36 protein-coding genes and 1 rRNA gene (1 of these 37 only partly in view) are annotated in these 47,816 nt (G+C 59.6%); 29 read left to right on the top strand and 8 right to left on the bottom strand.

The window, feature by feature from the left end:
- From rrf to KVT38_RS15985, 7 genes are all read left to right on the top strand, one after another.
- Positions 1-80, top strand: a 5S ribosomal RNA gene (gene rrf / locus KVT38_RS35885); the annotation flags it as partial.
- A gap of 376 nt (positions 81-456) precedes the next feature.
- Positions 457-1,275, top strand: coding sequence for a helix-turn-helix domain-containing protein (locus KVT38_RS16010; protein ID WP_306795320.1), 819 nt, complete (start codon positions 457-459; stop codon positions 1,273-1,275).
- 86 nt (positions 1,276-1,361) lie between these two features.
- The gene (locus KVT38_RS16005; RefSeq protein WP_217594731.1) at positions 1,362-1,745 is read left to right on the top strand and encodes a VOC family protein; all 384 of its coding nucleotides are present in this window, start codon (positions 1,362-1,364) and stop codon (positions 1,743-1,745) included.
- Positions 1,746-1,995: 250 nt separating this feature from the next.
- The gene (locus KVT38_RS16000) at positions 1,996-3,495 is read left to right on the top strand and encodes an alpha/beta hydrolase family protein (protein ID WP_217594730.1); all 1,500 of its coding nucleotides are present in this window, start codon (positions 1,996-1,998) and stop codon (positions 3,493-3,495) included.
- 29 nt (positions 3,496-3,524) lie between these two features.
- Entirely contained in the window at positions 3,525-3,665 is a 141-nt protein-coding gene (locus KVT38_RS15995; protein WP_217594729.1) for a hypothetical protein, read from the top strand.
- Between the two features lie 33 nt (positions 3,666-3,698).
- On the top strand, positions 3,699-4,013 hold the full coding sequence (locus KVT38_RS15990; RefSeq protein ID WP_217594728.1) for a hypothetical protein: 315 nt from the start codon (positions 3,699-3,701) through the stop codon (positions 4,011-4,013).
- Positions 3,991-4,593, top strand: coding sequence for a dihydrofolate reductase family protein (locus KVT38_RS15985; protein ID WP_217594727.1), 603 nt, complete (start codon positions 3,991-3,993; stop codon positions 4,591-4,593). Before KVT38_RS15990 ends, KVT38_RS15985 begins: the two co-directional genes overlap by 23 nt.
- 86 nt (positions 4,594-4,679) lie before the next feature.
- Here the strand turns inward: KVT38_RS15985 and KVT38_RS15980 are convergent, their stop codons facing one another.
- Complete coding sequence (locus KVT38_RS15980) at positions 4,680-5,513, bottom strand: phytanoyl-CoA dioxygenase family protein (RefSeq protein WP_217594726.1); 834 nt, start codon at positions 5,511-5,513, stop codon at positions 4,680-4,682.
- Positions 5,514-5,695: 182 nt separating this feature from the next.
- Here KVT38_RS15980 and KVT38_RS15975 point away from each other — a divergent pair, with 182 nt between their 5' ends.
- Positions 5,696-6,607 carry an AraC family transcriptional regulator gene (locus KVT38_RS15975; RefSeq protein WP_217594725.1) on the top strand — a complete coding sequence of 304 codons (912 nt, stop codon included), beginning with the start codon at positions 5,696-5,698 and terminating at the stop codon, positions 6,605-6,607.
- Here KVT38_RS15975 and KVT38_RS15970 read toward each other — a convergent pair.
- Complete coding sequence (locus tag KVT38_RS15970; RefSeq protein ID WP_217594724.1) at positions 6,576-7,469, bottom strand: helix-turn-helix transcriptional regulator; 894 nt, start codon at positions 7,467-7,469, stop codon at positions 6,576-6,578. The two genes, KVT38_RS15975 and KVT38_RS15970, sit on opposite strands and share 32 nt — an antisense overlap.
- Positions 7,470-7,646: 177 nt before the next feature.
- Between KVT38_RS15970 and KVT38_RS15965 the strand changes: the two genes are divergently transcribed.
- Positions 7,647-9,257, top strand: a complete 1,611-nt coding sequence (locus KVT38_RS15965) for an alpha-amylase family protein (protein ID WP_217594723.1) — start codon at positions 7,647-7,649, stop codon at positions 9,255-9,257.
- A 16-nt stretch (positions 9,258-9,273) separates the two neighbouring features.
- Here the strand turns inward: KVT38_RS15965 and KVT38_RS15960 are convergent, their stop codons facing one another.
- Together KVT38_RS15960 and KVT38_RS15955 are read right to left on the bottom strand one after the other, a co-directional pair.
- Positions 9,274-11,745: a GH116 family glycosyl hydrolase gene (locus KVT38_RS15960; RefSeq protein WP_217594722.1), complete on the bottom strand. Its 2,472-nt coding sequence runs from the start codon at positions 11,743-11,745 to the stop codon at positions 9,274-9,276.
- Between the two features lie 67 nt (positions 11,746-11,812).
- Positions 11,813-12,826 (bottom strand): glycoside hydrolase family 172 protein, encoded by a 1,014-nt coding sequence (locus KVT38_RS15955; protein ID WP_217594721.1) that lies wholly within the window; start codon positions 12,824-12,826, stop codon positions 11,813-11,815.
- A gap of 210 nt (positions 12,827-13,036) precedes the next feature.
- On the opposite strand from KVT38_RS15955, the gene KVT38_RS15950 reads away from it, so the two are divergent.
- On the top strand, positions 13,037-16,243 hold the full coding sequence (locus KVT38_RS15950) for a glycosyl hydrolase (protein WP_217594720.1): 3,207 nt from the start codon (positions 13,037-13,039) through the stop codon (positions 16,241-16,243).
- Between the two features lie 43 nt (positions 16,244-16,286).
- On the opposite strand, the gene KVT38_RS15945 is transcribed toward KVT38_RS15950, so the two are convergent.
- Entirely contained in the window at positions 16,287-17,186 is a 900-nt protein-coding gene (locus KVT38_RS15945; protein ID WP_368859108.1) for a helix-turn-helix transcriptional regulator, read from the bottom strand.
- 171 nt (positions 17,187-17,357) lie between these two features.
- Here KVT38_RS15945 and KVT38_RS15940 point away from each other — a divergent pair, with 171 nt between their 5' ends.
- From KVT38_RS15940 to KVT38_RS15920, 5 genes are read left to right on the top strand one after another with little or no spacing between them, the layout of a single operon-like run.
- A complete protein-coding gene (locus KVT38_RS15940; protein ID WP_217594719.1) occupies positions 17,358-18,503 on the top strand; it encodes a fatty acid desaturase family protein in 1,146 nt (381 codons plus the stop codon).
- A complete protein-coding gene (locus tag KVT38_RS15935) occupies positions 18,503-18,823 on the top strand; it encodes a MocE family 2Fe-2S type ferredoxin (protein ID WP_217594718.1) in 321 nt (106 codons plus the stop codon). Before KVT38_RS15940 ends, KVT38_RS15935 begins: the two co-directional genes overlap by 1 nt.
- Before the next feature lie 19 nt (positions 18,824-18,842).
- Entirely contained in the window at positions 18,843-20,120 is a 1,278-nt protein-coding gene (locus KVT38_RS15930; RefSeq protein ID WP_217594717.1) for an NAD(P)/FAD-dependent oxidoreductase, read from the top strand.
- A gap of 5 nt (positions 20,121-20,125) precedes the next feature.
- Entirely contained in the window at positions 20,126-21,106 is a 981-nt protein-coding gene (locus KVT38_RS15925) for an aldo/keto reductase (protein WP_217594716.1), read from the top strand.
- 17 nt (positions 21,107-21,123) lie between these two features.
- Positions 21,124-22,059 (top strand): creatininase family protein, encoded by a 936-nt coding sequence (locus KVT38_RS15920; protein ID WP_217594715.1) that lies wholly within the window; start codon positions 21,124-21,126, stop codon positions 22,057-22,059.
- A 136-nt stretch (positions 22,060-22,195) separates the two neighbouring features.
- Here the strand turns inward: KVT38_RS15920 and KVT38_RS15915 are convergent, their stop codons facing one another.
- Positions 22,196-24,628, bottom strand: coding sequence for an alpha-L-rhamnosidase-related protein (locus KVT38_RS15915; protein ID WP_217594714.1), 2,433 nt, complete (start codon positions 24,626-24,628; stop codon positions 22,196-22,198).
- A gap of 197 nt (positions 24,629-24,825) precedes the next feature.
- Here KVT38_RS15915 and KVT38_RS15910 point away from each other — a divergent pair, with 197 nt between their 5' ends.
- The 13 genes from KVT38_RS15910 to KVT38_RS15850 all read left to right on the top strand — a co-directional run bounded on the left by KVT38_RS15910 (position 24,826) and on the right by KVT38_RS15850 (position 43,512).
- Positions 24,826-26,592 carry a sensor histidine kinase gene (locus tag KVT38_RS15910; RefSeq protein WP_217594713.1) on the top strand — a complete coding sequence of 589 codons (1,767 nt, stop codon included), beginning with the start codon at positions 24,826-24,828 and terminating at the stop codon, positions 26,590-26,592.
- 98 nt (positions 26,593-26,690) lie between these two features.
- Positions 26,691-28,445: an extracellular solute-binding protein gene (locus tag KVT38_RS15905; RefSeq protein ID WP_217594712.1), complete on the top strand. Its 1,755-nt coding sequence runs from the start codon at positions 26,691-26,693 to the stop codon at positions 28,443-28,445.
- Between the two features lie 64 nt (positions 28,446-28,509).
- Positions 28,510-29,409: an ABC transporter permease gene (locus KVT38_RS15900; RefSeq protein ID WP_217594711.1), complete on the top strand. Its 900-nt coding sequence runs from the start codon at positions 28,510-28,512 to the stop codon at positions 29,407-29,409.
- Positions 29,410-29,461: 52 nt separating this feature from the next.
- On the top strand, positions 29,462-30,346 hold the full coding sequence (locus tag KVT38_RS15895) for a carbohydrate ABC transporter permease (RefSeq protein ID WP_217594710.1): 885 nt from the start codon (positions 29,462-29,464) through the stop codon (positions 30,344-30,346).
- 33 nt (positions 30,347-30,379) lie between these two features.
- Positions 30,380-31,486 carry a glycoside hydrolase family 172 protein gene (locus tag KVT38_RS15890; RefSeq protein ID WP_217594709.1) on the top strand — a complete coding sequence of 369 codons (1,107 nt, stop codon included), beginning with the start codon at positions 30,380-30,382 and terminating at the stop codon, positions 31,484-31,486.
- Positions 31,487-31,567: 81 nt separating this feature from the next.
- Entirely contained in the window at positions 31,568-33,223 is a 1,656-nt protein-coding gene (locus KVT38_RS15885) for a response regulator (protein ID WP_217594708.1), read from the top strand.
- Positions 33,224-33,260: 37 nt separating this feature from the next.
- Positions 33,261-35,300, top strand: a complete 2,040-nt coding sequence (locus KVT38_RS15880) for a glycoside hydrolase family 127 protein (protein WP_217594707.1) — start codon at positions 33,261-33,263, stop codon at positions 35,298-35,300.
- A 26-nt stretch (positions 35,301-35,326) separates the two neighbouring features.
- A complete protein-coding gene (locus KVT38_RS15875; RefSeq protein ID WP_217594706.1) occupies positions 35,327-36,493 on the top strand; it encodes a right-handed parallel beta-helix repeat-containing protein in 1,167 nt (388 codons plus the stop codon).
- Positions 36,494-36,598: 105 nt separating this feature from the next.
- Positions 36,599-38,518 (top strand): heparinase II/III domain-containing protein, encoded by a 1,920-nt coding sequence (locus KVT38_RS15870; protein ID WP_217594705.1) that lies wholly within the window; start codon positions 36,599-36,601, stop codon positions 38,516-38,518.
- Positions 38,505-39,632: a glycoside hydrolase family 88 protein gene (locus tag KVT38_RS15865; protein WP_217594704.1), complete on the top strand. Its 1,128-nt coding sequence runs from the start codon at positions 38,505-38,507 to the stop codon at positions 39,630-39,632. The genes KVT38_RS15870 and KVT38_RS15865 overlap by 14 nt, the downstream gene beginning before the upstream one ends.
- Before the next feature lie 68 nt (positions 39,633-39,700).
- Positions 39,701-40,783: a glycoside hydrolase family 172 protein gene (locus KVT38_RS15860; RefSeq protein ID WP_217594703.1), complete on the top strand. Its 1,083-nt coding sequence runs from the start codon at positions 39,701-39,703 to the stop codon at positions 40,781-40,783.
- A gap of 17 nt (positions 40,784-40,800) precedes the next feature.
- Entirely contained in the window at positions 40,801-41,781 is a 981-nt protein-coding gene (locus KVT38_RS15855) for an aldose epimerase family protein (protein ID WP_217594702.1), read from the top strand.
- A gap of 114 nt (positions 41,782-41,895) precedes the next feature.
- A complete protein-coding gene (locus KVT38_RS15850; RefSeq protein ID WP_217594701.1) occupies positions 41,896-43,512 on the top strand; it encodes a glycoside hydrolase family 28 protein in 1,617 nt (538 codons plus the stop codon).
- 716 nt (positions 43,513-44,228) lie between these two features.
- On the opposite strand, the gene KVT38_RS15845 is transcribed toward KVT38_RS15850, so the two are convergent.
- Positions 44,229-46,436, bottom strand: coding sequence for an alpha-amylase family protein (locus KVT38_RS15845; protein ID WP_217594700.1), 2,208 nt, complete (start codon positions 46,434-46,436; stop codon positions 44,229-44,231).
- Positions 46,437-46,541: 105 nt separating this feature from the next.
- Entirely contained in the window at positions 46,542-47,468 is a 927-nt protein-coding gene (locus KVT38_RS15840) for a helix-turn-helix domain-containing protein (protein WP_217594699.1), read from the bottom strand.
- Between the two features lie 135 nt (positions 47,469-47,603).
- Between KVT38_RS15840 and KVT38_RS15835 the strand changes: the two genes are divergently transcribed.
- On the top strand, positions 47,604-47,816 hold the 5' portion of the coding sequence (locus KVT38_RS15835) for an enolase C-terminal domain-like protein (protein WP_217594698.1). Its footprint extends 978 nt past the window's final position; the window shows 213 of its 1,191 coding nt (coding positions 1-213); it begins with the start codon at positions 47,604-47,606; its stop codon lies beyond the right edge, outside the window.

Below are 47,816 nucleotides of genomic sequence, written 5' to 3'. Positions count from 1 at the left end.
TCTCGAACACGACCGTTAAGCCCTCCAGCGCCGATGGTACTTGGACCGCAGGGTCCTGGGAGAGTAGGACGTCGCCAGGCTAAATTGCAAAGAGAACCACTTTCTTCGGAGGGTGGTTTTTTGTTGTGTTTTGCGTGAACTGGCGGACTCAGGACGCGTTATTTTGCGAATATCCACGATATAGAGCATGTTGCGGACCGGAGAGACGTTAATCGCGCCGAAGGCGCCTGAGATTACCCGCCAACGTGTGAATAACGGCAGCTGGGTCCACAAAATCGCCCAACCGGGCGAAATGAATGAAAATAACGGCACCTGGGTCCGCAAACGGTATGCGTTACGGCACCTGTTGGCATGCGAAATGGTAGACGCCATTAGCAAAAGGGTGGTTTAAACATGGGTACATACGATAAAATAATCTGACAAGCCATCCGAACGCAACAGGAGGAAGAAGCGCATATGTCACATCCGTATCGACCTTTGCACGCGCCACAATTGCAGCCGCATCAACATAGCCGCTCGCATCGCTTCCGGGAGTTTAGGCCGAGTCCCGGCTTGGCTTCGCATGTCGTTACGTATTGGACGGTGAATTTTAAGCCGGTACCGGACAATCTGGGGCATCGCGTCATTCCCGACGGCTGTGTCGATATTATCGTCGATCTGCTCGCTCCATCAAGCCGTCAGGCGGCGTATGTCGTAGGGTTATCGACGCAAGTCGAAGTCATGCAGTTTGAACGACCACGCTCGGTATGGGGCATCCGGCTGTATTCGGAGTCGGCCCGCACGATTCTGAAGTCTCCGTTATCGGCAATCCATACAAGTCGGGTATTTTTAGAAGAGCTCTGGGGACAGGAAGCGTTGAGTTGGGTTGAACGACTGCTTGCCGCCAACTCGGATTCGGCAAGAATCGATATCGCCGAGCGGCAATTGAATCGAATTCTGGCCGCGGCCGAGCCGCCAGAGCCTTCATTAGTGTACCAGAGTATGCGATATATATACGATTCCAAAGGCAATCTTACCGTGACGGAGCTGGCGGAAAAGGTGAACTTCAGCGAGCGGCATCTGCGAAGAGCCTTCGATCGGGAGCTTGGCGTGAGCCCGAAGGAGATGCTCGGCATCGTGCGCTTTCAAAGCGTGCTGGAGGAGCTGCATAGCGGCGATTATGCCAGCTTGACTGAGCTTGCGCTGCAGCACGGGTTCTACGATCAGTCTCATTTCTCCGGCGCCTTTATGCGTTACTATGGTCTGCCGCTCAAACGTCTGACCAGGCAGGCATGAGGAAGTCCGTTTTTTACTATTAGCGATTGCAGGACAATCGTTACAATGGGGGTGAACATCAAGCAACCCGAGAGGAGCTGGCAGGTATGACAGCAAAGGCAAAGTTGAAGCGCGTCGCGATTTACGTGGAAGAAATGAAGAGGGCATTGGATTTTTATCGCGTATTGGGGCTGTCGATTCCAGACAGCGCCGACGAATCGCCTCACGTAGATGTGGAGCAGGAGGGAGTCGTTTTTGCATTCGACTTGGTGGAAGCAGTAAAACGTATTATGAAAGACTGGGATTCGCCGGTCGGTTGTCGGACGGAGCTCGCCTTTCAGCTCTCCAGTCGCGAAACGCTCGACGACGTGTATCGTCAGTTGACTGCGCTGGGACATGAAGGCTGCCTCGAGCCGCGGGACACGCCGTGGGGCGAACGATACGCAATGGTGAAGGACCCCGACGGCAACATAGTGAGTATGGTCGCTTAACGCTAGGCCGTCGTCAGATATTAATTAATTGCATTAATCAAAGAGTGGACGAATATAAGAGATTGCATCGTCATGCCGATTGCACGGATTTTGTGCGTCGGCTTTTTTATTTAATGGAGATCCTCCTTCAAAGCCGCAAGGTCGCCTTACAATAATGCAAGGTAAATGTAAGGCAAATCGATGGTTCAGGCCAAATGGAACGGATAATATCAGTTCAAACGAAAAACAAATTTTTCAAAGGAGCATAAAGATGAGGCTGTTTGAACTGTTGCTTTTTTTGTCGAACATCGGCTTGCTTGCTTTAGCGATCCTATTAAAAAAAGGAAGGCGCAAGATTCCTTTATTCGTTGCAAGCGGCATCGCCTCGATTCTGATGGTCGTTCATGGGGCGGTGGAAGGATATAGGGTGCAGCTCTTTTTCACTTACTGCACAACGGTCATTTTTTTGGTCGTAACCGGTTATCGCTTTCTAAAAAAGACTGGCCCCATAAAAATCCCAAAATTCTTTTTGGGATCAGCTTATTCTGCCTTAGCGATCATGCTAATTATTACAGCGGGTCTTCTGTATGCCTTTCCTGTTTTTAAACTCCCGAAACCGACAGGCGATTTTAAAGTAGGTACGCTAACGTTTCATCTCGTAGATTCGAATAGGGAAGAGACCTTTGGCGAAGGCACAGAGGGCAAGCGTGAACTGATGGTTCAGGTCTGGTATCCGGCTCAAGCCGGCAGCGGCAAGTACGCGTCTTTTATTCCAAATCCTCGGATCTTGCGTTATATGGCAGCGAACTATGGTCTTCCCGGCTTTATTTTTCAACATTTGAAGTACGTATCCAGTCATTCTTACTCGGATGCCGAAGTCGCTTCGACGCAAGCTTCCTTCCCGCTGATCCTGGCGAATCCAGGCTTCGGTTCTTCCCGGTTCCTCCACACGTCGCAAGCTGAAAATCTCGCGAGTCACGGTTATATCGTGGCTGGGATCGATCATACCTACAATACGTTCGCAACTGAATTCCCGGACGGTCGAATCACGACCAGCACGACAAACGACTTGTTTTCACCCGATCATGATTACCGGACGGAAAACGGCAACCGCGACAAGTTGGGAAAAGTGTTAACCGACGATGTAGCGTTTGCTTTGGACCAATTCGAGCGTATCCAATCGGGCCAGATACCGAGTCGCCTAAAAGGGAGGATCGATCTCGGCCATGTCGGGACGTTCGGTCATTCGATCGGCGGCGCGACGGCCTTTGACGCTGCCTACGATCCGCGAATCGCGGCTGGAATCGACTTGGACGGCGGGCTATATCGGCTGCATGACAGAGCGGGGCTGCGAAAGCCGTTTTTGTTCATGAATTCGGAAACCGGATTCGAAACTTTAAAAAAGGTGATGGATAACTACGTTTACTCGGATGCGGAGCTTAAACGCATGGGCAACACAAGAGCGTGGATGGACCAAGTAACGGGGGATAAGAAGATGGAGCTTGAACGAATGCGCGACACGTCGACTGCAGGAGGACAGTTCCTATACATAGACAACGCGGAGCATTTGAACTTTACCGACGTAGCTTTCATATCTCCTGTATTCAAGTGGCTGGGCGTTACAGGCAAGATGGACTCTGCAAGAGCAAATGCCGCGATTAATGGTTATATGTTGGATTTTTTCGATATGTATTTGAAAAATCAACGCGGACGTACATTGGAAGGACCCGACAGCCTCTATCCGGAGGTGAAGATCGTACCTCTGAGCTAGAAGTTAAAAGCTACCGAAATCGCATAAGCATGAGCGAAGGCATCATTGTTCAGGACGACGAGCTTCATCTCAGCCTGGTTCGATCGTACGACGGAGGAGATGCTGCTGCCAGGCTGATGCTTGATAAGCTGGCGTCATCCAAGTTAAAAACGGCAAAGCAGCGGGCGTAATCCCTGTACACACAACGCAGCGGGCGCGCTGAATTGTTCGAAGCGATCGTGACGCCGATCGTCGATTCTGGGGATTTGCAGGAAACGAACGGTCCGGCTGCGAGGCAAACGATTGTATTGTCGATGCTGCTCCAAACCGGCCGCTTGCTGAAGGGATGCTTCGAGGAAGACGAAGATCCACAGCGCCTTGAAGGAATTCCACCGAACGGTAGCGACGGTCACGGCTTCGGCGATTACGTAATTAAAAGTTGGCGGACCGATGAATATAGCGAGCCTCACTCGTCTAATGACAAGAGAACAAAAACGAAGATGGAGGCAAGCGATCGTGAGAAAATTGATTGTTCATGAGCACATCTCCCTTGACGGTGTCATCCAAGCCCCGGGCAGGCCGGACGAAGATGCAAGCGGCGGCTTTGCATACGGAGGGTGGTCAGCAACCTATAAGGATGAGACGATCGGTACGCGCTTGCGCAAGCAAATGAACTCGCCCTTCGATCTGTTGTTAGGGCGCAAAACGTATGACATCTGGGCGCCGTATTGGCCGCAGCATGCGGAAGTATGGCCAAATGCCAATGAGGCAACGAAGTACGTCGCCTCGAACACGATGGCATCCGGCGAGTGGGGGCCGTACAAGTTTTTAAAGGGGAATATCGCAGAAGAAATCGCTCAAATCAAGCAGCAGGAAGGGCCGGATCTGCACCTTTGGGGGAGCGGCGATCTCGTTCAGACGCTGATGAAGCATGATCTGGTCGATGTATTCTGGCTCATCATCTATCCCGTTACGCTAGGAAGCGGCAAGCGGCTGTTTGCCGGCGGAACGATTCCGGCGGCATTTAAGCTGATTGACAGCGCGGTCGCTTCGAACGGCGTTATTGTCGTGAATTATGAGCGAGCAGGCGCAGTGGAACTGGGGAATATTGACGCTTAAAATATGGAAGTCAAAAAGCAACCGAAGCGGCAATCCAGATGCCTCGGTTGCTTTTTTGCCGAACGGTGTTAATTCCAAAAAGCGTGTTAGCTCTTATTGCTGTAAATCAGCGGGTTCAGCGGGCTCGCGGCCAGCTCGCCCGGCTTGCAGCCCGGAAACCAGGATTGCAGGTCGCTTTCTCTGGCTTTGCTGTCGGGCTCGGCAACCCTAGTGCCGTCCGCATAATAAATGACCGTCATCACTTTACGCATATGATCGGTCGGATTGCCGGGGGCCGAGTGCATCGTCCAGCCCGAGTGAAATGTCGCGTCGCCTGCGGACATCGCGCCATAGTTCACTGTCGGGAACTGCTTGGCTTCAATATACTGCGCCAGCGTCTTATGCGACTCGTCCGATATTTCTTGTTTGTTCACATAGCCCAGCCGGTGGGTGCCCGACGCGAACGTCATCGTACCGACCTCCTGCGGAATCGGAACGAGCGGCATCCACATCGTTATCGTCTTGTCCGTATCCAGCGGCCAGTAGATTTGATCCTGGTGCCAAGGCGTATGGCCGCCGCCCGGCTCCTTGAACAACGCCTGATCGTGGTAAATGCGAACGCCATCCACACCCATCAGCTCGGCGGCAATTTTGGCGAACCGCCTTGCCAGCGTGAACCGTCTGCACGCCTCGCTTTTTTCCCACAGGTTGCCGATTTGAATGAATGCTTTGCCATACGTATCGCGTTCAGACACAGGTTTATCATGATAATTCAGCTTCATGACCCAGTCCGTAATAATAGGTTCGTACTCCGCAATTTCTTCCGCGCTTGCGACATTTTTCAAATAAACGTGGCCATTCTCCTGATAGCTGGCGACCTGCCCGGCAGACAACGGATAATCCGCGTTCAGCTCCGAAGACGATTCGTACAATTTGCTCATGTCGTACCTCCTGAATTAGGCTGATTTGTTATCGCCTTGATGATTGGATTCGTTTTCATTGTAGCGCTCAAAGCTTAAACGGGCTTTGTATATCCGATCGATATTTTTGTCAAAAACAACTGAATGTGCCATAATAAAATGAGTGATCATTCCGTTGAGCCGAATCGTTAAAGGAGCAGCTCATGCCCCATATAGCCGACTTTATCGCCCGGCATCCTGTCGTTCCCTTTATTCGCGAATGCGACTTTGCTGTCCGTACGCCTTGGTATATGGCGGAGCGACGGCTGCTTGATTATTTGCTCGTTTACATACAGAACGGACGCTGCCGATTTTGGGTGGACGGCAAGCCTTATCTGTTCGAACAGGGAGAGTTTTGTCTAATCCAACCGAATAGCACGACCATTCTTGAGGGGCTCAGCAACACGGTTACGCCGTTTGCGCACTTCGACCTGTTTTATAACCCGGAGCGGGAGAAGAGCTTCCCGACGAAAGCGGGGCAAACCGTGCTCGACCCGTATTTGCACCTGCTGCAGCCCCGTCTGGACGATCTGCTGGGGGTGAGCATTCCGAGCAGGCTTCAGCCGACTTCCTCCGCCAAGTTCCGGGATACGTTCCTTCAGGTCGTGGAGCACTGGCAATACCGGGACCCGGTCATGCAGCTTCGCGCGCAGTCCGGGATGACCGAACTGGCTATCTTGCTGCTGGAGCAGTATTTAGCCGATCGGCCATCGCAGCGCATCCCGCAGCATACGCTTGGCTGGATCACTTCCTATATCTCTTTGCACCTGGATCAGGACATCGGCATCGAGGATATGGCCCATCGCGCCAACCTGTCGCCGTCCCGATTCAACGCCGTATTCAAGGAGCAGTACGGCATGACGCCGCATCAGTATTTGCTTGACATGCGCATCGGCCATGCCTGCGATTTGCTGCGCAATACGGAGCTGTCCCAGGAGCAGATTGCTTCGTACTGCGGCTTCGCCGACGTGCACCACTTCTCCAAGAGCTTCAGCAGGAAGCAGGGCATGCCGCCGGGCCGCTATCGGAGCGAGCAGAAGCGACTCATCTCAGCTCCAGCGGCGTCAGATAACTGAGCTCGTCGCGGCTGCGCCTGCGGAAGGCGCCGGGCGTCATTCCGGTCCACTTGGCGAACTGCCTGGTGAAGCTCTGCGCATTGTCGTAGCCGATTCGGTACGCGATGCGTTCTACCGCATCCTTGCCGTTGGCCAGAAGCTGCATGGCCTCCTGCTGCCGCAGTACGAACAGATAATCCCGCGGCGCCATGTTGAACGCGTCCTGGAAGGCGCGCAAGCAATGTCGCCGGCTGTAGCCCAAGCGATGCGCGATCGTCGCCATCCAGTTTGCGGGGATCGCCGTTTGCTCCTGGACGGGCGCCGCCACGAGCGTCTCGATCTCTCTGGCAACCTTTAACGGCAAAGGATCCTGCTGCATCGGAGGGAGAAGAGGGTAGTTGTCGTTCAAATAGGCTTCAAGCGTATCCAAAATCTCATAGACGGCGCGAAACAATCGGATTTTCCCGGCATCGGCGGCAAGCAGCGCCTGCACGCTTCGGACCTTGGGCAGCAGCAGGCGGTTCAGCGGATGTCCCAGGTCCAGCAGCGTAATCCCGGACTGGGCGAGCCGCTGGAGAAAGTGCGGGTCGTCGATCTGTAAATGCATCACAAAAAAGGCGAACGGCGTGTCCGCGTCAAAAGCGTGCAGCTTGAGCGGCGGGATGAGCAGCAGCTCGTCCGCGTGCTGACAAAGCGTCTTGCCGCCTACCTCCGCCGTCTGTTGCCCTTCCAGCACCAGATTGATCTCAAGCATCATATGGTGCAGATGCCTTCGGCACGACCATCCTTCAGGCACCGAAGCGGCGTGCGCGCCGTACAGATGAACTTCGGACTTGCTGTTTCGATACGTCTGGCTCGGAAGTTCGGCGCTGTTCTCGGTCATCCACGGTTCCCCCTGACACTGGCTGCGCCGATCCGACGCAACATGTCCCATTTGGTGCATTTAACGTTGGCATGAGGCCCATTTCCCACTAACTTTCGCGTTCCGCAGCGCTTATACTTCAGTTGGCGCCGCACGACAAGTGCGATGCGCCAATCGCTTGCAGGAGGCGTATGACGCATGTTGAATCAAGATCGGCTCGCGGAGCCGTCCGCCGTATTCGCTCGCACGGAATCCGAATGGGTCCGACTGTTGCCGACCCGGGCCGGCACCTGGGAGGGCTCGGGCATCAAAGTCGATTTCCGGCACGGAGAAGCCGCTGTCGGGGTGGTGCTGGAAGCCCCGGGCGAAGCGATCATGTCCGTCAAAGTACGCTGGAATCAGCGCTCGGATAAACCGCTCCGCATCCTTGGCGACGCTTGGGAACGAGCCTACGGCGATCTGGAATGGCGCGGGCTCGTACCGGAGCGCGCTATGCCCTGGTATTTTCTTGCAGACGACGGCACGCGCACGGCAGGCTGCGGCGTCAAGACCGGCGCCTCGGCATTTTGCTGCTGGCAGGCCGACATCGACGGCGTTACGTTCACGGCCGACGTCGCGAGCGGCAGCGAAGGCGTGCTGCTCGGCGCGCGAAGCCTGACGATTGCCGAGTTCGTCGCGCAGCGCGGACGGGAAGGGGAGACGCCTTTTGCATTTGCGCGCAGGTTCTGCCGAATGCTGTGCGCATCCCCGCGTTTGCCCAAGCAGCCCGTATACGGCGGCAACAATTGGTATTACGCCTACGGTAACAGCTCCCATGAAGAGATTTTGGCGGATTCCCGCTTCATCTCTTTGCTCGCGTCCCATCCGGCGAATCGTCCTTATATGGTCATCGACGACGGCTGGCAGCTCGCGAGCGGAGGGGGAGCCTGCAACGGCGGACCCTGGACCGGCAACGACCGGTTTCCCGATATGGCGAGACTGGCCGGTGAAATGAAGGCGATCGGCGTCAAGCCCGGGCTGTGGTGCCGGCCTTTGTTGACGGCGGAAAACGTGCCTGCCGAATGGATCCGATACGAAGCGAACGGCGGCCGCGTGCTCGATCCTACCGTACCGGAGGTGCTGTCCTATATTGGCGAAGCCGTCGGGGCGATGCGCGCCTGGGGCTTCGAGCTGCTCAAGCACGATTTCACCACGTACGATCTGCTGGGACAGTGGGGCTTCACCATGAAGTCCAGGCCAAGCGCAGCTTCTCCGCGCTTCCGCGACCGGTCCCGTACGACCGCCGAGATCGTGCTGGCGCTGTACCGTACGATCGCCGAGGCTTCCGGAGAAGCGGACATCATCGGCTGCAATACGATCGGGCATCTGGCGGCCGGGCTGTTCGAGATTCAACGGACAGGAGACGACACAAGCGGCAAATGGTGGGAGCGGACGCGTTATATGGGCATCAACACGCTGGCGTTCCGCATGCCCCAGCACGACACTTTTTTTAGCCATGATGCGGATTGCATCGGCTTGACGCCTGACGTGCCTTGGCAGCAAAACCGCCATTGGCTCCGGCTGCTGGCGCTCAGCGGCACGCCGTTGTTCGTCTCGGCGCGCCCTTCGGCCGTGGCCCCGGAGCAGGCGGCCGCGCTGCGCAAAGCGTTCGATCAGGCCGCGGTCGCGCGCGAGCCCGCTGAGCCGCTCGATTGGCAGTCGACGACCTGTCCGAGCCGCTGGCTGCTGGACGGCGAAGAGACGGTGTTCGACTGGAACGAGCTCTCGGCACAGACGCTTGACGACAAGGATAACGGCTGGTGGCTATAGGCGCCGTCAGCCTCCATTAATCCTCCCGCGCCACGCGATCGAATTGAATCGTGCCCGATCGCACGTCGACAAACGGCTGTCCGTCGCGAATCCCGACAATGCCGTAGCCTTCGGCGGTACATAAAAAGCTGGCAAAATCCCCGTTCTCGTGCGCCGACATGTGCAGCGTACGTTCGACCGCATCGTAATACACGCCGCTCCAGCCCTGAATAAGACCATAGGAAGCGAGCGCGCGCGCATACCAGTGGCCGCATTCGTATTCGTTGAACGGATTGCGGCGCCAACCGTCGTAGCGATCGCGGCACGTTCTGACGATATCCAGCCCTTCCGCGACGCGGCCGAGGGAGAGGAGGTGGGAGGCGACCTGATACTCGATCCCCGTCCATACCTCGTTGCTGTAGACGAACGGCAGCGTCAGCTTGCCGCCGCGCGGCCAGGTGCAGAGCAGCAGACCGCCCTCGGCGCCAAGCGCGTAGCCGGGCCGCTGCGGGTTGGCATGGTCCGACAAATCGCGCTTCAAATTGTAGCGGTACACGCTAAGCAGGTGGCTGATCACCTGATCGCGATTCAATATGTCGCCCAAGCCGCACATTCGCGCCAGCCATGCGCCGAGCACGCCGTCGGACAAGCAGCCTTTGCCGTATTGATATTTGGGACCTTCGGCCTTCATCAGCTCGATCGCTTCCGTCGAATAATTCACGTTCCAGTTTTTCTCGCCGGTCGTCGGCGCGGGCGTACGCAAGCCTTCCCAGACGATGCGCTGCTCGTAGAATTCCCCGTTGAACAGCTCCGTCTCCAGGTAAGCCCTGCCTTTGCGGTACAGCGCTTCGTATTCCGAAGCATCGTCCCCGAGCGCTGCCGCGATCAGCGCGGCAGCCTTCAAAGCCCCGATATAGATCGACGAGCACATGCCGTTCGGTCCCCAAAATTCGATGTCGTACGTGTTGTGATGCGGCTCGGACAGCACGCCCTCGCGGCCCGGGTCCCACTCGTCCATGCAATACCGCAGACTCTGCCTGGCTTGCGGCCACAGCCTGCGCAGCCAGGCGATATCGCCGCCGATCCGCCATTCACGGTACAGCTTCATGATGCCGCCGAGCTGGCCGTCCGCAGCCGCGTGAAAATCGTGGTCGGCCGGCTGGATCGGCAGCGGCACGCGAAAGTTCTGATGCCCCGAATCGTCCTGGCCTTCATAGAACTCGGTTTCCCGCAAACCGCGCTCCAGATCGGGGAACAGATGCGCCACCGCCTGCGCGTAGTTCCACACATGCGTGCAGGAACCGTAGCAGCTGCCTTGCTCGTCCTCCGCGCCTTCCCAGCCCCACAGGCGGCCGTCGGCTTGCCGCAGCACGGTCGGCGATTTTAAAATACACAAATTCGCCGCGATCGCCTCAACCGCTTCGGCCGGCATCGTCGTTCCGTAAAAGCAGTCGGCGAAGCGCCGGCTTTCCGCGTGCAGCCTGTCATAGTTGTCGAGCCAATATGCCGCAACCGCCTGCGCGTCTGCAAATCTTCCGGCATACCAAGGCTTGTAATACCGTTCCGCTTCCGTCTGGCCCGCCGCTTCCGAAGATCCTGCCGCTGCCGAAGCGGGGGTGCCGATCGCAAGATCCGAATCAGGCACGTACCACGACAGCAGCAAGCGGACGTTCTGCCGCTCGCCCGGCTGCAGGCGCAGCGGCACGTACAGGCTCGCGCCAGGACTCGGCGCGCCTTCGGTCACGGGAGCGCGGTCGACGCAGCGGCCGTTCTCGATCGCATCCCAAACGGTCGTCAACGGATCGAACCAGCCGCCTCTAAACCAAGCGCAGTCCGCGACAGCCGACGGATGGTCGGCAACCGCCGTAAAAGCGCCTGCGCGCCAAGGCGCTTGCTCTCCCGCCGGCTGATCGAGCACAAACCCTGTGCCCGTACCCGAGCGCCGCACGCGATGATCGTTCGCGCCGCCTTCGGCCATGAAGTGCGCCGCGTGGAAGGAATAGACAAGCTCCAGCGGCTCGTCCCCCGGATTGTAAAACGAAAACGTCAGGGCAGCCGCAGGCAGGCTGGAGTCGTCCGCGTTCCGCCGCACGAAGGGGCTCCAGCCCGTCACGGACGCCTCGACGGGGAACTGCGGGTCGCTCAGCCGGACCGTGCCGAACGGGAACTTCGCTTCGAAAACGGACGAAGCGAAGCGGGGCAGCCCGTAATGTTTGCCGAACAGGCCGCTTCCAGGTCCGGGCATGCCCTTCTTCGTGCGCGAGGAGAAGATTTTGCGCGCGGGAACGGCGCCTTCGAGCACTTTGGCCGCGCTGCCGAACTTTCCTTTGACGTACAGGGCGGAAAAGACGGGCGGCTCGTGAGCCAGGTCCGGGCGGTGGCGAAGAGAGAAGTGGGAGAGGGCGCCCGTTCCTTCCAGTGCGATCATGCCCGCGCCCATGCCGCCCAGCGGAAAGGCAATGTGCGTGTTGTGCGCATCCGCGTAGCTGCCGTTGTATACGTGAGTCATTAAATACGAACGCCTCCGATCTGATCATGGTCGTAAAGTGCCGAGCAGGCCGACCGAGCCGACAGGTTCATGGGTACGACTGATGATCCGTATCGCGCCGCCTGTACATGCCCATCAGCCGATCCGCTTGAAGCTTGCCTGGCAGCCCCACCGCGCGGTCCTGGTACCAGTACGCTGTGGAGGCGTACCAGTAAGGCTTCAAATGCTCGGGGTGCCACGGATTGATGAACTTGAAGCGCAGGCTTTTCTCAAAGGCGATCGCATCCCGTTCGTGGAAGCGGTACATGCTGATCATCGACCGAAGCGCATCCTTGAGTGGAACCCCGTGAAGATCGGATGTGTATTCGCCCTCGCGAAAGTACCAGCCGCCGTTAAAGTAATCTTCGAGCCCCGTTCCTACGATGGTCGGCGTATCGTCCGTTTCCCTGTCGACGTAGACGTATTCGGGTGCCTCGAGAAAACCGAGGTAGTTGGAAGTCTCCCCCTGCATGGACAAGCTGCAGCCGACGAAATGCCCTTTGCCGACGGTTTCCAGCATCGGGAGCGGCTCGTCCGCCTGAAGGCGGCCCGTACGGAACAGCGTATGGAGTCTGCCTGCGCCGTCCGGCAGCTTGTCGTGCGCCTCGTAATTGGCATTGAAGAACACTTCGATTGGAATGCGCTCATGCAGGTTTTCGACCTCGATGCGCATTTGGTTGAACGGCATCGGTAAATAACAGTAGAAGCCGCCGCTCGACATACCCAAATATTTAGAAACGAAATGCCGGTATTCGCAGTGCCCATTGCCAAAAAAGTCGCCCATCGGGCATTCCACGGACGGGAAAACGTTTCCGTCCCAGTAAATGCGGAGAATGAGTTTTTTCAAGACGGCCGTATCGTTGGTCGCATCGGTATCCCAATGGCGCCAGAACCAGCCGGGGAAGGTAAGCCACAGCCGGCTGATGATGCCGGGGCTGTCGCTATGGGCCACCGTGACCGTCTCGCCGGGCGCGATGAGCTTCGTTTTCGTTTTTTTGTCCGGATCGAACGTCGTGAATTGTCCCGAACGCGCGGAACGCATTTCATAAATTTCCGGTATCATGCCAACGCCTCCTCTGGCCGCTTTATCGGATCGCTTCCATTATGACCCGCGGCGCCGGACAGAAATATAAGACAATTTCGTCACTCTTATCTTTTCATATCCTTTAAGCGGCATAAGGATGAAATTGGAAAAAAACGCATTTACGCCCGGAACGGCCCCGTGTATAATCTGTCGCGATACCGAGCCAAAAAAAGAAAGCGGGAAGCGACCATGATCAATCTGCAAGCATTCAACGATCCGCCCTCGTCCTACCGGCCCGCTCCGCTCTGGGTGTGGAACGACGATATGACGGACGAACGGATCCGGGAGCAGCTGCGCGAGCTGAAGGATGCCGGATTCGGCGGCGCATTCGTTCACCCGCGGCCGGGACTGGTCACCGAATATTTGTCCGAGGACTGGTTCGCGAGATGGGCCTGCGCGCTGGAGGAAGCGCAGCGGCTCGGAATCAAGCTGTATATTTACGACGAGAACTCCTATCCTTCGGGATTCGGGGGCGGTCATGTGTCGGCGGAGCTGCCCGACTGCGCGGCGAACTCCGTCTATGTCCGCAAAGTGGGATTGGACGGCATACCGACGCAGCTCCATCGTCCGTCGCCGGCGATGAACCGGCCCGGACATCCGATCCGCGTTTATGCCTGCGAGCCTTGCGAAGCGCTCGGCGATGGCGTCGCCATGACGCACGATCTGACGTACGTGCCCGCTGCCGAATGGAGCGATTACGGCTCGCAGTTCGTCATTCTGGAGCTCGGCACGCCGGATTCGACCGGATGGCTGGGCGGCTTTTCGTACATGGATCTGCTGCGACCCGAAGTCGCGGCCACGTTTTTGTCCAACGTCTACGAAGCCTACCGGCAGCGCTTCGGCGGCCGCTTTGGCGAATCGATTCCGGCGCTGTTTACCGACGAGCCCGCCATCTCTGGCAGTGCGGTATATTCGTCCGGACGCGACTTCCTGCCGTTCAGCTACTGGTTCGCGGCCGAATTCGACAAGCGCAACGGCTACAGCCTGAAGGACCATTTGCCTTGCTTGTTCATGGACGCTTCGGGCGCGGGCATCACCGTCGAATCGTCCAAGGTTCGGTACGATTATTACTGCACGATGCGCGAGCTTTGGGTCGACAACTACATCAGGCCGATCTCGGAATGGTGCCGTACGCATGGAATCGCATGGACGGGCCATTTTATGGAGCATCATTGGCCGTTTCCTTCGGGCATGGCGTCACCGGCCGTCATGTCGCTGTATGAATATATGCAATGGCCGGCAATCGATTTCCTGATGACCTTCGCCTTGACGGACAAGCCCTACAGCCAAATGATGCTGACGATGCGGGAGGTGCATAGCGCCGCGAATCAGTTCGGCAGAGAGCGGGTGCTGTGCGAATCGTACGGTGCCGGCGGGTGGGATTCCAATCTGGCGGACTACAAGCGGATCGGAGACTATTTGTACGTTAACGGCATTAACTTTCTCAACCAGCACTATACGTCGACGACGATCGCAGGCGCCCGCAAGCGGGACCATCCCCAGTCGTTCGATTGGCGGCAGAGCTGGTGGCCGGAATACCAACCAATGAACGATTACTTCGGCCGCCTCTCGTATTTGCTGTCGCTGGGGAAAACGGTCAACCGCGTGCTCGTGCTGCATCCGACGACGACCGGCTTTTTGATCGCGCCGGCCGACGAGGACGGATCGCTCGAGGATCCGGCGCACCCGCCCAGCCATCCCGACATGCGGCCTTACTTGGCATTGCTGCAGCGCCTGGCCGGCCGCCAATGGGATTACGATCTGGGCGACGAGTTCATTATGGAACGGCATGGCCGCGTCGAGGGGCCTTCATTGGTCATAGGCGCATGCACCTATGAGGTCGTCGTCTTTCCGCAAGGGATCGAGACGCTCCGGTCGAGCACGCTCTCGCTGCTCGCGGAGTACCTGAAGGCCGGCGGCACGATCGTCGCCCTCGGTGAGCCCTGCACGCGCGTCGACGGGGAGAAAAGCGGGGCGGCGGAAGAGCTGGCGAAGCATCCGAACTGGCGGCGGACGGCATCCCTTAAAGAGGCGGAAATCATGCTGCTGCAGCAGTTGTCCCCGCGCATCGAAGGGGTACCGGAGCATGTCGAAGGCATTCAGCATTTGCGTCGGGAGCTGGACGACGGGTCGTCCTTTTACTTTTTGACGAACAGCGCCTCCGAGCCGTTTGTTGAACGATTGACGGTAAAAGGCGTGCATGCGGAACGGTGGAATCCGTGGACGGGGGATACGGAGGCCGTATCTTATACGGTGCAAGGGGACTTTTTGCTAATCCCGCTAACGCTCGAGCCGATCGGCTCGGATCTGATCCGCGTATACCAGGACCGGGAGCAGCCCCCGCAAACGTCGCAACCTAAAGAACCGCCCGGCGTGTCCTCAAGCGCGCAAGCCGCGGACGCGGGATCAAGTGCGCAATCCGTTCGTTCGAAATTGCTCGGGATCGAGCGGATCGTCCCGGAAGCGGACAATGTGCTCGTGCTGGACTACTGCGACTTGTACGCGGGCGGCAAGGAATACTCGGGCTACCATACGATCCACGCCGGCTGGCTCGTTTACGAGCATCACGGCTTTGAGGCGAATCCTTGGGACAACGCCATCCAGTACAAGCGGCGGCTGCTCGACCGCAACCGCTTCGATGAGCGAAGCGGCTTTACCGCGATATTCCGATTCAAGGTCGGAGAGGGGCAACGGCCCGAGCGGCTGCGGGTGGCCGTCGAGCGCGCGGCCTATTATAGGTTGTCGGTCAACGGCCATCCCGTCGATTGGTCGGAAGGGGAGACGTGGCTGGACCATCACATCGGGGTCGCGGACATCGGGAGCCGGGTGACGGAAGGGGACAATGTCATCGCGCTGACGACGCAGCGCTTCGACATTCGCCTGGAGCTGGAAACCATCTACCTGCTCGGCGCCTTCGCCGTGCGGGAGGAAGAGGGCCGATGGACGCTTGGCAGCCCGCAATCGCTGACGATCGGTTCCTGGACATCGCAAGGCTATCCGTTCTACGGGCATGCGGTCCGTTATCATCTGACCTACGAAGCGGACAGCGAGGCGACCGATGCTGCGCTTGCCATCGGCGAGTGGCTGGGCTCGGTCGTCTCCGTGGAGGTGAACGGCCGGCCGGCGGGCATGTTCGGCGTAGGCCGGGGCGATCGACTGCCGATCGGCGGCTTGACGCGCCCGGGCCGCAACGAGATCGTCCTGCGCGTATGCGGCAGCCTGAAAAACCTGCTGGGCCCGCATCACGATGCGGATCGCCCGCGGAAGCGGGCATGGCCGACCTATTGGAAAAAAGCGCCGCTGACAGGTCCTCCTGCCGCCGCGGCCTACGATTTGCTCGAGCTCGGTCTGCTTGAGCTGCCAAACGTCGAATGGACGCCTTCAAGCGGAGAATGACAGGCGGTGAATGAGACGGCCATGGCGAGGAGACTCAAGCCGCTCAAGGCAGCTTATGGTCGTCCTCCTTGTAGGCGGATTGCGTGAATAGAGAAGAACAGAACCGGCTCAAGCTGTAGCCGGTTTTTTTCTTGAACATTTTACCGAACGTATGAACGTCGCTGTAGCCGACGCGCGCGGCGATCTCGCCGATGCTGAGTCCCGTGTGCAGCGCCAGCTCCTTGGCCTTTTCGACCCGGATATGGATCAAGTACTGAATCGGCGTCATGCCGAACGTTTTGCGGAATTGCTCGATCAGATAATCGCGGCTGAAGCCAGTCAGCGTCTCCAGCTGCCGGAGTTCGAGCGCCTCCCGGTAATGCTCCAAAATATGATTTTTGACCAGCACCATCTTAGCGAAGTTATTCCGCTGCGTCGCGGTTGACTCGTCCCGGACTCGCTCTTGCACACGGCTGCCGAGCTCCGACAGCACGTCCATCAGCAGTGTCTGCGCCTTGAACTGCGATGCAAGTCCGGGCTGCCGATAGGCGAGAACCAGTCCGGTCAGCTTCTCCTCCAGTCCGCCGCCGCTGAAGTTGCCCATATCGTGCGAGGCGGAGAGCAGACTGTCGATCGGAAAAGGGACGCTGCCGAAATGAAACACGACCGATATGCAGACGTACCGGGCGTCCGGCGGGGTCGTAATCTCATGGTTTTCGCCAGGCCGATGGAAGATCAGATCGCCTCGCTTCGTCTCGTAGACGCGTTCCCCGATGCGATAATCGGCGCGGCCGCCCAGCGTGTACTGCAGCTGGAACTGCTTCAGCACGCGCGGGCGAATGCCCCAGCCCTCAGGCGCATGGAATACATGGGCGAGCGTGATGTACGGAGGAAAATAAACGTCGGCCAGCTCCTCGATCGTTTCGCCCGGGCCTTTAAAAAACAATGGACGCTCTTCGTGCACGGACGCGCGCCTCCTCTGTCGTCGGTTATTGTTCAGCTTACTTTCAAAATACCGATTTTGGCAACCACATTGCCGATCCGGGCTAAATACAAGGCGCTTCTCTACGCCTAGAATGGAAGTTGAAAGCGGTTCAGCAGCAAGATTCAATTCAGCATGAAGGAGATGAGCGAGTTGGCTGCCGAGATACGCAAGCGGGACTACAGTCTGACGGGTCCGGAAGGCAAGCTGGCGGAGGAGCGCGGCATGGTCGCCGCACAATGGTATCAATCGCCGATTCCGCGGGCGCGCATGAAAGAACTGATGAAGCGAAAAAACGGCCCCGCCATCCGCGATACGATCATATGGTTCGCGCTGCTCGCCGGCGCCGGCTGGCTGGGCGTCGCAACCTGGGGGACCTGGTGGGCGGTGCCGGTGTTCGCCGTGTACGGCATCCTGTACGCCACCCCGGGCGATTCGCGCTGGCATGAATGCGGGCACGGGACCGCCTTCAAGACGCCCTGGATGAACGAGGCGGTGTATCAGATCGCATCGTTTATGGTGCTTCGGTCGGCTACGCCATGGCGGTGGAGCCATACCCGGCACCATACCGATACGTACATCGTCGGCAGAGACCCCGAGATTTTGACGGAGCGTCCGCCGATCTGGCGCATTCTTTTCATGCAAGTTCTGCATCTGTACGGCGGTCCGCGGGAGCTCAAGCGCTTCCTGCTTCATTGCTTCGGTAAGGTGGACGCTGCCGAAAAGGAATACATTCCGCCGTCGGAGTACAAAAAGACGTTCCTCGAGGCGCGGATTTATCTTCTGATCTTGCTCGGCGTCATCGCGGCCTGCATTTGGCAGGGCAGCCTGCTGCCGGCGATGCTGATCGGCCTTCCCTCGTTTTACGGCGTCATTCTGATGCTGCTCTTCGGCATCACCCAGCACCTCGGCCTGTACGACGACGTGCTCGATCACCGGCTGAATTCCCGCACCATGAAGCTTAATCCGGTCCTGCGGTTTTTGTATTGGAACATGAACTATCATGTGGGGCATCACATGTTCCCTATGGTGCCTTACCACGCGCTCCCGGCGCTGCATGAGGCGATGAAGGACGATTCGCCCGAGCCCCGTCCGGGCCTGTGGGCGGCGCTCCGCGAGGCGATCGGCGCGATGATCCGGCAGGGCAAGGATCCCGGCTACGCCGTCGTCAAGCCGCTGCCTCCGACCGCGCGGCCTTACATGTACGGTCTTGCGGAGATTCCGTACATTACGGACAGAATCAGACAGGCGACGGGCCAGGCAAGCGGAAAAATCGATTCGGAAGGGGAAACGGCATAATGGCTGAAAATTGGGTAGAGGTGTGCGCGGCGAACGAGATCGAGCAGGAGGACGTCATTCGCTTCGATCATGCGGACCGTACGTTCGCGGTGTACCGGTCCGAGGATGACAGGTACTTCGCGACCGACGGGTATTGCACCCATGAGCGTTTTCATCTGGCGGACGGCTTCGTCATGGGCAGCACGATCGAGTGCCCGAAGCATAACGGACGGTTCGACTATACGACGGGCAAGGCAAAAAAGGCACCCGTATGCGTAGATCTGAAGACGTATCCGGTGAAAGTCGAAAACGGCAAAGTTTATTTGCGCGCGGAAGCGTGAAGGCGAGGGGGACCTACCAATGAGTCGGAATATGGTCATTATCGGCGCGGGCCAGGCGGGAGCCCGCGCCGCACTGGAGCTTCGCGAACAAGGCTGGAAGGGCGGCATCTCGCTGATCGGACGGGAGGCGCACCCGCCCTACGAGAGACCGCCGCTGTCCAAGGATGCGATGGTCGGGGAAGCTGCCGCTTCGCCGGCCGCGATTATAAGCAAGGCGTCCGCCGCGGAGCTGGGCATTGAGCTCGCGACGAATACGTCAGCGATGCGAATCGACCCGTCGGGCCACCGCGTCTTGTTGCAGGACGGCAGGGAGCTTGGCTACGAACGGCTGCTGCTCGCGACCGGCGCTTCGTCCCGCCGCTTGCTGATCGGCGGGAAGGAGCCGGCAGGCTTGCTGTATCTGCGTACGTATCCGGATGCGCTTCTGATCCGGGACAGGCTGTCCGCCGGCAGCCGGATCGTCATCGTCGGCGCCGGCTTCACCGGTCTCGAGCTCGCCGCGAGCGCAAGGCAGCGAGGCTGCGAGGTCGTCGTGCTCGAGGCGGGACCGCGCATTCTGATGCGCGGCGTATCCGCCGAGATCGCGGCAGACGTCTACGCGCTTCATCGGGCGCAGGGCGTCGCGTTCGAGCTTGGCGTAGGCATCAAAGCGATCGAGCCGATCGAGCCGGCCGCGATGGGAATCGGCCGCAGACATCTCGTCAAGCTGGCCGACGGCCGCACGATCGAATGCGACGCCGTCATCGCCGGCATCGGTGCCGTGCCGGATACGAGCCTGGCCGAGTCCGCCGGACTGGAGATAGAGAACGGCATCCGCGCGAGTCATACGCTCGCGACTTCGGACGCGGACATCTTCGCGGCCGGCGACTGCTGTTCGTTCCCGCACCCGTTGTACGGCGGACGCCGCATCCGGTTGGAATCGTGGCGCAATGCGGAGGACCAGGGAGCGCATGCGGCGGCCGCCATGCTCGGCGGCAAGGAGCCTTATGCCGCCGTGCCCTGGTTCTGGTCGGATCAGTACGACCGGACCCTGCAGGTGAGCGGCCTGTCCGACGCCGGTGCGACGACCGTCGCCCGGATCGCCGAGGACGGCGTCAACCGGCTGTTCTTCGGCCTGGACGAAGGCGGCAGGCTCGTGTCCGCTAGCGGCATCGGCGCCGCCAATATCGCCAAGGACATCAAGGCCGCGGAGCTGATGATCCAGCGGCGGCTGGTGCCCGATCCGGCGCTGCTGGCCCGGCCGGGGATCAAGCTGAAGTCGCTGCTGCTGCCGGCAAGCGAAGAGAAGGGGGCATAAAAAGAATGAAGTTCTCAACCTTTCAAGCGACGGGTGACCAGGTATCGCGAATCGGCTTCGGTGCGATGGGGCTTGGCGGCGCGTTCGGCAGCTTCGACGAGAGTGAACTGATCCGCTCCGTCCTGCACAGCCTGGAACGCGGGGTCACCTTTATCGATACCGCCCGCGCCTATGGCGATTCGGAGCGCCTGGTGGGCAAGGCGCTTGCGCAGTGGCACGGCGAGCGTCCGTTTTTGGCAACCAAGATTCAGTCCAAATATCCGGGCAGCGTCGGTTGGGGGAGACCCGTGCCGGTGGAGGAGGCGTTCCCGCCCGGCTGGATCCGCGCGTCTACCGAGCGCTCCCTTCGTGAGCTGGGCGTCGACTGCGTCGATCTGATGCAGCTTCATCAATATTGGCCGCAGTGGGATCGCGCCGACTACTGGCTGGAGGAGCTGGGGCGGCTCAAGGAGGAAGGCAAGATCCGCAGCATCGGCGTATCGATTCCGGATCAGCGGCACGATATCGCGCTGTCGATCGTGCAGATCGGCAAGATCGATGCGGTGCAGACCGTATTCAACATTTTCGACCCGCTGCCGCTCGACTGCCTTATTCCGTTTTGCGAGGAAAACAGGGTCGCCTTTCTGGCCCGCTGCGTCATGGACGAAGGCGGACTGACCGGCTTTTTGACCGCGGATATGACGTTCGGCGACGACGACTATCGGAAAAGCTACTTCGACTATGTCCCCCGCGAGATGTACATCGAACGCGTCGACCGGCTGCGCAAATTCGTCCCGCAATATGCGGACAGCCTGGCCGAGCTGGCGATCCGGTTCGTGCTCCGGCATCCCGGCGTCACGACCGCGCTCGTATCGATGCACGTGCCGGCACATGCCGATCAGAACATCGTGTCCGCCGGCAAAGAACCGCTTCCGGACGACGTTTTCGAGGAGCTGTATAAATATCATCGCTGGGTGAGAAATTTTTACGACACGAAGTTCTGGTAAACGGGAGGTTGCGGAAAATGGCGCATTCGGCAGAAAACCGCTCGGCCGGCGGCAGCGTGCAGTGGGAGGAGCTGCTGCCCGCCGCCTTCAAGCGCAGGCTCGCGGCCTGCCCGATCGTGTATGTGCCGCTGGGCCTGTGCGAGCCCCACGGACAGATCGCCGCCTTCGGACTGGATACGATCAAAGCAGTATGGCTGTGCGAGGAAGCGGCCCGGCGGACGGGCGGCATCGTGGCGCCAACGGTCGGCTATCAGATTCATGAGACCGGCTATCACGCACGCTGGCTGGAGGACGTCGTCGGCGAGGTAAATCCCCATATGACCGCCATGCCGCCCGAGGTCATGCTGCGTTTTTTTCTGTACCAGCTGCGAGCGTTCGCCAATGCCGGCTTTAAGGGCATCGTCGCCGTCACGGGGCACGGCGGAGGCAACCAGTTCGATTACCGGCTGGTGGCGGAGCGATTCGCGCGCCGGACCGGTCTCCAGGTGTTTGTCGCAAGCGACCCGGAGTTGACCGGCGGGCAGTACGAGGGCGATCACGCGGGCCGCTACGAGATCTCCCAGCTGCTGTATATCCGGCCGGAGCTGGTCGATATGGAGGCAGCGCCGCTGGCGTCCGTTCCGGGCGCGGGCGGCAGGCTGGCGCTGGGCGACGATTATGCGGATGCGACGCCTGCGCTGGGCAAGCGGATCATGGAGACATGCGCCGAAGGGCTGTGCGCGGCCGCCGCAAAAATGCTGGACGCGATCAAGTCCGAATCGGTGAACACTGCTGCTGCAAGTGCAGCTTCGGCTGGCGCCGCGGAAGCTCCGCCGATCGGCTATGCGATCATGGAAGAGATATGGGCGGAGCTTCTGTCGTCGTCCGCCGACTGGCGAACGACGCAGCCGGACGCTGGACAGCAAGCTGTCGGCAATCGTTCGCGCTGGAAGGCGTTGGAGCGGCGCACGTGATCCGCTCGCCCGTGCGCCCGTCCAATGACAACGGTTTCCTGGACAAGACGCGCGCAAGGGGATAAGGTAAACGCAGCAGCGTAAAGCGAATGGCCGGCATCGAGGAAACGCTCGAGGCCGGCCATTTGTCGATCGGTTAATGCGGAGCCGCGCTGTAGCTGCAGGTCAGCACTTCGCCCGACGCCTGCGGCAGTTCGCGAGCCGTGCCGTCCGGCAGCGTCACGCGCACGGGGATGCCGGACGGCGCATGAATCCGGAGGCGGAACCTATCGTCATCGTCGATCCGCCACGCGACTTCGACAGGGCCCGCTTTGGTGGGGACCGTGCCGGACGCCCAACGCAGCGATCCGGGACGCGGCGCCACCGAGATGCGGGAGAAGCCGGGCTCGGCGGGCGTTATGCCGAGAATTTCCGCGGGAAATTCATAGAGCGGAGACGCGCCCCAGCCGTGGCAGTCGCTGCGCTGCCAGACCGGATCCTCCACCCACGAGGTGAGATGAAGGCCGACCTGCTCGCGCCAGATGTCCCACAACGGCGCGGCCCGATCGTACCGGCTGGTCCTGGACAAGGCGCGGAACAGAAAGTGGACGTAGGCGATGGAGGCGCGCGGCAGCTCGGGCTCGGCCAGCATGCGGTCCATGAGACATACCGCCTCTTCGCCGTGGGCGGCGCCGGACAGCACGGCCCAGATCTGCGGATGCTGGCTGTACTGCTCGGCGTGCGGTCCGTCCCTGAACAGGCCGCGCTCCGCGGAAAAGCAAGTGTCCCGTACGGCGGCATTGACTCGCGCGGCCCGGTCGCGATATTCCGCCGCGACGTCGCCGCGCCCGGTCCAGGCGTTCAGCTGGGCCGCTTTGTTCAGCGCATCGGCATACATCAGATTGATGACCGTGAGCGGGCCGTTGCGGCTGGCCGGCGGTGCGCCGTACAGCGCCTTCCATTCTTCGACCCAGTCGATCATTTGCCAGTAGCCCTCCGGGAGCCGGCCGACGAGCCCATCGTCTCCGATCCGGCGGTCGAACCAGGCCAGGACGGCATCGATCGTCGGACGATAGCGCCTCACGAGAGCCGCATCCGCATAGAACATGTAATGATCGTGCACCATCATAATCCAGAAGAATGAAAACCCCGTGATGACCTGCGGCACGACGGACGGGTAACGCGCCTGAAGCAGGCCGGAAGGGAGCAGCGAGCTGTGAAAATCGTAGATCGCCTTGGCCGCGAGCCGATCGTCGCCGCTTGTCATATAGGTGTATAAAATTTGCAGCCGCGTGTCCATCGTGTACTGCATTTGTTCATAATAAGGCGTATCCTCGTAGGTCTCGTGCATGCAGCGGGCGAGCGTGTTCAGGCTGATCTCCCACAGCGGCGCAAGCGATTCGTCGGAGCAAGCGAATCCTCCTTTGACCTCGAGGGGGTAACCGGTCTCCCGGTAATTGAAGCCCAGCAGGATGAGCGGCTCGTCTCTCGCGGCGATCTCCAGCCGGACGAACCGAATGCCGCGGAACCAAAAAGGCTCGTAATACTCCGGCTCGGCGGCGTTGCCAACGCCGGCCGCGATATACGCGTCGGTAGGGCCGTACAACGCCTTGCCCTCGCGCCATTCGTCGCGAATGCCTTTAATGCGCCTTCCGTCCGGCTCCGGCGGATACTCGTAGCACTCCGAGCAAAGCATGCGGACGGACGCCTCCTTGCCTCCGGCCAGCCGAAGCTGGAGATATCCGGTCGTCATCGCCCCGGCGTCGAGCTCGAACCAATGCGTCTCGCCCGCCGGCACGAGATGTCCGACCAGACTTAAGGCATCCGTGCCGCCTTCGGCAGCCGCTTGCTGTCCGCCGTGGCGAACCTGCTCCGCACCGCCATTCATTCGGCCGGCCCGCACGATGCGTTTAAAATCGCGCTCCGTCTCGTAGAGCGGTGGAATCGTCCGCGCGGTCAGCTGCCAGGGCATGAGCGCGCCCCATGTGGGATCATGGGTGTCGCCGACCACGACGGCAGGCTGCCAGCCGGCATCGTCGTATTCGGGCCGTTGCCAGCCGTGCGGCAAGCGCGAGCCGTCCGCCGACTCGGCGCCGCCGACGAACAGCGTGAACGATTCCGCCTGGTAGCCGATCGCTCGGTCGCGAAGCGCGCGCCAGGAGGGTCCGCTGTGCAACCGCTCGCACACCTGCCCGTCCGCGCCGGACAGCTCGCCGTTCAGCAGGAAGGCGCCGCGGTCCGACCGCCATACGGAAGCCGGGCTGCTCGAAGCGTTCCTGGCGTTCGCGGCGAACGGATAGTGCACGACCTTGCAGGCGAGCACGTTTGCGCCGGGCTTCAGCCGGTCCGACAAATCGATCGTTTCGTAATAGTAGGTCGACGCGTCGCCCTTGCACGGGCCCGCGCTTACCGACGTTTCGTTCAAATAGAGCCGGTACCTGCTGTCCGCCGATACGTCGACGACGAGTCGGCAAGGCAAATCCGCAGGCACGCTGAACGTTCTTCGAAAATAAACGATGTCGTGCGCATCGGCTGCGGGGCTGTCTTCTAGCCAGATCCACTTCGCTTGCCATTCCCTATTTTCTTCCATTTGAAGAAACACTCCCTTCTTGACGGTCCGAACAGGCCATCTTATTCTACATGAATTGCCGCTGCCTGAACCCGGGCGAAGTCAAAGAGGATGCGAGAAGTCAAGGATCGCATGAGATTGATAACAGCCTGCTTGAATGCCCGTGCTTTAATGGAACCACCAGCAAGATTCGGACTAGAAGGAGGCCGCAGGACGTCATGCAGCGCACACCGTTTGAAGGATTTCGCTCGCGATCCATTTATCCCAAAATTTTGATCGTATTCCTGCTCGTGATCACACCGCTTTGCGTGCTCAGTCTGGTCATCAATGCCAAAGGCGAAGCCACGGTCAAGCAGGAGATCGACAATTCGATCGGCTCCAAAACGGCTTACTTCGTCGATTCGCTCGAGACGGAGGCCAACCGGATGTACGAGCATCAGCAAGGCTTCAATCTGGACAAAGACCTGCAGCGGCTCGTCTACGTCGATTCGACGCTCGGCCGGTTCGAATGGGGCGAGACGATCAAGCGCCTGCAGGAGAAGATGGAGATCATCAAGACGTCGAGCAAATATATCGAGAGCGTCAGCGTGCAAATGCTGACGATCGGCAAGGCGATCTCCAACCGGGATCCGTACGATTCCCTCGATCGGGAAGCGGTCGACGCGTTCATGAGCCAATATAAGATCAAAGGCACCTCGATCATCAATGTGAAAGGGCGCCTGCTGCTCGGCTATGTCAACCCGGTTGCCATTCTGGCGCAAAAAAAGCCCGAGTACATCATTTTTATTCAATTGTCGATTCCTGAGCTGCAGAAGGCGATGGCGCAGTTCGCCAACTATCCGGATTCGGGCGCCGTGCTCGCCGACGCGGAGCGCAAGTGGAAGGTATCGACCGACGGCACCGACAAGGAGCTGCTGACTGCGATGAGCCGGTTCACGGACGAGCAGGGCGGAACCGAGGAGCTGGCCGAGACGACAAGCCGTAAGATCGGCTCCACGACTTATCTGATGTCGTATCAGTATTCGCCCGTCATCCATATGAAGCTGCTGGTCTACGTGCCGAAGAAAGAAGTGCTCGGCGACCTGGATTCGTACCGGATCTGGTTCTGGGTGCTGGCGCTCCTGTCGATGCTGATCATCGCCGTGTTTTCCGTGTGGATATATCGCCTCATCCACAAGCCGCTCAACAAGCTGGTGTTCGCCTTCCGCAAGGTGGAGGACGGTTATATGGAGCCGACCGTGCTGCCGAAGGGGCAGGACGAATTTCGCTATTTGTTCGAAGGCTTCAACTCGATGGTCGTCAAGCTCAAGGAGCTGATCCACAAGCTGTACGAGCAGGAGATCCGGGTTAAAAGCTCGGAGCTGAAGCAGCTGCAATCGCAGATCAATCCGCATTTTTTGTACAATACGTACTTTATTCTGCACCGGCTCGCCAAAATGGACGACATCGAAAACGTCATTCTGTTCAGTCAGTACCTGGGAGAATACTTCCAGTTCATTACGCGCAGCGGCGCCTCTGAAATCCCGCTCGAGCAGGAGATCAAGCATGCCAGGCTGTACGTCGAGATTCAGCAGATCCGGTTCTCCAACCGCATCGACGTCGAATTCGATCCGCTGCCCGACCATCTGCGAGATGTGCCCGTGCCCAAGCTGATCGTGCAGCCGATCATCGAGAATGCTTACAAATACGGGATGGAGCGCAAACGGGAGGACGGCCTCATCAAGATTCGGATCACCGGCGGGGACCTCATCCGGATCGTCGTGGAGGACAACGGACCGGGCATGGAGGACGAGCAGTTGGCCCAGCTGCAGGCCAGTCTGCGATCGTCCGCTCCGGGCGAGGAAATGACGGGCATCCGCAATGTCAAACGGCGTCTGCAGCTGCAATTCGGTAAAACGAGCGGCATCTCGGCCGAGAGGGGCGAGCAGGGCGGACTGCGGGTAGAGCTTGTAATCGACAGGCAGCCTTCGCAGGAAACAGGATAAGAAACTGCAACGAATGACGCGTTTTTAGTATATATGAGCCTGTACGGCCCCCGATATAATCAACTTGCAAACAAAAAAGTCAACGGAGGGGATCACAAATGAGCAAGACCAGAACCAAACCGCTACTCACCGTTTGCCTCGCACTAACGTTTCTCGTGTCGGCCTGCAGCAATTCGAAAAATGCGGACGAAGACAACGGCGCGTCCGGCAATGTAAGCGCTACAGCTTCAACCGAAGCTTCCGCTTCCGCTTCGGCTTCGGCGTCATCGGCCGGAGGCACGGCTTCCGACCCGTTCGGCAAGTACGACCCGCCGATCAGCCTGTCGACGTTCCGCTGCATGAACGATGCGGAGACGTATCCCGAAGGGGATTCGATCGACAACAACGTCTGGTATCGCGCTTATCAGGAAGAGCTTGGCGTTAAACTGACGAACAAGTGGACGGTCAGCACGGCGGGCACGACTTGCGAAGAAAAGACGAATCTCTCGATCGTCTCCGGCGACCTGCCCGACTTCTTCCCGGTCAATACGAAGCAGCTGAAGACGCTTGTCGACGCCGGCCTGGTCGAAGATATGACCGAAGTATTCGACAAATATGCGTCGCCGCTCGTGAAGGAAGCATATTCGGCCAACAACGGCGTAGCGATGACAGCAGCGTCGTTCAACGGGAAGCTGATGGCGATCCCGGGCACGACCCGCGGCCTGAACAACGTCGACATGGTTTGGATCAGAGAAGATTGGCGGAAGAAGCTGAATCTGCCTGAGCCGAACACGATGGACGATCTGCTGAACATCATCAAAGCGTTCGTCTCGCAGGATCCGGACGGCAACGGCAAAAAGGATACGATCGGCCTGACGATGGGCAAAAACTTCTACGACGGCTATGCCGGTCTCGCCGGATTTTTCAATGCCTTCCACGCTTACCCGTACTCGAGCGCCTCGACCTCGATGTGGGTCAAGGACAAGGACGGCAAGCTCGTCTACGGCGGCATTCAGCCGGAGATGAAGCCTGCGCTTCAAGCGCTGCAGGATCTGTACAAGGCCGGCGCGATCGATCCGCAGTTCGTCGTATACGACGGCGCCAAAGCCGCCGAAGCCGAAAATCAAGGCAAGGCAGGCGTCCACTTCGGTTACTTCTGGAATATCGGCTGGCCGATCGACGGCATGGCCAAAAAGAATAACCCGAGTCTTGAATGGAAGCCTTATCCGATTCCTTCTGCCGACGGTACGCCTGCGATGGTGCAGGTACCCGACCCGACTGCATATTCGAACATCGCAGTGAAGAAGGGGATGAGCCATCCCGAAGTCGTCGTGAAGATGATGAATATGTTTTTTGAGCATATATTCAGCGAAAACGCAGAGCCGGAAAAGTACCACTCGCAAGTGGTCGGCGACAAGAAATACGGTTACTTCAATTACGCCGCGGTACAGGGCGAGCATCCGGAGAAAAACCAGATCGCGTTCAACGCCGTGTCCGAAGCGATGAAATCCGGCGATACCTCCAAGCTCGGACCGGAACAAAAGCTCTACTACAACGCGCTTAAAGCTTATAAGGACGGCGATTTGACGAAGTGGGGCGACGACCGAACTTGGGGACCCGAAGGATCGTTCTCCGTGCTCGGCAAATACAAGGACAACAAATTGATCAAGATCAACGAATTCCTCGGCGCGCCTACGAACACCATGGCGACGAAGGGTTCGATCCTGATGGACCTGGAATCGAAGATGATCACCAAGATCATTCTGGGCGATCCGGTCGATTCGTTCGATCAATACGTCAATACCTGGAAGCAATCCGGGGGCGATCAGATCACGAAGGAAGTGAACGACTGGTACGCGCAAAACCATCAATAAACAATCGCGCGAAGGGAGGGAAGCGTAGCTTCCCTTTCTTCGCAAAGAAAGGAAGGGAGCGGCCATGAACAACAGATTCAAGCTCGGCAATTACAGCCTGTACCTCATGCTGTTGCCCGGACTCGCGCTCATCGTCATTTTTAACTACGTCCCGATGGCGGGGCTGGCCATCGGCTTTCAGCAGTTCAACCCGACCAAGGGATTGTTCGGCTCCGAGTACATCGGCTTTGAAAATTTCAAGTACGTCTATTCGCTCGACGATACGATGACCGTGCTGCGGAACACGGTATCGATCGCGGTCATGAAGATGATCGCGGGGCTGATCGTTCCGATCGTCGTCGCGCTTCTGTTGAACGAAGTCGGCAAGGCGTATTTCCGCAAAGGCGTGCAGACGCTCATCTATTTGCCGCACTTTCTTTCCTGGGTCATTCTCGCAGGCATTCTCATGGACGTTTTATCGCCTTCGACAGGTATCGTCAACCAATTTCTTGGTCTGTTCGGCATCAAACCGATCTTTTTCCTCGGCAACCCGTCCTGGTTCCAGCCGGTGCTCGTCATCTCCGACGTCTGGAAGGAATTCGGCTTTAATACGATCGTCTACCTGGCAGCCCTGACGGGCATAAATCCGAACTTGTACGAAGCAGCTCAAATGGACGGCGCCGGCAGACGGAAGCAGACCTGGTACATCACCCTGCCCGGCATACTCCCGATCATTATCCTGCTCGCGACGCTAAGCCTCGGCAACGTGCTGAATGCGGGCTTCGACCAAGTCTTCAATATGTACAGTCCGGTCGTGTATTCCACCGGCGACATTATCGATACGTACGTATATCGCCTGGGCATGATCAACTTCCAGTTCGGCGTCGCGACCGCTGTCGGCCTGTTCAAGTCGGTCGTCTCGTTCGTGCTTATCTCGGTCTCGTACATGCTCGCCTACCGGTTTGCCAACTATCGCATCTTCTGACGGCAAACCGTCTCCACGCTCAACATCCACCGCTATTTAAGGAGGGGCCGTAATGGTACGACGAAAAAGTCCGGGACGCACGGCCTTCATATACTGCAACTATACGTTGCTGGCTCTGCTATCCCTGCTCTGCATATTCCCGCTCATTCAGGTGCTGGCGATCTCCTTCAGCTCGAGCTACGCGGCGGCCAGCGGACTCGTTCGTTTTTTTCCGGTCGACTTCACGCTTGACGCCTACAAGTACGTCGCGACGAAGCCCGAGTTCCTGCGCTCGTTCGGCATTACGATCGAGCGTGTATTGCTCGGCGTTTCGATCAATATGCTTGTGACGATACTGGTCGCCTATCCGCTGTCCAAGGATTCATCGCAGCTTCGGTTTCGCACGGCCTTCGTCTGGCTGTTCGTTTTCACGATGCTGTTCAACGGCGGCCTGATCCCGACTTATGTCGTCATTAAGGATTTGCACATGCTGAATTCGATCTGGGCGCTTGTGCTGCCGGGCGCGCTGCCGATCTTCAACGTCATCCTGCTGCTGAACTTCTTCCGCAACATTCCGAAGGAGCTGCTCGAAGCCTCGTTCATGGACGGCGCGAACCAGTGGAGCACGCTGTGGCGGATCGTCGTGCCGGTGTCGCTGCCCGCGCTTGCGACGATCACGCTGTTCGCCACCGTCGGTCACTGGAATGCCTGGTTCGACGGCATTATCTACATGAATCAGCCTGATAAATATCCGCTGCAGAGCTATATGCAGACGATTATCGTCGCCAGGGACATGAGCAATCTGTCGCTTGACGATATCGACAAGCTGAAGAACGTGTCCGACCGCAACATCAAGGCCGCCCAGATTTTCCTCGGTGCGCTTCCGATTTTGCTGATCTACCCGCTGCTCCAACGCTTCTTCATGACAGGTATTGTCATGGGCAGCGTCAAAGAATAACTGGCATCCGCAAGAGAAAGGGGAAAATAACACATGCTCTATTCATGCCCGACCAATATCCGCTCGTATGCCGCCACTGCGGAAAATCCGACGGCGGCCCGCGGCGCCGGCGGCCAAGCGAACAACGGTCGCAAAGGCTCCGCCGCGATCGGACCGTTCAAAGCGAATGCGGTGCAGACGCTGCTTGACGTGAGCGGAACGGGAATCGTGCGCCATATCTGGTGCACGATTCCGCCGGGCAACGTGCAGGCGATGCGCAATCTGATCGTCCGGATGTATTGGGACGGTCAGACGCATGCTAGCGTCGAAGCGCCGCTCGGCGACTTTTTCGGCGTCGCACACGGCAGGCAGCGGAACATGATGTCCGATTACGTCTCCATGCAGGACGAACGAGGCTTCAACTGCTGGATTCCGATGCCGTTTCGAACCCATGCGCGCATTACGATCGAGAACGATTCCGGCATGGATATCGATTTGTTGTTTTATCAGGTCGATTTTACGCTCGGCGACAAGCTCGACGAGGACGCCGGCTATTTCCACGCCCAGTTCAGGCGCTCGAATCTGTGTCCGCTGTATGAAGATTATACGATTGTCGACGGCATCAACGGGTCGGGCGTTTATCTGGGCACCGTCATCGGTGTCCGAAGCATACTCCAGGAGAAAACATGGTTCGGAGAAGGCGAGGTCAAATTTTTTATCGACGACGACGACCGATACCCGACGATTTGCGGTACCGGGCTCGAGGATTATATGGGCAGCGCCTGGGGATTGCGCGAGGTGAATACGCCGCAGCAAGGAGCGCCTATGGTCGACTACCCGAACGCGCTGTTTTCCATCTACCGCTTCCACGGCAAGGACCCGATCTACTTCCGGGACTCGCTGAAGGTGACCGTACAGCAGATCGGCTACGGTCCGCGCGAATCCGCCAAGCTGGGCTATGGCGAAGACGCCGTCTGCTATCCGGCTGCCGGGGCGCCGGCGGAAAATTGTCTGTTCGAGCGCAGCGACGATTACTGTTCGGTCGCGTACTGGTATCAGACGCTGCCGTCCGCGCCGTTTCCGACGCTGCCGGACCGTGAGGCGCGCTCGGCCGATCTGATGGTCGACAAGGAGGACGGTCCGAAGCGAGCCGACCAATAATAGAGAAGCGCGGAAGGCATTCGGTCGCGCACGCCGGACCGATGCCTTCCGTCCACGCCAGGAGCGGAGGGACGTATAGCCATGTACCGATTGCTGATCGTGGACGATGAACCGATCATCGTAGACGGCCTGATCGACTTTTTCTCCGATCTCGAAGGATTTCCCGAGCTGGAGCTGTATTGGGCGTATTCCGCCCATGAAGCGCTGGCTTGTCTGCGTTCGACGCGCATCGATATCGTCTTGTCCGATATCGAGATGCCGGAGATGAACGGTCTATCGCTGCAGAAGGAGATCAACCAGCGCTGGCCGCGCTGCAAGGTCATTTTCCTGACCGGCTACAACGACTTCGATTATATCCACAGCTCGAGCCGCAACGGCGCGACGGACTATGTGCTGAAGACGGAAGGCGACGCGCAAATATTGAAGGCAGTGCGTAAGGCAATCGAGGCGCTGGATTCGCAGCTTGCGCTGGAGCATCTGCTTCGCAAGGCCGAGGGCAGGCTGACGCAGGCGCTTCCGCTCCTGCAGCGGGAGTTCTGGATGGATCTGCTGAGCGGCGCCGAAGTGTTCCAGAGCATCACAGATGCCGAGGCGCGGCTGCGGGAGCTGCACATTCCGCTGAAGGCGGACGAGCCGCTGCTCATGATACTCGGGCGCGTCGACGCCTGGAAGGAAGAGATGAGCCAATCCGACAAGATGCTGTTCCTGTATGCGGTGCACAACATTGCGGAGGAATATTTGCAGGACGCGTTCCGCATCGTTCAGATCAAATACCGGCAGGACCGCTTCGTCTGGCTGCTGCAATACAAGCGGCCGGCCGCCGCGCTCGGCGAAGAGACGGCCGGCTGGCCGATTCACCAGATCAACGGCTACATGGAGCTGATCCAGGCCTCGTGCAGCAGCTACCTGAATACGCCTTGCTCGTTCATGACGGTCAGCGAGCCGTTCCCATGGCACCTGATCGCGCAGCGCTTCGATACGCTGTCCTTCCTGTTCGCGCGCGGCCTCGGCACGAGACAGGAGGTGCTGCTGTCCGATCAGCAGCTGTTCGATACGTTCCGGGAACGCCCTGACGGCAGAGCCCAGATGCGGACCGTACAGCTGCTGACCGACTTTCTGGAAAAGGGACACCGCGCGGCGTTTTTGGCGCTGTTCGATCAATTCATGGGGACGATCGACGGCGCTTCCTTCTCGCGGACAGGGACGGCCGTCGAGATTTTTTACGGCATGGTGTCCATGTTCATTACGTACATCAACCGGTGGGCGCTCATGAAGCCGGTGTCGGACCGCTTCAACATCAACAGGCTGTTCAGCATCGAGGAGCATGCCACCTGGCGCGAGGCGACCGCCAGCTTCCGGCAGCTCGCGGACATGCTGTTCGAGATGAAGTCCGACGAGAGCGAGCAGCAGTCGAACGAGGTCATTCGGAAGGTGCAGGACTATATCAAGGAAAACCTGGAGGGCGATCTCTCGCTCACGCGGCTGGCCGAAGCTGTCTATCTGTCTCCCTCGTACCTGTCGAAGCTGTACAAGCAGGAGACGGGGATCAGCCTGACCGACTATATCGTCGACAACCGCATCCAAAAAGCGAAGGAGCTGCTGCTCGGCAGCGAGCAAAAAATTCATAAGATCGGCAGGTCGGTCGGCTTCGAATCCGCGGCCTACTTTGCGCGCTGCTTCAAGAAAATGACCGGACAGACGCCGCAGGAGTTCAGGGACGGCGTGCGCAGAGGTTAGCCGCAAAAGCCGGATCGGCAAGGGAGGAAAGGTACGCATGCAGGGACAAGAACTCGATATTGAAATTGACCCGGCGCTAAGCCGATTTGTCGGCCGGATCGCCTGCCATACGCTTGGCGCGGCAAGTCCCGAAGCGGTCGGCCGACGGATTTCGGAAGGCATCTATCATTTGACGCTTTCGTTCCGGCTGGAGGAGACGGTCGAACAGGACGACTGGCGGCTTGAGATCTCGCCTGCGTTCGCACCGACATTCCATTGGGCGCCGCATCTTACGCCCGAGGACTGTCATATTATCGATCAGCACAGCTTCCGGTCTCCTGCGCTGATCGCGAGCGACGAACGACAGGCACTTGTCCTCGTGCCGGATCTGGACCTGATGGGCCGGGGAACGCCGGTGCGCTGGTACATGGACAACGATGCCGGCCGCAACCGAATGACCTTGGGCATGTCCGAGTACCTGGTGCGGGAGCATGTGCTGTACGAGCGAGCGCCCGGCGCCGTCTACCCCGCAGGGACGGTGCAGGTCGGCTGCTATCTGATGACGTTCGACGATGAAGAGACGCTGGCCAACCCTTGGCGGCCGATTTTAAGTTTTTTGTGGGAACGGTGGGGCAGCCCGCTATTCCGGCTGGGCGCGCCGGCGAAGCTTCCGCTCGAGCGGCTGGTCCGCCGCACGTACGATTGGGCGTTCGACAGCTGGCAGGACAGCGTCTGGCAGCAATTCGAGCTGGACGGACGCACGGTCGGCGCGGCCGCCTTTATCGTCAACGTGACGCAAAGTCCCAATTATCCGGGCCCCGTCAACGAACGGGAATTCCGTTCCGTCTGGAATCAGGCCTGGTTCAGCTCGCTGCGCTCGGCGCAGGGCATGTTCAGGCAGGGCGTCGCTACGGGCGATGCCGACCTGCTTCGTCGCGCGCGGCTAACGAAGGAGCTGGCGCTTGCTGCGCCGCAGCGGAACGGACTGTTCCCGTCCATCGTCGCGACGGAGATGGAGCGGGTGACGGCGGACAACGGCACAACCGTCAACCGGTCGAAGGGCTGGGAGACCGCCTACTGGGGCAATTCGAACCGGAATCCGTTGCACGACAGGCATCCGGTTCGTTCGGCGCCGTATCATCTGCTCGATATGAGCTGGACGGCGCTGCTGATGCTCCGCTGGTACGAAGAGCTGGAGCAGGATCCGCGGCTGCTCGAATATGCGCTGCGCTATGCGGACGCGCTGGTGGAACTGCAGGACGCGCGCGGCTTTTTTCCGGCATGGCTCGATATGAATACGCTTGCGCCGCTTGGCATTTTGGACGATTCGCCGGAGACATCGATGTCGGTTACGTTTCTGATGACACTGTACCGAATTACGGGCAAGTCGCGTTATTTGCGGTCCGCGCTGAAGGCAGCCGACGCAGTCGCTTCGGACATCGTGCCGAGCGGACGCTGGGAGGACTTTGAAACGTATTGGTCCTGCTGCCGCTACGGCAGCGAGGAACTGGTCGGCCGCAAGGTTATCCGCAACGATATGTACAAGCAGTGCAACTTCTCCATGTTCTGGACGGCGGAAGCGTTCCTGGCCTGCTACCGGCAGACGGGAGATGCGAATTACCTGAAGCTTGGCGAGCGGTGTCTCGACGAGCTGCTTATGACGCAGGCTTCCTGGCAGCCGCCTTACATCTATGTCGGCGCCCTGGGCGGATTCGGCGTCATGAACTGCGACGGGGAATGGAACGACGCGCGCCAGAGTCTGTTCGCGGAGCTTATCGTCGAATACGGCATAGCGCTTCATCGCGAGGAATATATCGAGAGGGGCATCGCCGCCCTGCGGAGCGCGTTCGTCATGATGTATGCGCCGGAAAATCCCGGCTCCAAGGCGCAATGGGAGAAGGCGCATCCGTTTTTTAACGAGAAGGACTACGGCTTTATGATGGAAAATTACGGACACGGCGGCGTCGCCGACGACAACGGAGGCGGCATGGGTGAATTCACGATCTTCGATTGGGGCAACGGCGCTGCGGCGGAAGGCTATCTGCGGATGAAAGCGCATCACCGGGAGCTGCTGGAACGGTACGGCCTGTGTGAGTGACCGACAGGAGAGGAGAATGAATGACGATGAAGCAAGCGAATATGCTGTGCCGAAAAGGAAGGACGATCACGGTAGGCGGTCCCGCCTGCGATATAGAGGGCTTCACGTCGACCGCCGTGCAGGCAGCCGTCGATCGGCTGCGTCGAAGCGGCGATGGCGGGACGATCCGGTTGGATCAAGGCGTCTTCAGGATGACCGGTCCGATCCGCCTGTATAGCGGCATGACGCTCCAGGGAGAGGGCGCCGGCACGGTGCTGCGCAAGACATGGGGCGTAAAGACGCGATTCACGAGGGATGCCGACTACGGCGAGCTGCAGGCCGAGGTGGCGGATGCTTCGCTGTTCGAGCCCGGCATGGGACTGCAGCTGTACGACGATTCCCAAAAGTGGGGCTGGGATGAGAGCACTGCCGTCATCACCCGAATCGAAGGGAACGTCCTGCACTTCGACCGTCATCTCGAGCGGGACTACCACGCGGACGACGGCGGCACGGTGACGAACGCCTGCTCGATCATCGAGGCGGTCGACGTACGCTACGTGCGCATCTGCGATCTGGTCGTGGACGGCGCGGCAAGCGACAATCATCCGATCGGCGGCTGCAGGGGCGGCGGCATTTATTTGTATAAAGCGGGAGAATGCCGAATCGACCATGTGGAAGTGCGGGACTTCAACGGCGACGGCATCTCGTGGCAGATCACGGAGGACATCACGGTCCGCAGCAGCACCGTCACCGGCTGCACGGGCTCGGGGCTTCATCCAGGCGCGGGCTCGGTGCGCAGCCTCGTGACGGATTGCGTGCTCGAGGGCAACCGGCTGGCCGGCCTGTTCATCTGCTGGCGAGTGCAGCACGGCGAGTTCAGCCGCAACCGGATATGCGGCAACGGCAGCTTCGGCATCTCGATTGGCCATAAGGACTCCTACAATCGATTCGATGACAACCTCATTTCGGACAACGGTGCGAGCGGCGTTTTTTTCCGGGAAGAGAAGCCGGGGAACGGCTCGATCGGCAACCGCTGGACGCGCAACATCATCGCTGGCAACGGCAGCGAGGCAACGCCCGGCTACGGCGTCTATGTCAACGGCGCATCGGCGGACAATGCGTTCGTCGGCAACGACATTGAAAACGCGGCTGCGGGTCGGCAACGCACGGCGGTATGGCTGGCCGAGTCGGTGCGCGGGTTTACGTTCGCCTGAGCGGGCGCAAAGTGGATAACAAAGGTCAACGAATGTGCGATTTTTAGTATATAGCGGACGACCCCTGAATTTTATAATAGGTGCTTGAAAGGAGAGATGCAGCGGATGCTGGCAGACCGTTACGAATTGTCGAGCGTGAAGGCGGCGCTTTTGCCGCCCGACCGGATCACCCCATTTCCCAAAGCGGAAGACCGGCCTTCCTGGGAGTCGCTGTTGCCCGACACCCGCAGCCGCTGGATCGCGCTGGCCGAGCGGTACGCGGATTACGACTGGCCCGCCTTGAAAGTCGAGCATTACAGGGCGTACTGGAAAAGCGGCGAACTGGACACGAGATCCAGAGCCGTCTTCGAACGCCGCAGCGTGCTTGGCATTTTGGCGATTGCGGAGTGCATCGAGGATAAGGGCCGTTTTTTGGACCAGGTCATCAACGGCATCTTCGTCGTCTGCGAAGAGACGACCTGGGTGCCGCCGCTTCATCGTCTGCACACGAAAGAAAATTTGCAGGAATGCATGCCAGACGCGTCGGATCATCTCGTCGAGCTGGTGACGTCGACAACCTCGGACCTGCTGCTGTGGATCCGCTACACGATGCAGAGCCGGCTCGATGCGATCAGCCCGCGCATCTGCCGGAGAATCGCGGACGAAGTCCGGACGCGTCTCTTGATTCCTTATATGAAGCGCGACGACTACTGGTGGATGGGATTCAAGGAAGGCGTCCGCGTCAACAATTGGAATCCCTGGTGCAACAGCAGCGCGCTAATGGGCTTTCTGCTGCTGGAGGAAGACCCGGACCGGCGCGCCGAGGCAGTATACAAAATCATGCGCAGCCTCGACGCGTTTGTCGGCACCTATTCGCCGGACGGCTGCTGCGACGAAGGCCCGGGCTACTGGGGGCCGTCCGGCGGCGGACTGTACGTAGCGCTTGAGCTGCTGGCCGCGGCCACCGGCGGCACGATCGACGTGTTCGATGAGCCGCTGATTCGCGATATCGGCAATTACATTTACAAAGCGCATATTCACGGGCGCTACTTCGTCGACTTCGCCGACGGCGACGTCAAGCCGCTGATCGGCGGCGCCGTTATGTACCGGTACGGTAAGGCGACTAAAGACTTGCGCTTGCAAAACCTCGGCGCCAGTCTGCCCGAAGGCGAACCGGTCATTCATATCTGGTTCGAGCTGTATGCGCAGCTGTATGCGCTCTTCCAGGAGCGCGAACGGCTCGAGTCCGCCGCCAGGGCGCCGTATGTGCGGGACGCCTGGCTGCCGTCGGCGCAGGTAATGACCGCGCGGCAGCGGGAGGGCAGCGAGGAAGGGCTGTTCCTCGCCGCCAAGGGGGGCCACAACTTCGAATCCCACAATCATAACGATGTCGGCAGCTTCATGGCGTTCGTCGACGGCAGGCCGTTGTTCGTCGATCTCGGGACCGAGGAATATACGGCGCAGACGTTCGGGCCGGACCGCTATTCGCTGTGGTACCTGCAATCGCAGTATCACAATCTGCCGACGGTGCGCGGCGTGCTGCAGCGAAGCGGTGCTGAATATCGCGCCAAGGATGCCATATACGAAACGGAGGACGCGAACGACGACGGCGTCTCCCGGCTATCGCTCGATATCGCCGATGCCTATCCGGCCGAGGCCGGCATTCGCGTGTGGCGGCGTACGTTCACGCTCGACCGTGCGGAGCGGCCGCAGATCGAGATCGCCGACCGCTTCGAGCTGGATAACGAGACGTCGGATCTCTTTTATAGTCTGATGACGCCCTGCGAGCCCCTTCCGGCCGCAGACGGTACGATACGACTCGAATATGCCCCGGGCCGCGCGGCGGTGCTCGCGTTCGATCGGGATCACCTCGAAGCCGTCGTCGAGCCGATATCGACGATGGCGTCGAGGCTGATCCGCAACTGGGGCGAGCGCATGTACAGAATCGTGCTTCGCGAGAAGCGGCCGACGCGTTCGGGAAGCCGGACGATCCGTATTTACAGAGAGGAAGACAAGGAGGGGAACGAAGCCGATGGCAACGGTTGAGAAGGAAGCTTGGGTCGAAGCGGCATGGCAGCGGACGATCGCCAAAATCGGCCGCAATGCGACCGAGATCGGCGCGCGTTTTCCGCATGCGTCGTTTGACGGCGTCTACAATTCGTGCCCCGCGCACGACTGGGGAGCGGGCTTCTGGCCCGGCATGCTCTGGCTGGCCTATCGGGAAACGGGTGGGGAGCTGCTCAAAAAGACAGCAGTAGAATTGGAGACGAGACTGGGCGAGACGCTCGTCGCATACGACGAGCTGCATCACGATGTCGGCTTCATGTTCAGCCTGAGCAGCGTAGCCCAGTACAAGCTGCTGGGCGATCCGGCCGCGAGGCGTCACGGCCTGATGGCCGCCAATCTGCTGGCCGGACGATTCAACGTGAACGGCGGCTTTATCCGCGCCTGGCCCGACTGGGACGGCGAGGACCACAGCGGCTGGGCGATCATCGACTGCATAATGAATCTGCCGCTGCTCTATTGGGCCTCCGAGGAGCTCGGGGACCCGAGGTACAAGCATATCGCCATGCGACATGCAGACATGGCGCTGCGCGAGTTTTTGCGTCCGGACGGGTCGGCGTACCACATCGTCTGCTTCGATCCCGAGACCGGCGCGCGCAGCGGGGCGCTCGCCGGTCAAGGCTTCGCCGCGGACTCGGCCTGGGCGCGGGGAACGGCCTGGGCGCTCTACGGCTTTGCCCTCAGCTACCGGTATACCGCCCAGGAGCGTTACCTGGATGCGGCAAAGCGTGCTGCGCATTACTTTCTGTCCCGCCTGCCGGCGGACAAGGCGCCGTATTGGGATTTTCTGCTGCAGGATTCGACGGGCATGCCGAGAGACACGTCCGCCGCGGCCATCGCCGCTTCGGGGATGCTGGAGATCGCGCTGTATGCCGATCCGGCGGACGCGCGCTTTTTCCGCTCTGCGGCAGCTGACGTCGTCCGTTCGCTGGACGAGAACTACGGCGCGTGGGAGCAGAAGGAGCAAGGTTTGCTGCTGCATGCGACCGGTTATTTCGCCAAGGACTCGAACGTGGACGTACCGATCATTTACGGCGACTACTTTTTCGCCGAAGCGCTGATGAAGCTAAGAGGCGGCAACGACCTGTTCTGGTAGAATCGAAGATTCGCAAGGGCAAGATATAACCATCGATGATCGCAAAGCGGTCTAAGGAGCTGACACGATTGTATTCATTTAACGGCTTGAACCTCGGACTCGGCAATCTGGCGCAGCTGTCGAACGCGCAGACGCGGTCGATCAGCGCGGAAAATTTCACCGGCGAGAAGGGCAAGGGCGGCATGGCGACTGAAGGGACCGGCGCCGGCTGCGCCCGGGACTTGGGATTGGGCTGGAAAGTATCCCCTTCCGTCGAAATCGAGCCGGGCGCCGTCTTCACGATGGCCGATATCGCGGGTCCGGGCGCCATCCAGCATATCTGGCTCACATGCGCCCCGAAGTTCTGGCGCGACTTCATCATTCGGTTCTACTGGGACGACGAGGATTTGCCTTCCGTCGAAGTGCCCGTCGGCGATTTTTTCTGCAACGGCTGGCTCGAGCGCTGCAACGTGAATTCGTTCCCCGTCGCCGTCAATCCGGCCGGCGGGATGAATTGCTACTGGCAGATGCCGTTCCGCAAGGCGGCGCGCATCACGATGGAAAACGCGTCGACGGAGAAAACCGTTCTCTACTACCAGATCGATTACACGCTTACGGATGTGCCTGCCGATATGGCCTATTTTCACGCGCAATGGCGTCGCAGCAATCCCGTTGCCTATAAGGACGTTCATACGATACTGGACGGCGTGAAGGGGAAAGGTCATTATGTCGGCACCTATCTCGCCTGGCAGGTGAACAATACGGGCTGGTGGGGCGAAGGCGAGATCAAGTTTTTTATGGACGGCGACGGCGAATTCCCGACGATCTGCGGCACCGGGACGGAGGATTACTTTGGCGGCGCCTGGAACTGGGAGCATCCGTACGGCGAATACGGCACCTATTCCACGCCTTTCCTCGGCATGCATCAGGTGATCAAGCCGGACGGCCTGTACCGCAGCCAGCAGCGATTCGGCATATACCGCTGGCATGTGCAGGACCCGATCCGCTTCGAGCAGGACCTGCGGGTGACGATCCAGGATCTAGGCTGGCGGTCCGGCGGGCGCTACCTTCCGCAGCAAAGCGACATCGCCTCCACGGCGTTCTGGTACCAGACGGAGCCGCATGCGGCGCATCCGTCCTTGCCGGGCAACGATGAGCGCGAGGTTATCTAATTCCGGAGGTTGATGAGATGGACGTAATGGCGGCAGGTCAATGGCGCAAGTCTACGTTCGAAGGCTGCTACAGCGTGGTCGGCGAGAACGAGTCGCTGCGCGTCGAGCTGGTCCCGTCGCGCGGCGGCAAGATCGTCTCCCTGATCGATCGGGCGACCGGGCGTGATTGGGTGTATCGAAGCGACGCAGCATGGACGCCTTTGCGGTACGGCATGCAGTGGGACGAAGGCGACCGCAGCGGCTGGGACGAGATGTTTCCGACGATTCTGGCATGTCCGTGCCCGGACGAGCCCTGGCAGCATGCCAGGTATCCCGATCACGGCGAAGTGTGGACGCTGCCTTGGGACTGCGAGCTCGGAGCCACCAACGTCCGCTTGCACGTGCACGGCGTTCAGGTTCCGTATATTTTCGGCAAAACGGTCTCGCTATCGGGCAGGCAGCTGATTACGACGTACGAGGTTCGCAATCCCACGCCGTTTCCCTTTTCGTATTTGTGGTGCGCGCACAACCTGCTGGCGATACGGCCGGGCATGCGCTGGGTCGTCGATCCGAAGCTCGACTCGGTCGTCTATCAATACTCCCATGGCAACCGCATGACGCCGAAGCCTTACGGGCGAACCGCCTATCCGCTAGCCGGGAATCCGCATGCCGACCTCGCGGCGATCGGAGACAAGCTTGGCGTGCAATCGGAAAAATACTGGTTCGAGGGCGACGTAACGACGGGCAGCGCAGGGATTATCGATCCCGCGACGGGAGAGGCGTTAACGTACCTGTACGATCCGGCCGATGTGCCATACCTGGCGGTCTGGGAAAATTACGGCGTCTTCAATGGCGATTATACGGCCGCGCTGGAGCCGGCAACCGGCTATCTGGACGACGTCTATGCGGCGCATTTGCTTCACAAGGTGAAGACGGTACTACCGTACGATGCCAACCGCTGGGATTTTACGGTCTCGCTTGACCCTGCCGCAAGCTTGCATCGAAAGGCGGACGGTTGAAGCGGACTTCATAAAAATGCAATGAAGGCTGTCCCCGCGCGAACGATTCTGCGAAGCGGGACAGTCTTTTAACGATGAGGCATCGTGGAGGAAAAATAGAAAGGGGACAACCGCATGACGGCAACGATAAAAACCGTATACGATGTTCGCGCATACGGCGCGGCCGGCGACGGAAGCACGCTGGACACGGTTGCGATCAACCGCGCGATCGAGCGATGCCGCGACAGCGGGGGAGGCACGGTATTGCTGCCCGCGGGAACCTATTTGTCGGGAACCGTGTTTATGTATAGCGACGTCACGCTGCATCTGGATGCCGGGGCGGTGCTGCTCGGCAGTCCGAACGTGGACGACTATCCGGCGCTGCCCTATACGAGCGAATACCGGAACACGGCGCTGATCGCGGCGATCGGAGCGGAGCGCTTCTCGATCGAGGGACGCGGCACGATCGACGGCAACGGAGACGCCTTTGCCGAGTACGCGAGCGCCGATCTGCTGCGCGACTTCGACGCGTCGTACACGCGGCAGGGCGAAGCTTATTTTCGGGAAAACGATAAAGCGGACGACGGACCGGTCGAAATGAAGCGCAGGCCCGGCATCTTGATCCTCATTCTCAACGGCAGGGACGCCCAGGTGAGCCGCTTGCACATTCGCAACGCGCCGAACTGGTGCCTCCACGTCGCCGGGACGGATGGCGCGCTGCTGACCGGGCTCGATATCAAGAACAGCCTGCTCGTGCCGAACGCCGACGGCATCGACGTGAGCCGCAGCCGCAACGTCCGCATCAGCGATTGCAATATCGAAGCCGGCGACGACGGCCTGGCGTTCAGCCCTTGTGCTGAAGGGTTCGGCGGCGGCGCAAACGAGAATATCGTCGTCCAGAACTGTATGATCCAGTCCAGATCCGCGGGCATTCGGATCGGCTGGGATGCGTACAATTTTCGTAATTTTCAGTTCCACAATATCGTGATCCGCGACTCCAACCGGGGCATCGGACTTTTTCTGCGCGAAGGCGAATCGATCGAGAACATCGTATTCAGCAATATCGTGATCGAAACCCGGCTGCATAAAGGCAAATGGTGGGGCAAGGCGGAGCCGATTCATATCTCGGCGCTGCCCGGACTTGAACACGCAGGTCGGGTCGTGGATCGTCAGGTGAAGCCGGGACACGTGCGCGGCGTCACGTTCTCGAACGTCGCGATCCGGGGCGAGCAGGGCATCGTGCTGCACGGCAGCGCGCATACGCCGCTGGAGAATATCGTCTTCGACAACGTCCGGATGCATATGAAAAGCGGTCCGCTGATGGAAACGTTCGGCGGTAACTTCGACTTCCGGCCGGCGCTGGACGCGGAGATGAATGTGTTCGGCCATGACATCCCCGCCTTGTACGCGAAGCATGTGAAGGGACTCAAGCTGCGCGGCTTCGAGCTCTCGTGGGAGGACGGCATGCCGGACTACTGCCGCAACGGCATCGAGATCGAATCATTCGCGGACGTCGCGATCGAAGGCTTCCGCGGACGCCAGCCGCAGGCGGATGAAGGCGCGGCCATCGTGCTGCGCGGCGGCCGGGGCGTGATCATCCGCAATAGCGCTGCCGCGCCGGGAACGGCCTGCTTCCTGCGCGCGGAAGGCGTGGAAGGGGCGGCGCTGTTCGCGGGCAACGTGACGCTGGAGGCGAAGGAAGCCATCGCGCCGGAAGGGAATGGCTTTGTCCTGTACGGCAATATCGACTGAGCGGGCAGGGACGGCTGAGAGGACGGTAGGCGCGGGAAGCGGGCATGAAGAATGCATATTGATCGCAGAGGGCGCGTCGGCGGGGGAGTTGCGCTGTAATTATGCACGTAGATCGACAGACGGCGGGTAGGCGGGGGAACTGCGCAGTAAGTGTGCACGTAGGTCGACAGTTAGCGGGTCGGCGGGGGGAGTTGCGCAGTGAGTATGCACGTAGATCGACAGTTGGCGGGTCAGCGAGGTTGAAGCACATTAAGTATGCACGTAGATCGATAGTTTGCGGGTCGGCGGGGTTGAAGCACATCAAGTATGCACGTAGATCGATAGTTGGCGGATCGGCGGGGGAGTTGCGCAGTAAGTATGCACGTAGATCGACAGTTGGAGAGTCAGCGGGGTTGAAGCACATCAAGTGTGCACGTAGATCGACAGTTGGCGGGTCGGCGGGGGAGTTGCGCAGTAAGTATGCACGTAGATCGACAGTTGGCGGGTCGGCGGGGTTGACGCACATCAAGTATGCACGTAGATCGACAGTTGGCGGGTCAGCGGGGTTGAAGCACATCAAGTGTGCAAGTAGATCGACAGTTGGCCGGTCGGCGGGGGAGTCGCGCAGTAAGTGTGCTAGTAGGTCGACAGCTGGCGGGTAGGGGAGAAGCGACACAACAAAATCCGGCTGTTCGTGCCAAAGCACGGACAGCCGGTTCAGTAGTGTACGGAGCCGCTCAGCTCTCGATCACGAATCCGGCGATCGAAGCGAGCTCGGCTTCGGTCACGATGAGCTTGTGCTCCGGCAAATCGCCGGCTTCGATCGCTCGCACCTCCACGACTTTGCCGTCTGCCGCAGCAAAGACGCGCACCCGGCTGAACGAGCGGCCGAGCGCAAGCTCGCCGGCCTCGAACGGGATGCAAGCCACCTGCTTCGCATCGGCGATGTCCCGGTCGTCCTGCGCGATGAGCGCCCATCGACCGGTAAAGGAGACCGAGCCGGCGACCGCATACGAGACGGTCTGCTGACCGCGTTCGTCGCCGCGAAGCGCGAGCGCTGTGAGCCTGGAGCCGGAGTCGTTGTCCCTACCGGCTTCCAGCCGCCCCCAAGAGCCAAGCCGCGGCTCGCCCTTGAGGCTGCCCGGATCGGCGTCGAGCCACAACGGCTTCCAGCCGCAGGTGCGGCGATGCCAGGTCTGGAGCGCCGTCCATCGGTTCAGATCGGCCGGCGTCATCCGGCTGCCGTCGTAGTCATGTTCGCCAAGCGTCAGTCCGTTGACGCCTACGACTGCCGTGTCGAGCAGGATCGATCCGAGCGCGCCATAGTAATAGCCGGTCGAAGTATTGACCGCCATGCCGTGCCTTGCCGCCAGCGATGCCCACAGGCAGCGCTGATTGTGGCCGGCGATCTCGTGCGTGGCGCTGTCTCCGGCATCGCCAAGATCGTCGATGTTGATCAGGTCGGCGACGTCCCGCATGAGCGGGTGGATGCCGTAGTAAATGACGGTGATATCCGGATCGACCGATTTGGCGGCGTCGTACACCATCTTCAGCAGCGAATAAGCCAGGCGTTCGCCGCGATAGGCCGGATCGCGAGGCGCCGCCGCGTCCGGCCCCGGGTAGCCGTAGCCGAAGTCAAGCTTTAGAGCGGCCGGCTTCCATCGCGACACCAGACGCGTCGTGCGCTCGACGATCAGCCGTCTCGTCCGCTCGGAGCTCGGATCGAGCAGGTAATGGAAATGGGTGCCGAACGGGCTGCCGGACCATCGCCATTGGCGCGGCTCGCCGTCCGGACCGCACAGCAGGTCTTCCTTGGTCAGCCCCTGCGAGTCGGGATCGTCAGTCCAGCCGACGCTCTGCCAGAAGGCGAGCTCGTAGCCGTGCGCCCGGATATTCGCGAGATCGGCCTCAAAGTCCGGGAATCGCTTGTAATTTGGCACTGCGCTTCCGTCGAACGTTTCCCAGGATTCGTCCAGAATGACCATGTCCGCCGCCGTGGTGCCGGACACGCGGTCGACGAACTGCTTCAGGTCGAACCGTCCTTCCTTGAAGTCGCCCCAGGTGCACAGAAACGACCGGAGATGCAAGGGGGACTTGGGCTCGAACGGACCGAAGCTGTCGAACAAGGCGCCGAGCGCTTCATATCCCGAATCGCTCCAGGCGAGGCGGAGCGGCTCGTTCCAGACGCGCCTCAAGGCGTCCGCCGGCTCCCACAGATCTTCCCGGTAGGCGTAATGAACGGCGGCCGTGGCGGACTGAAGCTTAAGCGTCAGCGGCGCATCCGGTACCTCGCCGGGACCGAAGGCGAGCCAGCCGTGCCGGCCGCCCATGGCGGCGGCATAGAGCGGGCGAGGAAAGGCTGCCGCATAGGGCGTACCCATGGCATCGCCGAAGCTGCCGAGCGGCAGCCGGGCGGCGCCCATGTCCCAAGAGCGCCAGAACGAATGTGTCGGCGAAGAGCCGGCGGCAGGGACACAGTAGCCTTCGGCCGACCAATCCGGCCAATAGACAGCGGAGGCGTCAGGCGCGCGGCGGCGCTCGTCCGCCGTAAGCGGACGGGTGCCAAACTGAAGCGAAAGGATACAGGTGGGGATCGACCAGTCGACCTCCAGTCTTTTTACGTGGAACCCCGATGCGGACGCTTCGCACAACAAAAGGCCGGAACCGCGATCGCCCAGATCGAGCTCGATCCGCCAATGGCCGTCTTCGGCAGGCAGCACATCCTTCGCCGTCGCTTTGACGTACGATGCCTTCCCGTCCTGGAAGAGCTCAAAGGCAGGCAGCAGACTGCCTGTCCATACCGTCCGTTCGCCCGTCTGCATCCCGCCGTCAGCCGACTCGGTCTTCGCCAGACGCGCTTCGTCCCGCATTACGTCCCATAGCAGATTCCAGCCGTTTGCATCTGCCGCTATGGCGGGGGCTGTTGCTTTTGCTCCGTCGGTCATGTCATCGTTCATTCCCTTCGAGATGATGGTCGCTCTCAGTATAGAAGTGCGAGCCGCAAAAGTAAGTAGCCGCAAAGGGGGAATGCGTATCCAATATCGCGATTTTTAAATTTTATCGTCCTTCAGCCCGGCTGCGGCCGCGTCGCGTACCGCCTTAGGCCATCGAATAAGGTGGTCGGCGTCGTACAGAGAAGAACAAAATTCGGTGAGGCTCATGCCGGTTTTCTTTTTGAACATTTTGCCGAAGGCGTGAATGTCGTTGTAGCCGACCTGCGCAGCGATCTCGCCGAACGAGAGCGGCGACTGCAGCGCCAGCTCTTTGGCTTTGGTCACGCGCGCCCAGATGAGAAATTGCATCGGCGTAATGCCGAACGCTTTTTTGAACTCGGCGATGAGATAGTTCCAGGTCATGCCGGCGATCCGCTCGATCTCGGTTACGTCAAGCTTCGCATCGAGCCGGTTTTCGATATGGTTTTTCACGAGCACGAGCTTCGCCAAATTTTTGCGGGATACGGACGTTTGCTGCCGGCCTTCGGCAACCTTGCGGGAGGTTTCGGCCAATATGGACAGCAGCAGAGATTGGCATTGCAAGCCGTTCTCGAGGCCCGGCTGACGGTATTTGGCGACGAGCTCGGCGAATTGGTGCTCCACCGCATGCCCGTCGAAGCGTCCGAGCATGTGAGCACCGTGCAGCAGCTCCTCCGCCGGACAGGGCAAACGATCGAAATGAAACACGACGGTGATCGAGATGAACGGACGGCCGGGGAGCGCGCGCAAGCCATGCTTCTCATAAGGACGGTAAAAAAAGACGTCGCCTTTTTCTACGGTGTGGACATTATTTTCCACGGTAAATTCGCCCCGTCCTCCGATGACATAATTGAGCGCGTATTGCTTCAGCGTACGGTCGGCGAAGCCCCAGTCGCGCGGCGCATGGAAAATATGGGCGAGCGAAATATAGGGCGGGAAGCGAAAATCGCTGAGCGCCTCGAGCGTATCCTGCGGATGCAAAGCGGCGAGATCCAAGTCGGTCACAGGAAGACAGTCCTTTCAAAGAAGATAAAAATTCGTAATAACGGATACCCTTTTACGCCTATTCGCCAAATACAGATCCCTTGGCTGTTCCTACAATAATAATGGGGGAACGCATCAATGGGGAGGGGGATGGCATTGAAAATTACGCAGCTTGAACTGCTGAAGGTACCGCCTTCCTGGGTATGGGTCCGCATTCATACCGACCGGGGACTGTACGGACTCGGCGAGCCTTATCTGGAAGATCATCCGGAGGTCGTGATCGCCGAGGTCAACCGCCTGGCGCCGCTGCTGATCGGTGAAGATCCGACACGGCTCGAGCTGCTGTGGAAACGGATGTACGAGTCCGGC

Source organism: Cohnella sp. GbtcB17 (genome assembly GCF_019091135.1).
In the GTDB taxonomy this organism is placed as follows: Bacteria; Bacillota; Bacilli; order Paenibacillales; family Paenibacillaceae; genus Cohnella.
This window is presented reverse-complemented; position numbering and strand designations above follow the sequence as displayed.

Coding starts and splice junctions, on each gene's coding strand:
- KVT38_RS15930 (WP_217594717.1), top strand. CDS start 18,843: ATGAGTCGGAATATGGTCATTATCGGCGCGGGCCAGGCGGGAGCCCGC.
- KVT38_RS15865 (WP_217594704.1), top strand. CDS start 38,505: ATGGCAACGGTTGAGAAGGAAGCTTGGGTCGAAGCGGCATGGCAGCGG.
- KVT38_RS15845 (WP_217594700.1), bottom strand. CDS start 46,436: ATGACCGACGGAGCAAAAGCAACAGCCCCCGCCATAGCGGCAGATGCA.
- KVT38_RS15880 (WP_217594707.1), top strand. CDS start 33,261: ATGCAGGGACAAGAACTCGATATTGAAATTGACCCGGCGCTAAGCCGA.
- KVT38_RS15910 (WP_217594713.1), top strand. CDS start 24,826: ATGCAGCGCACACCGTTTGAAGGATTTCGCTCGCGATCCATTTATCCC.
- KVT38_RS15900 (WP_217594711.1), top strand. CDS start 28,510: ATGAACAACAGATTCAAGCTCGGCAATTACAGCCTGTACCTCATGCTG.
- KVT38_RS15965 (WP_217594723.1), top strand. CDS start 7,647: ATGTTGAATCAAGATCGGCTCGCGGAGCCGTCCGCCGTATTCGCTCGC.
- KVT38_RS15995 (WP_217594729.1), top strand. CDS start 3,525: ATGAGCGAAGGCATCATTGTTCAGGACGACGAGCTTCATCTCAGCCTG.
- KVT38_RS15870 (WP_217594705.1), top strand. CDS start 36,599: ATGCTGGCAGACCGTTACGAATTGTCGAGCGTGAAGGCGGCGCTTTTG.
- KVT38_RS15980 (WP_217594726.1), bottom strand. CDS start 5,513: ATGAGCAAATTGTACGAATCGTCTTCGGAGCTGAACGCGGATTATCCG.
- KVT38_RS15955 (WP_217594721.1), bottom strand. CDS start 12,826: ATGATACCGGAAATTTATGAAATGCGTTCCGCGCGTTCGGGACAATTC.
- KVT38_RS15960 (WP_217594722.1), bottom strand. CDS start 11,745: ATGACTCACGTATACAACGGCAGCTACGCGGATGCGCACAACACGCAC.
- KVT38_RS16005 (WP_217594731.1), top strand. CDS start 1,362: ATGACAGCAAAGGCAAAGTTGAAGCGCGTCGCGATTTACGTGGAAGAA.
- KVT38_RS15975 (WP_217594725.1), top strand. CDS start 5,696: ATGCCCCATATAGCCGACTTTATCGCCCGGCATCCTGTCGTTCCCTTT.
- KVT38_RS15925 (WP_217594716.1), top strand. CDS start 20,126: ATGAAGTTCTCAACCTTTCAAGCGACGGGTGACCAGGTATCGCGAATC.
- KVT38_RS15935 (WP_217594718.1), top strand. CDS start 18,503: ATGGCTGAAAATTGGGTAGAGGTGTGCGCGGCGAACGAGATCGAGCAG.
- KVT38_RS16000 (WP_217594730.1), top strand. CDS start 1,996: ATGAGGCTGTTTGAACTGTTGCTTTTTTTGTCGAACATCGGCTTGCTT.
- KVT38_RS15850 (WP_217594701.1), top strand. CDS start 41,896: ATGACGGCAACGATAAAAACCGTATACGATGTTCGCGCATACGGCGCG.
- KVT38_RS16010 (WP_306795320.1), top strand. CDS start 457: ATGTCACATCCGTATCGACCTTTGCACGCGCCACAATTGCAGCCGCAT.
- KVT38_RS15970 (WP_217594724.1), bottom strand. CDS start 7,469: ATGACCGAGAACAGCGCCGAACTTCCGAGCCAGACGTATCGAAACAGC.
- KVT38_RS15905 (WP_217594712.1), top strand. CDS start 26,691: ATGAGCAAGACCAGAACCAAACCGCTACTCACCGTTTGCCTCGCACTA.
- KVT38_RS15915 (WP_217594714.1), bottom strand. CDS start 24,628: ATGGAAGAAAATAGGGAATGGCAAGCGAAGTGGATCTGGCTAGAAGAC.
- KVT38_RS15885 (WP_217594708.1), top strand. CDS start 31,568: ATGTACCGATTGCTGATCGTGGACGATGAACCGATCATCGTAGACGGC.
- KVT38_RS15875 (WP_217594706.1), top strand. CDS start 35,327: ATGAAGCAAGCGAATATGCTGTGCCGAAAAGGAAGGACGATCACGGTA.
- KVT38_RS15855 (WP_217594702.1), top strand. CDS start 40,801: ATGGACGTAATGGCGGCAGGTCAATGGCGCAAGTCTACGTTCGAAGGC.
- KVT38_RS15895 (WP_217594710.1), top strand. CDS start 29,462: ATGGTACGACGAAAAAGTCCGGGACGCACGGCCTTCATATACTGCAAC.
- KVT38_RS15950 (WP_217594720.1), top strand. CDS start 13,037: ATGATCAATCTGCAAGCATTCAACGATCCGCCCTCGTCCTACCGGCCC.
- KVT38_RS15890 (WP_217594709.1), top strand. CDS start 30,380: ATGCTCTATTCATGCCCGACCAATATCCGCTCGTATGCCGCCACTGCG.
- KVT38_RS15920 (WP_217594715.1), top strand. CDS start 21,124: ATGGCGCATTCGGCAGAAAACCGCTCGGCCGGCGGCAGCGTGCAGTGG.